This window comes from Luteibacter sp. 621, from assembly GCF_050435445.1.
Taxonomy (GTDB): Bacteria; Pseudomonadota; Gammaproteobacteria; order Xanthomonadales; family Rhodanobacteraceae; genus Luteibacter.
The window spans coordinates 57,672-112,061 of record NZ_JBNDKI010000013.1 but is presented as its reverse complement, the minus strand read 5'-3'; the positions used below and the strand labels follow the sequence as shown (position 1 = coordinate 112,061).

The window sequence follows — 54,390 nt, the reverse complement described above, 5'->3', positions numbered from 1 at the left end:
GGCAGGGCGGCCGGCGTGCCGGTATTCGTGGCCTATTACCGCCGCGCGTTGCCGCGCTTCACCACCATCGCCCGGTTGCTGCGCGAAGGCGCCATCGGCACGCCGCGCTTCGTGACCACGCTGCTGCACCATCCGTTTGAAAGGCAGTACCAGGACAAGGCGAACCTGCCATGGCGGGTGCGCCCGGAGCTCTCCGGCGGCGGTATCTTTGTCGATATCGGCAGCCATACGCTGGATATCCTGGATTTCCTGCTGGGCCCGATCGTGGACGTTCGCGGCATGGCCCGGAACCAGATGGCCGCCTACCCGGCCGAAGACACGGTCGCCATGGCCTTTGCTTTCGAAGGCGGCGTCGTGGGGACCGGGCTGTGGAACTTCGGTGCCGACCGCCGTGAGGATCGCGTGGAAATCGTGGGTGATCGCGGCCGGTTGGTCTTCGCCACCTTTGGCGATGGCCCCATTCACGTCGAAACCGACGGCAAGACCGACAACCTTCTCATCGAAAACCCGGCACATATACAGCAGCCATTGATCACCACGATGGTGGATGCACTGCTGGGGCGGGGCGCTTGCCCCTCGACGGGGGAAACCGCCGCCCGCACCAGCTGGGTCATGGACCAGGTTCTAAGATCTATGTAGGAGCGCGCTTGCGCGCGATGGGTGCTCGCCTCATACCCCGCATCGCGCGCAAGCGCGCTCCTACAAAAAAGCGGGCTTGCATGGGGTATCCCGGCCCCCATGTTATGCTCCGCACCACATTCAAGCGTCTTCAGGGCGGGGCGAAACTCCCCACCGGCGGTAGGTTTCCCTTGGGAAATAAGCCCGCGAGCGCTCCCGGCAGCTGCCGGGAGGTCAGCAGATCCGGTCCAATGCCGGAGCCGACGGTTACAGTCCGGATGAAAGAAGACGGCACCATGCGCCCCCAACGGGCGCGTGGCGCCATGCGCCTTGGGGCGTTTTTCGCCAACCTAGCGGGAAACGTTTCATGAAAACCCAGCGTTCCGTCGCGGCCTCCATCGCAGGGGGCCTCTGATATGTTCACCGGCATTATCCAGGCCGTCGGCCGCATCGCGCGGCTCGAGCCACGTGGCGGTGACGTGCGCCTCGTGGTCGATACCACCACCCTCGATATGGCCGATGTCGCCCTGGGCGACAGCATCGCCGTGTCCGGGGTGTGCCTTACGGTTATCGAGTTCGATAGCCACAGCTTCGCCGCGGACGTGTCGAACGAGACCCTGGCCATGACCTCGCTGGGCAAGCACAAGGCTGGCGACAAGGTGAATCTCGAAAAGGCCCTGCGCCTGGCCGATCGCCTCGGCGGCCACCTGGTCTCGGGCCATGTCGATGGCACGGGCAAGGTCATGTCGGTGGTGCCCGATGGCCGCTCGTTGCGCTGGACCTTCGAGGTACCACGGGACCTGGCGCGCTACATCGCCCACAAGGGCTCGGTGTGCATCGATGGCACGAGTCTTACCGTGAACGAAGTGGATGGCACCCGGTTCGGCGTGAACCTGATCCCGCACACGGTGGAACACACGACGTTCTCGGCGCGCCGCCCCGGCGATGCCGTGAATATCGAAGTGGACGTGGTGGCCCGCTATGTGGAGCGCCTGCTCTCAAGCGGCGGCGCCCCGCGCCTCGACGAAGGTTTCCTTAAAGAACACGGCTTCGCCTGACCGGACCCTCCCCATGTCATTCAACACCATCCCCGAAATCCTCGAGGACCTGCGCAACGGCCGCATGGTCATCATCCTGGATGACGAAGACCGCGAGAACGAAGGCGACATCGTGATGGCGGCCGAGAAAGTGCGGCCCGAAGACGTGAACTTCATGGTGCGCGAGGCACGCGGCCTGATGTGCCTTACGCTCACCGAGCAGCGTACGCGCCAGCTCGGCCTGAAGCCGATGGTGGCGGACAACAATTCGCCGTACCACACCAATTTCACGGTCTCGATCGAGGCGGCTGAAGGCGTCACCACGGGCATCTCCGCCCACGACCGCGCTCGTACCGTGCAGGCAGCGGTGGCGAAGGATGCCAAGCCGGCCGACATCACCATGCCCGGGCACGTGTTCCCGCTCACTGCCCAGGCGGGGGGTGTGCTTACCCGTGCCGGCCACACCGAGGCCGGCTGCGACCTGGCCGCCATGGCGGGCCTTGATCCGTCCGCGGTGATCATCGAGGTGCTGCACGACGATGGCTCGATGGCGCGTCGGCCGGAGCTGGAGCTCTTCGCGGCGAAGCACGGCCTGAAGATCGGCACCATCGCCGACCTGATCCGTTACCGGCTGGAAACGGAAAAGACCGTGGAGCGCGTCTTCGAGGAAGACGTGGAAACGGAATTCGGCCCGTTCCACCTGGTGGCGTACCGTGATGCCATCCGCAGCGGCCTGCATTTTGCCTTGTCGCGCGGCGCCATCGCCGATGGCGGGCCGGTGCTTACCCGCGTGCACGTGCGCAACACGCTTTCCGATGTGCTGCACCTGAAGCGCGATGACCTGGGCCAGACGGTGACCGAAGCCCTGCGCCGCATTGCCGATGAGGATCGTGGCGTGATGCTGGTGCTCTCCGGCGCCGATACGCCCGAGGCACTGCTGGCGCGCCTGCGTGGCGACGCCGTGCCGATGCCCGCACCCAAGGATGACCAGGAATGGCGCCAGCTCGGCCTGGGCGCACAGATCCTTGCCGATCTTGGTGTGAAACGCCTGCGTGTGATCGGCACGCCGCGAAAGTTCGTGGGCATTTCGGGCTTCGGCCTTGAAGTGGTGGAGCAGGACAGCTAAACCTGAGCCCATGCCTGATACCTACGATATCCGCCTGATCGCCCCCGCCGGTTACCCACACAATCCCGAAGCCATGCGCATTGGCATCGAACGCCTGGAGGCGGCGGGCCACCGTGTGCACGGCAAGGACGTGCTGAAGCGCCGTGAATTGCGCTTTGCCGGGACCGATGCCCAGCGCGCCGCCGACATCAACGCCCTGGCCGATCCTGGCTTGCCGTTGCCCGATATCGCCCTGGCGATCCGCGGGGGCTATGGCGCCCACCCGGTGCTGCCGCTGCTGGATTACGACGGGCTGCGCGCCCGGCTCGGTCGTTCGCCGCTGCCGCTGGTGGGGCATAGCGACTTCACGGCCCTGCAGTGCGCCCTGCTGGCCCGCAGCGGCCTGCCCACCCTGGGAGGGCCGATGCTCGGCCCGGATTTCGGTGCCCCCGAACTGGATACGCTGACCTGGGAGCACTTCTGGAAAACGCTGGGTAGCGGGGAGGGCGAGGCCACCTGGGATACGCCCGACGCCGCCGACCTGGCCCTGGAAGGCACGATCTGGGGTGGCAACCTGGCCATGCTTTCCGGCCTGGTGGGCTCGGATTACTTCCCCCGGATCGAGGGTGGCATCCTGTTCATCGAGGACATCGCCGAACCGCCATACCGGGTGGAGCGCATGCTGTATCACTTGCTCCACGCCGGGGTGCTCGGCAAGCAGAAGGCCTTGCTGATCGGCGATTTCACCAGCTGCCGGGTGGCCGAGTACGACAACGGCTACGACCTCTCCGTGGCCTTCGAGCGGATTGGCGCGGCGGCGGGCATTCCGCTGGTTCGCGGCCTGCCGTTTGGCCATGGCCCGGCCAAGCTCACCCTGCCTTTTGGCGTCCACGGCCGCCTGGATGTGGCCGATGGCCGTGCCCGCCTGGCCTTTAGCGGCCACCCACGCCCCAAAACCCCGTAAAATACCCGGCCGCCCGGCGGCCGCCCGCCCCACAGGACACCGTACCCATGAAGATCATCGAAGGCGATTTCGCCACCCCCAAGGGCCGTTTCGCCATCGTCGCCGGCCGTTTCAACGCGTTTGTCGTCGAGCCGCTGGTAGAAGGCGCGCGTGATGCCCTGGTCCGCCACGGCGTGAAGGACGATGCGATCGACCTGATCCGCGTGCCGGGCGCATGGGAAATTGCCCAGGCCGCTTACAAGGTCGCCGCTTCGGGCAAGTACGCAGCGGTGCTCGGCCTTGGCGCCGTGATCCGCGGTTCCACCCCGCATTTCGATTACGTGGCTGGCGAAGCCGCCAAGGGCCTCGGCCAGGCCGCCTACGCCTCGGGCGTGCCGGTGTCGTTTGGTGTGCTCACCACCGATAGCATCGAGCAGGCCATCGAGCGTGCCGGTACCAAGGCCGGCAACAAGGGCGCCGATGCGGCCATGGTCGCGATCGAAATGGTCAACCTCTACACGAAGCTCGGCAAATGAATAACACACCTCCGCACGGCATCGACCTGGCCGCGCGCTCGCGCGCCCGCCGCCGTGCCCTGCAGGCGCTTTACGCCTGGCAGGTGGGCGGTGCCAAGATGGGCAACGTTATCGAACAGTTCCGCCACGAGCAGGATATGCAGGTGGCTGACCTGGAATACTTCGAAGACCTGCTGCGTGGCGTGGACCAGCACGTGAAGGAACTGGACGAAGGCATTCGTCCGTTCGTGGATCGCGAAGTGGGCCAGATCGATCCGATCGAGCTTTCCGCGCTGCGCATGGGCGCTTACGAGCTGAAGTACCGCCCGGACGTGCCGTACCGCGTCGTGATCAACGAAGCCGTGGAAGCTACCAAGCGTTTCGGCGCCGACCATGGCCACAGCTATGTGAACGGCGTTCTCGACAAACTCGCGACGCACTGGCGTACGGCCGAGAAGCGATCCTGATTGCCTTGCGCGAATCTTGCGCGCTGAGGGAGCACGCATGGAATTCGACCTGATTGAACGGATCCGCCGGCACACCGATACCCACCGCGACGATGTCGCCGTGGGCATCGGCGATGACGCGGCGGTGGTCTCCGTACCCGCGGGCCGCGAACTCGCGATCGCCGTGGATACCCTCGTTGAAGGGATCCACTTTCCCGTCGGTACCGCGCCGGCCGATATCGGCTGGAAGGCCCTGGCGGTCAATCTCTCCGACCTGGCCGCGATGGGCGCCACGCCTGCGTGGGCACTGCTCGCGCTGACCCTGCCATCGCCCGACGAGGCGTTCATCGATGGGCTGGCCCGTGGCTTCGCCGAACTGGCCACGCCGTACCGGCTGGCATTGATCGGTGGCGATACGACACGTGGCCCGCTTACCGTCACCGTCACGGTGCATGGCTTTACGACGCCCGGCCAGGCGCTGTTGCGCTCGGGCGCGCGGGTCGGCGATGTCGTGATGGTGACCGGGACGCTGGGCGATGCGGCCGCCGGCCTGCGCTGCCTGGCCGAAGCGGACATCGCGCCATACGCATCGCTTGTCGAGCGGCTTAACCGCCCGACGCCGCGCGTTGCCGCCGGCCAGGCACTGCGCGGCATCGCCACGGCGTGCGTCGATGTATCCGATGGCCTCGTGGCCGATCTCGGGCACATCTGCAGCAAGAGCCGCGTCGGCGCGGAGATCGATCCGGCGCTGTTGCCGCATTCGTCGGCGATGCTCACGAATTTCCACGACGTGGACGCCATCGCCTTCGCACTGTCCGGCGGTGACGATTACGAGCTGTGTTTCACCGTGCCCGCCGACAAGGCGAGCGATGTGGCTGCGGATCTGGCGCGCGTCGGCTGCGGCGCGACGCGGATTGGCCGTATCGTGGAAGGCGAGGGCGTCCGCGTCATCGATGCCGCCGGGCAGGTGCGCAAGCCCGAGCGCGCGGGCTGGAACCACTTCGCATGAGTACGAAGTACGTGCTGGATGCGGAGCACCGCCGCCGCCTGCTCGCCACGCCGGCGGGCTGGCTTGCCACCGGCTTCGGCTCGGGGCTTGCGCCGAAAGCGCAGGGTACGTTCGGTTCGCTCGCCGCGATACTCCCATGGCTGGCGCTGCACACGCTGCCGGCCTGGGCCTGGTTGCTCATCATCGCCGCGTCGTTCGCCGTCGGCGTGTGGGCGTGCGACGTGGCCGGCCGCATCATTGGCGTGGCCGATCACCGCAGCATTGTGTGGGATGAATTCGTTGGCCAGTGGATCGCGCTGCTGCCTGCACTCATCGTTCCCGCGTGGTGGTGCATCGTGCTTGGCTTCGCGCTGTTCCGGCTGTTCGACGTGTGGAAGCCCTGGCCCATCAGCTGGTTCGATCGCCGGGTGAAGGGCGGCCTCGGTGTCATGTTGGATGACCTGATCGCCGGTATCTTTGCCGCCATCGCCCTGCACCTCATCCAGTACCTCGTCCTTTAGGAGACCCGCATGGAATACCGTCGCCTCGGCGCCACCGGCCTCAAACTGTCGGCGCTGTCGTATGGTGCGTGGGTCACGTTCGGCCGTCAGGTCGGCCGTTCCGAGGCGCGCGAGCTGATCGCGCTCGCCTACGACCACGGCATCAACTTCTTCGACAATGCGGAAACCTACAACGCGGGCGACGCCGAGCGGCTGATGGGCGATGTCATCGCCGACCTGCGCTTGCCGCGCGATGCCTACTGCGTTTCGAGCAAGGTCTATTTCGGCGCGACCACCGATCCGAAGCCGACGCAGCGCGGGCTTTCGCGCAAGCACGTGTTCGATGCCTGCCACCAGGCGCTCGAGCGCCTGCGCGTGGATTATCTCGATCTGTACTTCTGCCACCGTCCCGATCCGGATACACCGGTGGCGGAAACGGTGTGGGCGATGGATGCGCTGGTGCGCCAGGGCAAGGTGCTTTATTGGGGCACCAGTGAGTGGCCGGCGGAACTGATCGGCGAAGCGCATCGTGTCGCACGCGAGAACCATCTCGTCGCGCCCTCCATGGAACAGCCGCAGTACAACCTGCTGCACCGCGAGCGCGTGGAACAAGAATACGCGCCGCTGTACCGCGACTACGGCATGGGCACGACGATCTGGTCGCCGCTGGCGTCCGGTTTGCTCACGGGCAAGTATAACGATGGCGTGCCCGATGACTCGCGCCTGGGTCACCCGGATTACGCGTGGTTACGCGATGCGTTGCTCGAGAACGATGGCGCGCAACTGAAAACGGTGCGCGCACTGGTCCCCCTCGCCGAGGAGCTTGGCATGCCACTGGCGCGGCTGGCGCTGGCGTGGTGCCTGAAGAACCCGCACGTGTCGACGGTGATCCTGGGCGCGAGCAAGAAGCACCAGCTCGAAGAGAACCTGAAGGCCCTCGATGCCGTGCCGTTGTTGACCGATGCGGTGATGGCGAAAATCGCGGCGGTGCTTTAGCGCCGCGCGCGCGATGGGCCACCATTCACATGGAAGGAAAAGGATATGCGAACACTTACATGGAACGGGCTGTTTTTCTCGCTCGCATGCATGGCTTCGCCATGCACCGCACTTGCCGCGACGATCGCGCCCAATGCCACACTTGCCCAACTCGAAGCCGCCGACCAGGCCGACCGGGCGCCGGGATCGGGCTCCATCGACTGGGCAGTCGTCGCGCAGCGGGACGCTGGGCGACGGGAAAAAGTGATGGGCTTGCTTCGCGCCGGCGAGATACGGACGGCGTCTGACTACGTCAACGCCGCGCTGATTTTCCAGCACGGCGAGGCCGTGGAAGACACGCAGCTGGCATTTGCATTGGCGACGACAGCATCACGCCTCGATCCCACCAATGCAGACGCGCGCGTGCTCACGGCGCAGGCTTGGGACCGCATCCTGGTAAAGGCTGGGAAGCCGCAGTGGTATGGAACCCAGTTCAGCCGGGACAAGACGACTGGAAAGTGGGCTATGGCATCGACGGATCCGAATGCGGTGACGGAAGCGCAACGCGAGGCGATGGGCCTTCCCACGCTGGCCCAAACCCAGGCGCACCTCGACGCAATGAACGCGAAGCAAAAATAACGACGGCGCTGGCGTCATCATCGTCGATGACGACCGAGCGGCGACTTAGACGTCGCCGTACAAGGCCTGTAGCATCGCAATCGCCGCCAGACCCGCGGTTTCGGTGCGCAGGATGCGCGGTCCCAGCTTCAGACCGTTGAACGCTGCGCCGGCCAGTGCAGCGCGGTCGCGTTCGCCGAAGCCTCCTTCCGGGCCGATCGCGAGGACCGCTGCGCCGTTCAGTGCCAGCTCGCCGGGACGCTTGTCACCCTCGGGCAACAACGCCAGCCGCATGGGGCCACCTTCACCCAGAGACCCCAGCCACGCGTTGAGTGGCGCCGCCGGTTCGATCAGCGGGACGACGGCGCGGCCCGATTGCTCACATGCACTGGCCGCCACGGCGCGCCAGTGCAGCAGGCGCTTCTCCGCGCGCGCCGCGTCCAGCTTCACTTCCGAGCGCTCGGTGATGATCGGCACGATGCGGGCGATGCCCAACTCCGTGGCCTTCTGCACGATCAGGTCCATCTTCTCGCCACGGGCCACGCCCTGGGCCAGGGTGAGTTCGAGCGGCGATTCGTTCTCCAGCGTGCGCGCTTCGCCCACCCGTGCCACGACGTCGCGTTTGCCTACGCTGGCCAGCGTGGCATCGAATTCCACGGCCGCATTGCCGGCAAAGAGCACCACCGGGTCCCCCGCCTGCATGCGCAGGACGCGCGCGACGTGCTCGCCCGCCTGGGCGGGCAGCAGGAGTTCCTGGCCGGTGGCCAGCGGCTGGTCGACATGGATTCGGATGGTGCGCATGGTGGGCCCTGTGTCACGGAACATCCATTGTACCGGGCTGCGCGGGCGGCTATCGTCGCCGTGTTGCGAAGGAGCTATGCATGCCGATCGCCTGGTATTTCGATTTCGTGTCGCCCTTCTGCTGGCTGCAGTGGCCGGCGATCCGCGAGCTCGCGGCCACCCGCGAGGTGGCGCTGCGGCCCATGCTGTTCGGTGCGCTGCTCAAGCAGATGAACCACCTGGGCCCCGCAGAAATCCCCTGCAAGCGGGAGTTTACGTACCGTTACGCGCTGTGGCGGGCCCGCCAGCTGGGCATGCCGCTGCGCTTTCCACCTAGCCACCCGTTCAACCCGTTGCCGGCGTTGCGCCTTTGCGTGGCGGCGGGAAACACGGTGGACGTGGTCGGCGCGATCTACGAATGGATCTGGGCGCACGGACGGGCGGCGGATACCGCCGAGGCGCTGGCACCGCTGGCGGCTTCCTTTGGCATTACCGACCTGCGCGAGGCGCTCTCGGCACCTGCGGTGAAGGCCGACCTGCAGGCGAACTTCGAGTGGGCCATGCAGGACAAGCTGTTCGGCGTGCCCACGCTGGCCATCAACGGCGAGCTGTTCTGGGGCGCCGACTCGCACGATTTCGCGATGGCCTACCTGCAGGATCCCGGTATGTTCGACGAGGGTGAGATGGCCCGCCTGGGCGAGCTTCCCGTCGGCCTTTCCCGGATCTAGGCCACCGCTTTTTCGATACCCGCGATCGCCGTATCGACCATGAAGTCGATTTCTTCCTCGCAGATGACGTAAGGCGGCATGAAATACACGATGTTGCCGAGCGGGCGCAGCAGCGCGCCGTTCTCCAGGCCATGCCGGTACACGCGCAGGCCGCGCCGTTCGTGCGCGGCGAACGGCGTGCGCGTGGTTTTGTCGGCCACCAGTTCGATCGCGGCGATCATGCCGGTCTGGCGCACGTCGGCGACATGCCGGTGGTCACGCAGCGGCGCGATGCGGGCGGCCATGTGCGCAGCGAGTTCGCGGTTGCGTGCGAGCACGGGATCATCGCGGAAGATCGTCAGCGTGGCGGTGGCCGCGCGGCAGGCCAGCGGGTTGCCGGTATAGCTGTGCGAGTGCAGGAATGCCTTGCCGGCGCTGTATTCGGCGTAGAACGCCTGGTACACCTCCTGCGTGGTGACCACCGCCGAGAGCGGGAGGAAGCCGCCGGTGAGGCCTTTGGACAGGCACATGAAGTCCGGTGAGATGCCCGCCTGCTCGCACGCGAACAACGTACCGGTACGGCCAAAGCCGACGGCGATTTCATCGGCGATGAAATGCACGTTGAATTCATCGCACAGGGCGCGCAGGCCGGTGAGGTACGACGGGTGATACATGCGCATGCCGCCGGCGCATTGCACCAGCGGCTCGACGATGACGGCACAGGTTTCGTGGGCGTGCCGCTCAAGGATCGCGCGCATCTCGCCCAGGCGGCGCGTGGCGATCTCCGTGGGTGTTTCGCCGGGCTCGCCTTCATAGGTATCCGGCGACGGGGCCAGCTCCGGCGTGAGCAGCAGCGGTGCGTACGTTTTGCGGTAGAGCGCTACGTCACTGACCGAGAGCGCGCCCAACGTTTCGCCGTGGTAACTGCCGGTCAGGGCGATGAAGCGGGTCTTCTCCCCATGGCCGCGATTGAGCCAGTAGTGGAAGCTCATCTTCAGCGCCACTTCGATCGCCGCCGACCCGTTATCAGCCAGGAACACGCGCTCAAGGCCCGGCGGGGTGATCCGCACCAGTTCCTCGGCCAGCTCCAGCGCAGGTTCATGCGTAAACCCGGCGAAGATCACGTGCTCCAGCTTGTCCAGCTGATCTTTCAGGGCGCCGGCGATGCGCGGCTCGGCGTGGCCGAACAGGTTGGTCCACCACGAGCTCACGGCATCGAGGTAACGGCGCCCGTCCGCACCGACCAGCCATGCCCCTTCGCCGCGCGTGACGGGTACCATGGGCAGGGTTTCGTGGTCGTGCATCTGGGTGCACGGGTGCCAGAGGACGGAAAGGTCGCGCGCTACCAGCGCATCGGCCGCCTGGGCGGCGAAAAGGGCATCAGTCATCTGCCCATGATCGCCCCGGCGCCCTCCGTCCTCAAGCTTTGCCAAGAGGTGATGGATTGAAGTGGTTTCGCCGGATCGGCCTGCTTGTCCTTGTGCTGGCGCTTGCTGCCGGCGTCTTCTACTGGTTCCTGCCCGCCAGCGTGGCCGTGCCGTTCGTGGCACAGCGTGCCCGCGGTCTGGTCCTCGATGACCTTTCGGGCACGGTCTGGGATGGCCGGGCAGGGCGCGTCATGACCCGCGAGGGCCTCGAGCTGGGCGCCGTGACCTGGCGCCTTGGTCGAGACGTGATCCTGGGCCGCACCCACCTGGATATTCACCTGGATGGCCGTGCCGGCCGTTTCGATGGCCATATGGAACGGACCGAGGCCGACCACGTGCAATGGCGCGACGTGGCGTTTCGCCTGGATGCCGCCGCCCTGACGGGCCCTGGCCTGCCGCGTGAGCTGGTCCCCGTGGGCGTCGTGGAGGGCAAGGTTCCCCAGGCTGACCTGCAGGGCAACTGGCCTGTCGCGCTCGATGCCGACGTGAACTGGCGCGGCGCCGCGGTAAAAACGCCCGAAGGCCACGTCATGCTGGGCGGCCTCGCGTTCAAGGCCCATTCGGATGCCGGCGTGCTGCGTGCCACACTGGCCGATGATGGCGATGGATCGCTCGCCGTCGATGCCCGCATCGCGGCTTCGCCATTGGGGTGGCGCCTTGAAGGTGCGCTGGTACCGCGTATCCGCGATACGGCGCTCACCCACCTTATCGCCCGTTTCGGCCCTGTGCGGCCGGACGGTTCTGTTTCCCTGGCCCGCAAGGCCGGGCTCGCACCGGCAGTTTCACCATGACCGATACGCTCGATAAAGCCCTGGCCGCCGCCCGTGATGCCGCGGGCGCCGCCGCCGAGATCATCCTGCACTACTGGCGCAACGGCGTAGATGTGGTGACCAAGGGCGACGACACGCCCGTGACCGTGGCCGATCGCGAAAGCGAACTGGCCATTCGCGAGATCCTGGCGCGTGCGTTGCCCGAGGCCGGTATCTATGGCGAGGAATACGGCGCCGACGACACGACCCGTGAGTGGTTGTGGCTGGTGGATCCGTTGGATGGCACCAAAAGCTTCGTGCGCCGCACGCCGTTCTTCGCCACCGAGATCGCCCTCATGCACCGTGGTGAACTCGTGCTGGGCGTCTCGTCCGCGCCGGTTTACGGCGAGCGCATGTGGGCGGTAAAGGGCCGCGGTGCGTACCTCGATGGCGAGCGCGTGCACGTGGCCGATACCGCGGCCCTTGCGCCGGCGGTGATTTCGACCGGCAACGTCAAGACGCTCACCACGGATGCGCGCTGGGGCGTGCTTGGCGAACTGATCCGCGAGAGCAACCGCATTCGTGGTTATGGCGACTTCTGCCACTATCACCTGCTGGCGCGCGGCGGTGTCGATCTGGTGATCGAATCGGATGTGAATATCCTCGATATCGCCGCGCTGGCCGTGATCGTGCGCGAGGCCGGTGGCGTGTTCACCCAGCTCGATGGTGGCCCGCTCAACCTGGAGAGCCGTAGCGTCCTCGCCGGCACCCCCGCGATCCACGCCGCGGCGCTGGCCCGGCTCCACGGCGCTACAATGGCCCGATGAACAAGCGCCCCACGATCCTCGCCACGCGCGACGCGCCCGATAGCCCCCTCCGCAAGGCGGAGCAGGTGGACCTGGAATTCTCCAACGGTGAGCGCCGTACCTACGAGCGCCTGAAGGGCAGCGGGTTCGGTGCCGTACTGATCGTCGCCATGCGCGATCCGGATACTGTGCTGCTCGTGCGCGAGTACGGCGTGGGCGTGGATCGCTACGAACTGGGCGTGCCGAAGGGTCGCCTGGATCGCGACGAGACCACGGAGCAGGGCGCCAACCGCGAGCTGAAGGAAGAAGTGGGTTATGGCGCGCGCAAGCTGAAGATCCTCGGCACGCTTTCGCTCTCCCCGTCGTACATGACCCACCTGGCCCACGTGGTGCTGGCCGAGGATCTGTACCCGGAGCGCCTGCAGGGTGATGAACCGGAGGAGCTCGAGGTGGTGCCGTGGCGCATGGATAAGCTGCACGAGCTGCTCGCCCGCGATGATGTGACCGAAGGGCGTTCCATCGCTGCCCTGTTCATGGCCCGCGAGTATCTCGCTGGCCGTTACCAGCCCGCATGAGCGCGTTTCAGCCCAAGGCGTGCCTGGATGAGGTGGCCGCGATTGCGCGTGAAGCGGGCGACGCCATCCTCACCATTTACGCGCATGATTTCGAAGTCATCCAGAAGGCCGACGCCTCGCCGGTCACCACGGCAGACCTCGCCGCACAGGCCGTGATCGCGCACCGCTTGCAGGACATCGCACCGGGCATTCCGGTGATCTCCGAAGAAGCGCTTGCCGCGCCCTGGTCCGAGCGGCGCACCTGGCGGCGCTACTGGCTGGTGGATCCGCTGGATGGCACGCGTGAGTTCATCAAGCGCAATGGCGAGTTCACGGTGAACATCGCGCTGATCGAGGATCACCGCAGTGTCCTGGGCGTCGTGTTGGCGCCCGTCACAGGCGACCTGTACGCCGCGGCGCAGGGGCAGGGCGCGTGGCGCCAGCAAGGCGTGGGCGCACCGCGCGAGGCGATCGGCACCCGGCGTGCCCAAGGCCTGCTCCGTGTCACGGGCAGTCGCTCGCATGCCGGCGTTCGCGCATCGAGCCTGCTTGATCGCCTGGGCGAGCACGAGACCTTCGCGTTGGGCTCCTCGCTGAAATTCTGCGTGATCGCCCGCGGCGACGCCGATGTGTACCTGCGCCTGGGCGCCACCTCCGAATGGGATACGGCCGCCGCACAGTGCGTGCTTGAAGAAGCCGGCGGCGCCGTGCTCGACCTGGCCGGCCGCCCGTTCCGCTACAACACGCGCGATTCGCTGATCAATCCCGAATTCATTGCCTGCGGCGATACCAGCATCGACTGGGCCGCACGGCTTATCGACCCGGACCACTGACGCATGCCACGACCCATTGACGACCTCATCGCGATCATGGCGCGCCTGCGCGATCCGGAAAACGGTTGTCCGTGGGATGTGAAGCAAACCTTCGCAACGATCGCGCCTTATACGATTGAAGAAGCCTACGAAGTAGCCGACGCGATCGATCGCCGCGACATGCACGACCTGCGCGACGAACTCGGCGATCTTTTGTTACAGGTTGTGTTTCATTCGCGCATGGCCGAAGAAGCGGGTGAGTTCGCTTTTGGCGACGTGGTGCAGGCGATCTGCGACAAGATGCAGCGCCGTCATCCGCATGTGTTCGGCGATGTCACACACGAAAGTGATTCGGCGCGCTCGCGCGACTGGGACCGGTTGAAGGCGGAAGAGCGTGCAGCGAAAGGTGGTGAGGACCACAGTGCGCTCGCCGGTATCTCGCGTGGCCTGCCGGAGTGGCAGCGCGCGATCAAGCTGCAGAAACGTGCGGCGAACACCGGTTTCGACTGGCCTGATCACCGCCCGGTGTTGGATAAGCTCGCCGAAGAACTCGACGAGGTGCGCCACGAATTCGAGAACGGCGCGGATGAAGAGCGCCTGGCCGATGAGATCGGCGATGTGCTGTTCGTGGCCGCGAACGTGGCACGCCATGCGAAGGTGGATGTATCGCGTGCATTGCGTGGTGCGAACCAGAAATTCGAGCGACGCTTTCGCGGTATGGAAGCGCTGGCGCAGAGCGAAGGACGTACGCTGTCCTCATACTCGCTTGAAGAGCAGGAAGCCCTCTGGCGCCGCGTGAAGCAACAAGAAAAACAGTAGGAGCGCGCGTGCGCGCGATTCATGGTTGCCAGGGCTTACGGCATCGCCGCTACGTTGGCTTTTCGCGCGCGAGCGCGCTCCTACATTTTCTATTGGGCGCCGGCTTATTTCGAATCGGTGTTCTTCGCGGCCGCACGCTGTTCCATGCGGGCCTTGAACGCTTCCATTTCCTGGTGGCGCTTCTGGTCGTTGGCCAGGCTCTCGTCCAGGCTCTTCTTCATCGTGGCAATGGCAGCGTCGACATTGGTCGGTGCCATCTGCGCGCGGGCCAGGTGACGGTAGGCGTAGTCGCGCACCATCGGGTTCTGCGACTTGGCCAGCACATCGTTGTACAGCGCCGGCAGTTCCTTCTGGCGGCCGCTCATGATGTACAGGCGCTCAAGGCCGCGCAGGTCGCCGATGACGCCGCCTTCGGGACCGTGGCCCCAATGGCCGCGACCACCACGGTCGCCATGGTCGCCGCCGCGCGGGCCGCCGTGGCCCCACTTCGGGCCACCATCACGCTGCGGGCCCTGCTGGGCAGACTTGGCCGCCGGGGCGGCGGAGGCCTTGGGGGCGGCGTCCTGCGCGTAAGCGAAGGCGGCCGAACCGGCAAGGAGGAGGGAAGCGGCGCTGACGAGCAGGGTCTTGCGTTGCATGAGGTTGTCTCTCCGGGTTGGACTTGCATGGGGAAAAACGTGGCTGGCGGCTCCCGGTTGACGGCCTCGTTGCCGTCCGCTCAGTTTCGTGTGAAAACACGAACTGCAACCTTATGCGCCCGGGCGGCATCAATGACCGGCATACCGCACTACCACCGGAGGGCACTACCCATGCGTCACCTCATGTTTGCCGCGCTGCTGCTTGCGCCCGCTGCCGCCATGGCAGCGGACGAACCCCAGTGCAAGTTCCACGCGGACCGCAACCTGGATCTGGACCTGGCTGGGGTGCAAACCATCGAATTCGTCACGAATTCGCATGACCTGAAGATCGACGGCGCCGCGGGCGGCAAGCCCGGTGTGCATGGCCGCGCCTGTGCCTCGACCCAGGAAATGGCCGATAGCCTGGTGGTCGAACAATCGAAGAACGGCAGCACGCTCGTCGTGGAGCTGAAGGACACCCACAAAGGTGGATGGCACATCTTCGGCAGCAGCTACAGCTACCTGAAGGTGAACGCCAGCGTGCCCGGTAACCTGCCGATCAAGGTCGATGTGGGTTCGGGTGATGCCGATGTGCGCAACGTCGCCTCGCTTGAGGCTTCGGCCGGTTCGGGCGACCTGGATGTCGATGGCGTGAAGGGCGGTGTCACCGCAAACGTCGGCTCCGGTGACGTCAAGCTCGCCAACACCGGCCCGGTGAAGATCGACAGCGTCGGTTCGGGCGACCTCACCGCACGTAACGTCACGGGCGGCGTCACCATCGGTACGGTCGGCTCGGGCGATGCCAAGCTGCGCGACATCAGCGGCAACGTGGATGTCGGCACCATCGGTTCGGGTGATCTCGATGTGGACGGCGTGAAGGGCAACCTCACCGTGCGCACCGCGGGCAGCGGCGATGTGGACCACAAGGGCGTAACCGGCAAAGTCGACCTGCCCAAGAAGTTCGACTAACGCCCGCTCTGTGCAGGAGCGCGCTGGCGCACGATAGGGTCTTCCCGCAAGGCCTGATCGCGCGCCAGCGCGCTCCTACAGGTTCAACACATAGGGAACCGATATGATCCGGTGACCTGACGTTGGATCACCCTTGATGAGCTGGTTCCCCGAGTCGCTGCGCAATCTGCGCCGTGACGTCTTTTTCCTCGTGTTGCTCGGCGTGGCACTGCTCTTCGCGTTGACCATGCCGTCGCGCGTGGCCACCTGGCCGTCGCTTGTCGATTGGCCGACGATCGCGGCGCTCACCGGCCTGCTCATACTCACCAAGGCGGTGGAGGAGAGCGGGGCACTGGCGCACGCAGGGCGCTGGTTGATCGATCGCACGTCGACCCGGCGCGTAGCCGCACTGGGCCTCGTCGCGGGCACCGCCTTCCTATCCATGCTGCTGACCAACGATGTGTCGTTGTTCGTCATGGTGCCGCTCACGTTGAGCATTTGCCGTATCGCACGCATGCCCGCCACGCGCCTGGTCGTGTTCGAAGCGCTGGCCGTCAATGCCGGCTCCATGCTCACGCCGATCGGCAATCCGCAGAACCTCTTCCTGTGGCAGCAGTGGGGTATCGGGTTTGGCGGGTTCGTCTGGGCCATGCTGCCCATCGTCGCCATCGCCATGGTGCTCTTGCTGGCGCTGACCGCTGTGGCGTTCCCAGCAACACGTCTGGAAGTGCACGAGCACGTCGAGAATGGCCTGGACCGCCGCATGCTCAGCGTGGCGGCCGCGCTCTATGTGCCGTTCCTGTTCCTGGCCGATGCGCACCACGCAGCCTGGGGCCTGGCCGGGGTGCTGGTCGTGTTCGCGGTATTCCGGCCGAAGATCCTGGCCGCCATCGACTGGGGCCTGCTGCTCACCTTCGTGCTCATGTTCATCGACCTGCGCATGCTGGCTGGCCTGGGTGCCGTGAAAGGCTGGCTGGGGGCGCTCGACCTGCACCAGCCGCACCACCTGTTCGCGACCGGCGCACTGGCCTCGCAGGTGGTGAGCAATGTGCCGGCGGCGATCCTGCTGGCGGAGTACTCGCACGATTGGCGCACGCTCGCCTGGGGCGTGAACATCGGCGGGTTCGGCTTCATCCTGGGGTCGCTGGCGAACCTGATCGCGCTCCGCCTGCTGGGCGAGAAGAACGCGTGGGGCACCTTCCACCTATGGTCCGTGCCCTTCTTCCTGGTGATGGGTGCCGTAGCCTGGCTGCTTCTGTAGGAGCGCGCTCCTACATGGCTATATCAGGCCTTGCGCGTGCCTTTCTCACCGGTGTTGCTGTTGCCCTTGTCGAACGTGCGGATGAACTCGCGCACGTCGGGGTAGACCACGTCACGCCAGCGGCGGCCGCTGAAGATGCCGTAGTGGCCAGCGCCTTTCACGGTGATGTGCTTCTTGCGCTTCTTGGCGATGCCCTTGCACAGGCCGTGCGCGGCTTCGGTCTGGCCAAGGCCGGAGATATCGTCGAGCTCGCCTTCGATGGTGAGCAGGGCGGTGTCCTTGATCTTCGCCGGCTGCACCAGCTCGCCGTGCACTTCCCACGTGCCCTTCGGCAGGCGGTGCTCCTGGAACACGGTTTCGATCGTATCGAGGTAATACTCGGCAGGCATGTCTAGCACCGCGTTGTATTCGTCGTAGAACTTGCGGTGCGCCTCGGCATCATCCAGGTCACCCTTGCGCAGGTTCTCGTAGAAATCCCAGTGCGACATGACATGGCGGCTGGGGTTCATGGCGAGGAACCCGGCGTGCTGCAGGAAACCCGGGTACACGTCGCGACCTGCGCCGGGGTACTGGTAGGGCACCTTGTGGATCAGCTGGTTGCGGAACCACGATAGCGGCCGCGTGGTGGCCAGGTTATCGACGCTGGTGGGGCTCTTGCGCGTATCGATCGGGCCGCCCATGAGCGTGAGCGTGGCCGGGGTCGCTTCGCCGCGCGCCGCCATGAGCGACACGGCCGCGAGCACGGGCACGGTGGGCTGGCACACGGACACAACGTGCGCACGGTGCACGCCCACATGGCGGATGAATTCTTCGATGTACGAGACGTAGTCGGCCAGGGAGAACGAGCCTTCCCGCACCGGGATCATGCGCGCATCCACCCAGTCGGTGATGTACACCTTGTGATCGCGCAGCAGCGTGCGCACGGTATCGCGCAGCAGGGTGCTGTGGTGGCCGGAAAGCGGGGCGACAACGAGCACCGCCGGGTCGTGCTTCATCTTGTCCACGGTGGCCTGGTCATCCGAGAAACGCTTGAAGCGCTTCAGGGTGCAGAACGGCTTGCTCATGGCCACCTGCTCCACGATAGCCACGTCGTGGCCATGCGCGTGCACGCTGTGGATATCGAACTCGGGCTTCTCGTACGCCTTACCCAGGCGGTACATCAGTTCGTAACCCGCCGCGGCGCGGTCGGCGCCCGGCATGCGGGCAAATGGGCTGGCCAGGTCGCCAAACATCTTGGCGCCTGCTTCAGCCCAGTACGACAGCGGGCTGAGCATGGAGCGCTGCCATTCGTGCATCAAATAGAGCATGCCGCTTCAATCCGGGGACGGGGAGGGTGGCGCATCATAACCAGTTGCGCCGCGCCATGTGTAAAGCCCCTGTTTTTGCTCGATTTAAACCCCTGCCTTGCGGCAGACCAGCAGGACTTCGTCCACGCCAGGGGCGGGATCGAAGCCGGCTTTGAAGTCCAGCGGCTTCTGGAAACGCATGCCCAGCGGCATGAACACGCGGTTGTACCACCACATGGCGCGGGCCCGCTGGTGAGTCAGGAACCATTGACCCAGGTCCAGCAGCTTCGAGGATTTGGGCTGCATGCCGTAAACCGCGCTGCGCTCGATCGAGAACCCGTGGCGGGCCAGCAGTGCGCGGATGCCTTCGGGCTCGTATCGGCGGTAGTGCCCCACGAAATCGTCAAAGGCCGTCCACGCCTCGGGGTGGAGCGGCGTGGATAGCAGCAGGCTCGCGCCGGGCGCGGCGACGCGGGCGAGCTCGCCCAGGGCACCCTCGTCATCGACCACGTGCTCCAGGATGTCGAAGGCGCAGACGAAATCGAAGGTGCCATCGGCGAACGGGAGGGCGCCGATCATGGCGTTCGCTACCCGGGCGCCGTGCCGGCGCAACTCGGCCAGGGCCGGGCGTGACAGGTCGACGAACTGGGTATCCGCCAGCGGCAGGCGCGGACGCAGGCCGGGGGCGACTTCCAGCCGTCGCGTGGCGCTGGCGGCCAGTTCGGCCACCAGCGGCCAGGTATTGAAGCGCTCCGGCGCGCACAGCTGCGCATCCGACCACAGTGCGTCGTAGAAGCGTTTGTTACCGGCGATGAGGTCGGCGTCGGTGCGCCGCGGCGCGGCTTCCGAGGTGAACGATGCGATGGACATGCGGTACCTCGAAAAGCCGTGATGGGGTTTAGCGCAGGCGGGCCAGTTCGCGCAGCAGGGGCAACCTGCGCACGCGTACCGCGGTGGCCCGGAACACGGCGTTGGCCAGGGCCGGTGCCGCCGAAGGCACGCCGATGACGCTGGCGCCCGTGGGCTCCGCGGTGGACGGCACGATCACCGTTTCCACCTCGTACGGCATCGGCTGGGTGGGCGCGATGGGGTAATCCTTGAAGCCGGTCTGCTGCACCTTACCGTCCTTCACCGTGATGGCGAGGTTGAGGGCGGTGGAAAGCGCATCGATGGTGGCGCCCTCGAGCTGCGCGGCAAGGCCCAGCGGGTTGATGGCACGGCCCACGTCCGCCACGCAGACCACGCGCTGGATATCGATGCCATCGGCGGCGGGCGATACCTCGATAGCGTGCGCCACATAGGCGCCGAACACGTAGCCGCACGCAATGCCCAGGCCATTCTCGCTGCGCAGCCAGCGGCTCCAGTCGAGCTTGTCGGCGGCCAGCTTCAGTACATTGGCCATGCGGGCGGTATCGATAGGGCCGCCGCGGCCGTTGTACGGCAGCTGGCGCGCATCGCCAAGCAGCTGCAGGCGGAAATCGAGAGGATTGGCATTTACCGCGTGCGCGAGTTCATCGATGAAGCTTTCGCTGGCGAACGTGGGCGTGACGTGGGGCGAGCCACGCCACTCGCCACGAGCAAGCTGCGAATCCAGTGCGAAGTAATCGCTGCGGAAGTTGGGTACGAGACCGGCGGGCAGGGCATCCGCCGCCAGTTCCGATTGCCACAGGCGGTCCGCTGGCGTGGAGCGGCCGGCGAGGGCCGATGGGCTGGCCATGCGCTGGTGCCAGCCCACAATGGCTTTCTTGCGGTCCAGCGAGGCATTGAGCCGGTGCACGGCGAATGGACGGTAGTAGTCGCGGGCAAGGTCGTCGTCGCGGGTCCAGAGGACGCGCACCGCGCGGTTCTGGATGTCCTTCGGTTTTTTCGCCAGGGCGATGGCCACGGCCTCGGCGATGTAATCCTGCTCCAGGCGCCGGCCAAAACCGCCGCCACCCCGTGGGACGCGGATATCGATCTGGTCCGGGCGGAAGCCCGTCATCCGCTGCACCACGGTGTATGCCTGCCGCGGCGACTGCGAGGCAGCAATGATGGTGATGCTCGTGTCTGGATCGAGCCTTACCAGGCAGTTCGGCGTCTCCGCCGTGGCATGGGCCACCCAGGGCTGTACGTACGTGGCCTCGAGTGCGCGCGCGGCCTTCTTCCGCGCTGCGGCGATATCGCCGTCGTTACGCACGGTGCTCGTCGCGTCGGCATCGTTGTCGAAGAGCTCGAGGGCTTTTTTCTCGAGATCGCCACTGCCGGGCTCGATGGCCTGACCCGGCTTCCAGGTGGCCTTGAGCGCCTCACGGCCCTTCAGCGCAGACCACGTATCGGCAGCGATCACGGCCAGCGCGGGGGTCTGCGCGGCCATGCCAGCGATCTGGCCCTGTTCGGGGGTGATATCGACGACGGCATACACGCCGGCCACCTTGCCTGCGGCATCGCGGTCGGCGGTATCGAGCGACCCGCCCGGGTACGGACAACGGGCGAGAACGGCCACCACGGGGTCGCCGATGTTGTCGTCGCCGGCGTAGCGCAGCGTACCGGTCACGACGGCGCGGGCATCCACATCGCCGGCGGCCTGGCCGATGAGCTTGTAGCGATCGGCCGACTTGAGCGGCGGCGGGCTGGTGGGCGGATCAAGGCCCGCCGCGGCCGTCGCCAGGTCGCCATAAGCGATGCGGCGGCCATCCGCGGCTACCGCCACGCCGGATTCGCCGCGCAGCTGTTCGGCGGGCACGCCAAGACGGCGCGCAGCCGCCTGCAGCAGGAGCCAGCGGGCGAGGGCGCCTGCCTGGCGCAGATCGGCCCATGCGGCCGGAATGCTGGTGGCGTCGCCGCTGCGCTGGCGGCCGTAGGTGAATTTCGGTTCGCCGTTACCGGGTTCGACGCCGAGCCCGAGGGACTCCACGACGACGTTGCCCCAGTCGGCATCCAGCTCCTCGGCGATAATCCGCGCGAGTGAGGTGGCCGTGCCTTCGCCGTTATCCGGATCGCGCACGCCAATAAAAATGCGGCCATCCTGCGCGACGCGCAGGTACGGGCCTACCTGTGACCAGGCATCGCCGAGCAAGCTGACCGGCACCGGGCGCTGCGCCGCTTCCGCGGTGCCGATGCCAATGACCAGGGCGCCCGCCGCACCCGCGGCGTACTGCAGGAAGCGGCGGCGCGAAAGGCGGATCTCGCCACTCATGCCTTCTTGTCCTTCATGGTGCCCGCGGCGCGCTTGATGGCTTTCCTGATCCGGCCATAGCTGCCACAACGGCACAGGTTGCCGATCTTGTCGATATCGGCGTCGGAGGGATTCTTCTGGTGGTTGAGCAGATCCACCGCCGCCATGATCTGGCCCGGCTGGCAGAAGCCGCACATGATCGCGTCCTCGTCGATCCAGGCCTGCTGCACGGGGTGCAGGCTGCCGTCCTTGCCGGACAGGCCTTCCACCGTGGTCACGCGCTTGCCCGACATGCCTTCCATTTTCGTCTGGCAGCTGGCCACGGCCTTGCCATCGACAATGACCGTGCAGAAGCCGCAATTGCCCTGGTCGCAACCGTACTTGGCGCCGGTGAGGCGCAGCACATCGCGCAGGTACCACAGCAACGGCATGGCCTTGTCGCCGGTGTGGCGGAAGCGCTCATCGTTGACGATCAGGTCGATGCCTTCGCGTACGGGCTTGGGCGGCACATCGGTGGCGCCTTGCGGGGTGGGTACGGGTACGGGAGACGTCGGGCCTTGCTGTGCCATCTGCTTTCCTCAGCTGAACCGGGCCATTGTGGCATCCGGGCCTTCGTTCAGCGAGCCACTTTACTGAACAGGCGTTGCCAGATCGCATACACAGGCAAGCCAGCGACCACCACGGCGCAGACCACGGCGGCACTCAGCGGCTTGGACCACGAGTACGCGATGACAACGCCGATGACCGTGGCCAGGAACAGCAGCGGGAGCAGCGGGTAAGCCGGGGTCACAAAGCTGGGGCGCTCCTTCACATGGCGCCGGTACCAGAACAACGTGGCGATGGTGACGGCATACGCCGCCCAGTCGCCAAAGGCGGCGAAATCCAGCAGCTGGCCGTAATTGGCCACCAGCACCAGCACGATGGCCCAGGCGGAGAGCGCGGCAAGGGCGATGTTCGGCGTACGGTGCGTGGGGTGCAGGCGCGCCACGCTGGCGAAAAACAGGCCATCCTCGCCCATGACCTGGAGCACGCGGGCGCCCGCCACGAGGGTGATGTTGCAGAAGCCCAGGGTGGAAATAGCGATGCCGATGGCGATGAGTTTCGCCCCGGCGGCACCGAACACCCGGCTCATGACATCGGCGGCGGGGGCCTGGCTTGCGGCCAGCCCATCGTGGCCCAGCACCGCCAGGTAGGCGTAGTTGGTGAGCACATAGGCGGCAATGACGATGAGCATGCCCAGCACGAGTGCCCGCGGCAGCGTGCGCTGCGGATCGCGCACTTCACCGGCCAGGTTGTTGAGGTAGCTGAAGCCGGAAAAGGCGAACAGCACCGGCAGCAGGGCACCCGCGAGCCCACCGGTGACGGCGGTGGGGCTGGCGACCATGGCCTGGCTGGTACCCGCACCGGCGAAGGCCAGGCCGGTGATGACCAGCACGGCGATGGCGGCGAGCTTGAGGATGGCGAAGACGTTCTGCACCTGCGCCCCAAGGCGGATGCCAAACAGGTTGATGCCCGTGACGAACACCAGGGCGCCCACCGCCAGCGGCTTCACAAGCGTGGGAGAGAGCCCGAACACCGAGGTGGCGTAGCTGCCGAAGATCGTGGCGACGGCCGCGCTGCTGCCGCTGTAAATCACCAGCAGCATGGTCCAGCCGAACAGGAACCCGGCGAGCTTGCCGAAGGCCTCGCGCAGGTACACGTAGCTGCCACCAGCCTGCGGGCGGCGCGCGCCGAGTTCCGCGTAGCAAAGGCACCCGACGAGGGTGAGCAGGCCACCCGCCACCCACAGCCCGAGCAGCACCCAACCGGAACTCGTGCGCTGCGCGGCGATGCCCGGATTCAGGAAAATACCGCCGCCGATGATGCCGCCGACGACGATGAGCGCAGCGTCCATGAGATTGATGCGGCGGGCGTATCCGGGGGAATCCATGGGCGGCGCTTTTGCAGGGGGAAAGCGAGAGGATGGCGTGGGTGGGGACGTATGTGAAGGGGTTGAGGTGGGCCGGGGAGGTGCCTCGTCGCCGCTTCGTCGGCTTTTCGCGCGCAAGCGCGCTCCTACGGGCGCCGCTTCGGTGGTTTCGACGAGGACGCAGCCGCGCGGATGGCGCTTCGTAGGTCCGGGGCCACGTTGCCTTTTTCTCGTTGCGGCGCAACACTCCGGGGGATGTGCCGGGGGCCTTGGTGGCCCCCGCTACCCACTCTTTCCCCAACCACCGCAAAAAGAGAACCGTGAGCGAAAACGCAAACGCGCCGTTGCCCGCCAACGCGCCCTGGATCGTCATGAAGTTCGGCGGCACCTCCGTTGCCACCGCCGCACGCTGGCGCAATATCCTCGAGCTGGCCGCCAGCCGCCGCGCCGAAGGCGCGCGCGTGCTGATCGTGGTCTCGGCCCTGTCCGGCATTACGGATGGCCTGAAACAGCTTTGCACGCACACGGAACCCAAACGCCGCTCGGACGCGGCCTCCGCACTGGCCGATCGCCACCACGCCCTGCTCGGGGAGATGTCGCTTGCGCTGCCGGAGACCCTCGGCGCACGGCTGGCCGACCTGGCCGGCCTGGCGGGTACCGGGCCGGCCGAACTCGGCGAACTGGCCTGGCAGGCCGCCGTACAGGCGCACGGCGAGCTGATGTCCAGCGCGCTGGGCGCGGCATTCCTCAGTGCCAATGGCCTGCCCACGGCATGGCTGGATGCGCGCGAGTGCCTGAACGCGGTGGCCCTGCCGAATCAGAATGAGCGCACCCGTCTGCTCTCGGCCATGGTCGAGCCGCATCCGGATCCGGTGCTTTCGGCCACCCTGGCGGCGCGCGGCGATGTCTTCATCACGCAGGGCTTCATTGCCCGCGATGAGGAAGGCCGCACCGTGCTGCTGGGTCGTGGTGGCTCGGATACGTCCGCGGCGTACTTCGGCGCGCTGCTGGCTGCGGCGCGCGTGGAGATCTGGACCGACGTCGCTGGCATGTTCAGCGCGAACCCGCGCCAGGTCGCCGGCGCGCGGTTGCTGCAGCGGCTGGACTACGAAGAAGCCCAGGAAATCGCTTCCACGGGCGCTAAGGTGCTGCACCCGCGCTGCCTGTCGCCACTGCGTGAGCCGCGCGTGCCGCTGCTGGTGAAGGACACCAACCGTCCCGAGCTGGAAGGCACCGTGATTGGCCCGGAGGTGCGCGAGCACGCACCGAGCATCAAGGCGATCAGCGCACGCAAGGGCATCACCCTCATCTCGATGGAATCCGTCGGCATGTGGCAGCAGGTCGGCTTCCTCGCCGATGTGTTCGATGCCTTCAAACGCCACGGCCTGTCGGTGGACCTGATCGGTTCGGCGGAAACCAACGTCACCGTATCGCTCGATCCCACGGAAAACCTGCTCGATTCCGACGCTATCGCCGCGCTCGCCGCCGACCTGGCCCGCGTGTGCCGGGTGAAGGTGATTGCGCCGTGCGCGGCCATCACGATGGTCGGCCGTGGCATGCGCTCCATGCTGCACAAGCTTTCGGGCGTGCTGGCGGAGTTTGGCCAGCTGCGCGTGCACCTCATCTCGCAGTCGTCGAACAACCTCAACCTCACCTTCGTGGTGGACGAGGATGTGGTGGATGAGATGCTGCCGCGCCTGCACGAATTGCTGATCGGTGCGGGCGCGCTGCGCACCGATGACAGCGTGGTATTCGGCCCTGCGTGGCAATCGCTTTACGGCAGCGGCGAAGCGCCGTTGCCCGCCGCGGCATGGTGGCAGGGCGAACGCCCGCGCCTGTTGCAGCTGGCACAGGAGCGGACGCCCCGCTATGCCTACCACCTGCCCACCGTGCGCGCACAAGCCCGCAAGGTGAAATCGCTGCAGGCGGTGGACCGGGCGCACTACGCCGTGAAGGCGAACACGCACCCGGGCATCCTCAAGGTGCTTGCGGAAGAAGGGTTCGCTTTCGAGTGCGTGTCGCCGGGTGAACTCGAGGCGGTGTCTGCCGTGGTGCCGGAAAGCGCGCCGCTGCTGTTCACGCCCAACTTCGCCGCGCGCCGCGATTTCGAAACCGCGCTGGAAACCCGTGCCACCATCACGATCGATGCCTTGCACCCGATCGAGCACTGGGGTGATCTGTTCCAGGGCCGCGACATCGTGTTGCGCGTGGACCTGGGCCGCGGGCTGGGCCACCACCAGAAGGTGAAGACCGGCGGTACCGGTAGCAAGTTTGGCGTCCCCATCGAGCAGGTCGATCGCTTCCTGCGCCTGGCCGACGATGCCGGTGCGCGGGTGATCGGCCTGCATGCCCACCTTGGCTCCGGCATCCTCGATGCCGCGCACTGGGGCGAGGTGTACTCGCAGCTCGCGGCACTGGCCGAGCGCATCGGCACCATCACCGTGCTGAACATTGGTGGCGGACTGGGCGTGCCGTCGCACCCCGGCGAAACCGCGCTGGATATGGTGGCGCTGGATCGCGTGCTGATGTCCGTGCGCCAGGCGTACCCGCAGTTCCAGGTATGGATGGAGCCCGGCCGTTTCCTCGTGGCCGATGCCGGCGTGCTGCTGGCCAGGGTCACGCAGGAAAAGGAGAAGGGCAGCAACATCCGCTACCTGGGCCTGGATACCGGCATGAACAGCCTGATCCGCCCGGCCCTGTACGATGCGTGGCACGAGATCGCCAACCTGTCCCGTTTCGGCGAAACCGCCACCACGATGTACCAGGTGGTGGGCCCGATCTGCGAATCAGGCGATATCCTTGGTTCTGACAGGCGCTTGCCCGAATCGTTCGAGGATGACGTGATACTTATTGCACAGGGAGGCGCCTACGGCGCTGTGATGGCATCGCGCTACAACCTGCGCGATGCGGCCGACGAGGTGCTTCTGCCGTGACCACCGTGCTAGCCGATCCGCGCGAAAGCCAGCGCTTCCGCTTTGTCCGCCATGGCTATGCCGATGGCGTGGCCGAGCTGGCCTATGCGTTCGATGATGGCCAGGAACTGGTGGAGCGGATCACCTTCCCGGGCGCGCCGGCGGTGCCGGCGGGGCGCGAGGCGGCCTTCGCGGCGGCGTTGCGCTTGCTCCACCTGGTGGCCGGCGTCAGCTACTACAAGGCCGGCATCCCGCCTTCCATCGTGGTGGAAGGTGAGCCGCTGGATGAGGAGGGCGCGTCGATGTTCGACGCGCTTTACCTGCATGGCCTGGCCGAGTTCGCGTACCGCAACCGGCTCGATCTGCGCAGCCGCATTCGTTTCCCGCATAACGGCGCGGCCCCCGCGTCGGCACCGGCCATCGGCCTGCCCAGGCGCTCGCTGTTGCCGATCGGTGGTGGCAAGGATTCGGTCGTGGCGGTCGAGGCGGTGAAATCGATCGGCGCCGATGCCACCGCGGCCTGGGTCGGTAATTCACCGCTCATCGCCGAGTGCGCCGCACGCACGGGCCTCTCCACGCTGAATATTTCCCGCGAGCTGGCCCCTGGCCTGTTCGAACTGAACCGCCTTGGCGCGTGGAACGGGCACATCCCCGTAACCGCCATCAACTCGGCCATCCTCGTGGTGGCGGCGGTGCTCTACGGCTACGATTCCATCGTGTTCGCCAACGAGCGCTCCGCCTCGGTGGCCACGCTGGAATACGAAGGCCAGGAAGTGAACCACCAGTGGAGCAAGGGCTTCGGTTTCGAGAAGACCTTCCACGATTACGTGCACTCGCACGTGGCCGCCGACCTGGACTATTGCTCGCTGCTGCGGCCGTGGTCCGAGCTGGCCGTGACCAGCGCGTTCGCGCGGCTGGGCGGTGATTACTTCAACGTGTTCTCCAGCTGCAACCGCAACTTCCGCATCCTCGGCCCCAAGCCGGCGGATCGCTGGTGCGGGCAGTGCCCCAAGTGCCATTTCGTGTTCCTGGCGCTGGCACCGTTCATGCCCAAGCCGCGCCTGTTGCAGATCTTTGGCCGCAACCTGCTCGATGATCCCGACCTGGCCGAGGCATTCGATGCACTGCTCGAATACCACGACCACAAGCCGTTCGAGTGCGTGGGTGAAGGTGCCGAAGCACGGGCCGCGCTGCACGCGCTTTCGACCCGGCCCGAGTGGCAGGAAGACGCCCTGGTGGCGCGCTTCCGCCGCGAGATCCTGCCGCAGCTCGATACCTCGGAGCTGGCGCTCGAGCCCTGGCTGAAGCCGGGTGCCTCGCACCTGGTGCCCACGCGCTTGCTGGGAGCACTGGATGCGCTGGGCTGATCTTGCGGGCAAGCGTATCGCGGTCTGGGGGTTTGGCCGGGAAGGGCGGGCGGCGCTGGATGCGCTCGCACGCCGCCTGCCTGGCATGCCAGTGGATGTGTATGTAGGCGCTGACGAGGCTGAAGCGGCTCACGCGGCGTACCCGCACGCCGGTGTCATGGCGACGCCGCCCGATGCGCAGGCGCTCTCGCGCTACGACATCGTGATCAAATCGCCGGGTATCTCGGCATACAAGCCGGAATTGCTGGAGGCCCTGGGCGCGGGCACGCGTTTCACCTCGGGCACGGCACTCTGGTTTGGCGGGCACGCGAACGCGCACACCATCGCCGTCACGGGTACCAAGGGCAAGAGCACCACGTCGGCGCTCATCGCCCATCTCGCCCGCTCGCTTGGCGTGCGCACGGCGCTGGCCGGCAATATTGGCTTGCCCTTGCTGGAACTGGATGACGGCGCCGCCGATCTCTGGGTGATCGAGCTTTCGAGTTTCCAGACCGGTGAGGCGATAGGTGTGGATCTGGGTGTGGTTACCAGCCTTTACGAAGAGCATCTCGACTGGCATGGCTCGCGCGAACGCTACGTGGAAGACAAGCTGAAGCTGCTCGCCGCCTCAGCGCGGGTGCTGGTGAACGGCATGCAGCCTGCGTTGCTCGAACGCGCGGCCGATCATCCCGGGTTGCACACCTTCGGCGGCGCCAGCGACTGGCACGTGGCCGATGGGTGGATCCGTCGTGGCGACGAGAACGTGATCGCTGCGGACCGCGTCGCTGCCCCGGGCCTGCACAACGCGATCAACGCGTGCGCCGCGCTGGCCGCGCTGGAGTTAATGGGGCTGGATGCGCGCAAGGCCGCGCCCGCATTGGCCACGTTCCTGCCGTTGCCGCACCGCCTGCAACCGCTGGGCGAACGCGATGGCCTGCGCTGGATCAACGATTCGATCAGCACCACGCCGCTGGCGAGCCTGGCCGCGCTGGAAAGCGTGCACGACGCGCATGTCGCGTTGATCGTGGGCGGCCACGACCGCGGACTGGATTGGTCGGTGTTCGTGCAGGCCATGCGCCAGCACGCCCCGGACGCGATCATCTGCCAGGGCAAGAACGGGCCGCGTATCGCCGACGCGCTCGACGCGGCGGGCGTGCCGAACGTCTTCCGCGCCACGGACCTCGCGGCGGCCATCGGTGCCGCACGCAGTGCGTTGCAAGGTCGCGGCACCGTTGTGCTCTCACCCGGTGCACCGAGCTTCGATCAGTTCAAGGATTACGCCGACCGCGGAAAGCGCTTCGCAGAAATGGCGGGCTTTGAAGCGAGAGCCGCGAGCATCCAGGGTCTGGGCATCTCGTAATCGCGCTTGCGCGCGATCAGCCAACGAAGCGGGGAAGCGGACCGTTAATCGTGCGTAGCGTTCAACAGCGTACCGACCACGGCTGCCAGCGCGGCGTACAGCTCCGAGGGCACATCCTCGCGCAAGCGCACGGCCGCCAATAGCGTCGCGATCTGCGGATCCAGGTGCGGCGCCAGACCCAAGGCCTGCGCACGTTCGAGCAACGCCTTCACCCCATCGGCATCGATGCGTTGGGTGTTGCCGTTGCTGGTAGGGGTGGCCATCCGCAGCGTGACGCTGCGGCGCGGTGAAGGGAGCGACTGGGTCATGCGCGTGCTTCGAGCAGGACGGCGCTATACGCGCTCGTCGGCACGGGCAGGCCGTGCATGCAGGCAAAATGATCAAGCTGCAGCTTGCTCTTCTCGAGCACGCGGCGCAGCGTGGTGAATTCGTTCTCCAGGCGGGCCACGGTCTCGGGGTATTGCGCCCACAGGCGTACCGCGACACGCGTACCACGTAGCTGCACTTCACCCTGCACGGCGCCAAGCGTCGGCGGATCGATGGCGAAGCCGACCGTCCACATGCCCTCGGGCTCGCCCTGCGAAGGCTTGCCTTCTTCGATGCGGAGCTGCAGCACGTCATAGCCGCGTACGCCCGTCAGGGGTATCTCGACCATCCACAGGCCCGCATGCGGCTGCGATTCAAGCTGGCCGATCTCCACGCGCGAGAGCGCAGCGCGCACATCGGTACGCAGGTGCGAGACCAGGCCATCCGCGGTTTCTTCATCCGCCAGCAATTCCTCGGCGCGCGGCTGGGCCACGAGCGCGCGCTGGGCGAGCGGCGGTGGCGTATCGGTGAACTGGCGCGACGGCGCCTGGATCATGGCCTGCCGGGTCTGCGGAATATCGGTCAGGGCGCGGCGCAGGTTGAGTAGCGCCGCCTTGAAGTCGTCGGCCGCGGGCGCCTCGTCATGCGGTTCGGCCAGGTGCGCCTCGAGGAAGGCGCCGCTCTTGGCGATGGCCTGCTTCATCCCCTCGGGTGTGCCAAGGTCCTCGGGCTTGCTGATGGAGGCTTCGAGGGTGGCCAATGCGGTGCGCAGCGGCTCAGGCAGCACGCGCGCTACCGGGCGACGGGCCAGCGCAGAGAGCACGCTGAGCAACTGGGAATAGCCGTTCTGCTGTGGCAGGCGCTCGCGCAGGCCTTGCATGGCGATGCGTTCATCCGTATTCCCAACCACGATCTCCAGCTGTGGCTGGGGGCCCTGGGTCATCACGCGCACCTGGAACTGCTGGGGCAGGGATGTGCCGGCCGCATCGGCCTCCACGGCCATGCCGCCGATATCCAGCAGCACCTTGCCGACATCGGTCTGGCCGAGCAGGCGGGCGGCAAGCAGCGTGCCCACCGCCCAGGATTGGGTGGTGGCCGCTGTGGTACCCGCGGCCGCACCGGCCCAAAGCTGGGCGGCGAGGCTGGTCGGCTGGATGATCAAGGGCAGGTCCTCCGGGGGCCTGGGCGTTATCCGTGGTGGATGCGCTCCTGTGTGCTCGTAAGAATCGGCTGATTCTCTGGAACCTTTAGGTGACGGGTGGCCAGGCCGTACGGGTTAGAATGGGCGGATGAGTAACCTCCCTTTCGAACTCCTCGCCACCGATGGCGCGGCGCGGCGCGGCCGACTGCGCTTTGGCCGGGGCACCGTAGAGACCCCGGCGTTCATGCCCGTGGGCACGTATGGCTCCGTCAAAGCCATGACCCCTCGCGACGTCCGTGATACCGGTGCCGAGATCATCCTGGGCAACACGTTTCATCTTTTCCTACGCCCCGGCCTGGATATCGTCGGCGAGTTCGGTGGCCTGCATAAATTCATCGGCTGGGATAAGCCTATCCTGACCGATTCCGGCGGCTTTCAGGTCTTTTCGCTGGCGCATAAGCGCAAGATCACCGAAGAAGGCGTCACGTTCGCCTCCCCGGTGGATGGCTCCAGGGTGTTCCTGTCGCCCGAAGTCTCCATGAAGATCCAGACGGTGCTGGATTCCGACGTGGCCATGATCTTCGATGAGTGCACGCCGTATCCGGCCACGGAGAAGGTGGCCTCGGACTCGATGGAGCTCAGCCTGCGCTGGGCCGAGCGCTCCCGCCGTGCGTTCAACGACCTGAAGAACCCGAACAACCTGTTCGGCATCGTCCAGGGCAGCACATTCGAGAACCTGCGCCGCCGTTCGGTCGAGCAGCTTGTGGAAATCGGTTTCGATGGCTACGCCGTGGGCGGCCTGGCCGTCGGCGAGCCCGAAGCCGAGCGCAATCACACGCTGGACTTCACCCTGCCGCTGCTGCCGAAGGATCGCCCGCGGTACCTCATGGGCGTGGGTCGGCCCGAGGACATTGTCGAGGCGGTACGCCGCGGTATCGACATGTTCGATTGCGTGATGCCCACCCGCAACGCGCGCAACGGCTTCCTGTTTACCGCCGAAGGCACGTTGCGGATCCGTAACGCGAAGTTCGCCGCCGATACGCGCGTGATCGAGGAGGGTTGCGACTGCTACGCCTGTGCCAACGGGTTTAGTCGCGCCTACCTGCGCCACCTGGACCGCTGCAACGAGATCCTGGGCAGCCAGCTGGCCACCATGCACAACCTCCGGCACTACCAGCGCCTGATGGCCGGCCTGCGCGGCGCCATCGAGGCCGGCACGCTGGAGGATTTCGTGACGGCGTTCTACGCGGCGCGCCGCAAGGCCGAGGTTGACGGCCAGTAAGGCCTTGCGGGGGGCCCGCCGCGCCCCCAAAGCCTTGTGCTGGCGCGGTACACCGCCGCCGGGGGGCGTGGCATAATCCACAATCTTTTTACGTGAGCGGCCGCTTTTTCTTGGCCGTTCCATGACTTGCGAGAAATCCGATGAGCCCCATGACGTACGCCGCCATTGCCCAGGCCGCCCCGGCCGCCGCCCCGCAGGGCGCGTTTGGCCTTTCTCCGCTCATCATGATGGCGGTGCTGTTCGGCATCTTCTATTTCATGATGATCCGCCCGCAGATGAAGCGTCAGAAGGAGCACCGTGCCCTCCTGGCCGCCCTCTCCAAGGGTGATGAGGTGGTGATGAACGGCGGCCTGGCCGGTCGCATCGAAGAAGTGGGCGATGCCTTCGTCAAGGTCGAGATCGCCCCGGGCGTCGTCGTCCAGATGCAGAAGGGTGCTGTCACCCAGGTGCTGCCGAAGGGCAGCCTCAAGAAGAACTGAGTTTTCTCTCAGACGCGTCAGCCGCGGCCGCCGGGCGGTCGCACCCATGGAATGTAAGGCATGAGTGATTTTCCACGCTGGAAGTACGCGCTGGTTGTAATCGTGTTGCTGGTCGGCATCGTGTACGCGCTGCCGAACGTCTTCCCGCCCCAGCCGGCGGTGCAGATCTCGGGCAACCGCGGTGCGGCGGTCGACGCGTCACTGAAGAGCAAGGTCGAAGGGCTGCTGGCCACCGCCAAGGTGCCGGCTGTCGCCGTCGATGTGAATGAAAAGGACGGCCGCCTCCTGGCCCGCTTCGGCAATGCCGATCAGCAGGCCAAGGCTTCCGACGCGCTGCGCGTGGGCCTGGGCGATAACTACACGGTGGCGTTGAACCTCGCCTCCACCGTGCCGTCGTGGCTGCGCTCGATCAACGCCAACTCCATGCCGCTGGGTCTCGACCTGCAGGGTGGTGTGCACTTCCTCATGGAAGTGGACCAGAACGCGATGATCGATTCGCAGGAAACCCGCTACACCGACGACATCCGCTCGCTGCTGCACGACAAGGGCGTGCAGTACGACTCGGTCACGCGCAACGCGCGCGGCCAGGGCGTCAACATCGTGCTGCGCACCGATGCCGACCGCCAGAAGGCCGCCGGCCTGATCGGTTCGGATTACCCGGATCTGCTCGTCAACGATGCTGCCGCCGCAGGCAATGGCTTTGCACTGAACGCAGTGGTGAAGCCGCAGAAGCTGCGCGAGCTGGGCCAGAGCGTCATCACCCAGAACGTCACCACGCTGCGCCAGCGCGTGAACCAGCTCGGCGTGTCCGAGCCGCTGATCCAGCAGCAGGGCGCCAACCAGATCATCGTCGATCTCGCGGGCGTGCAGGACACCGCCGAAGCCAAGAAGATCATCGGTGCCGTGGCCTCGCTGCAGTACCGCGCCGGCCTGTACACGCCGGAGCAGGCGATGGAAGCCGCCCGCTCGGGCAGCGTGCCGCCAGATGCCAAGCTCTACTTCGGCCGCGATCGCCGCCCGTACCTGCTCAGCAAGAAGGTTATCGCCAGCGGCGATGAGCTGGTCACCGCCACCTCCGGCCGCGATCAGCAGAACGGCACCCCGAACGTCAGCGTCACGCTGAATGCGTCCGGCGCCCGCAAGATGCAGGAGTTCACCAACGATAACGTCGGCAAGCCGATGGCGGTGCTCTACATCACGCGCACGCTCGAGACCAAGATGGTCGACGGCAAGGAAGTGAAGACGCCGAAGATCACCGAAGAGGTGATCAACTACGCCAACATCAGCGGCCCGTTCGGCAAGCAGTTCCAGACCAACGGCCTGCCTTCGGATACCGAAGCCGCCGAGCTGGCGCTGCTGCTCCGCGGTGGCTCGTTCGCGGTGCCGGTGGATATCGTCAGCGAGAGTGTGATCGGCCCGAGCCTGGGTGCGGACAACATCGACAAGGGCTTCAAGGCGGTGATGCTGGGCCTTGGCCTGGTGCTGCTCGCGTCGGCCATCTACTACAAGCTGTTCGGCCTGGTGGCCGATATCGCCCTGTTCTTCAACCTGGTGCTGCTCGTGGCGGTCATGTCCGCGATCGGCGTGACCCTGACGATGCCTGGCATTGCGGGTATCGTGCTCACCCTGGGTATGGCGATCGACGCCAACGTGCTCATCTGCGAACGCATCCGCGAGGAACTGCGCAACGGCTCGTCGCCGCTGGCGTCCATCCGTACCGGCTACGACAAGGCGTGGGCCACCATCCTTGATGCCAACGTGACCCATCTTCTCGCCGCGCTCGGCCTGATGACCATGGGCTCGGGTCCGATCAAGGGCTTCGGCGTCACGCTGTTCATCGGTATCCTCACCTCGATGTTCACTTCGGTGACCGTCACCCATGCCATCACGGCGCTGATCCACGGCGGCCGCAAGCTCAAGACCCTGTCGGTCTGAGGGGACATACGCCATGGAAATTTTCAACCACAACGCCAATTTCAACTTCCTCGGCCTGCGCAAGTACAGCATTGGCCTCGCCATCCTGCTGATGCTTGGCTCGATCGGCCTGATCGTCACCAAGGGCTTCAACTACGGGCAGGATTTCGTGGGCGGCGTCGCCGTCCAGGTTGCCTACGCCAATCCGGTCGATACGAACGATGTGCGCCAGACCCTGACCAAGGCAGGCCTGGAAAATTCGCTCGTGCAGGCCATGGGTGGCACCCGCGAAGTGACGGTGCGCCTGCAGCCGAAGGATGACCACGACTCGGCGGGCCTCACCGGCCTTTCGGGCGACGAGGCCGCCACCAAGGTCTCTGCGGACATCATGACGGCGCTTAAGTCGGTGCGGCCCGATGCCACCATGAAGAGCAAGTCCTTCGTCGGCCCGCAGGTCGGTGAGGAACTCCGCTCCGATGGTATCTACGCGGTCATCTTCGTCATCGTCGGCATCATGGGTTACCTGTGGATCCGCTTCGAGAAGCGCTTCGCCATCGCGGCGCTCGCGACCGAGGTGCACGACGTGCTGGTGACCCTGGGCATCTTCGCGATCACCCAGCGCGAGTTTGACCTGACGGTGCTGGCCTCGGTCCTGGCCGTGGTCGGTTACTCCATCAACGATAAGGTGGTGGTGTTCGACCGCGTGCGCGAACTGTTCCGTTCCAGCCGCAACGCTACGCCGGAAGAGGTGCTTAACCGTTCGATCAACAGCACGCTGTCGCGAACCATCATCACCTCGCTGTTCACCGGTATCACCATGGCGGCGCTGTTCTTCTTCGGCGGCACGGCCGTGCACGGGTTCGCCATCACCATGCTGATCGGCATCCTGGTGGGTACGCTGTCCTCGATCTTCGTGGCCAGCCCCATCCTGCTCTGGCTGGGTGTGTCCAAGCAGGACCTGATGCCCCGCTCGAAGGAAGACCCGGCGCTGGAGCGTCGCCCGTAAGGGGCGCTCTGCCGCTGGAAACGAAAAACCCGCCTTTCGGCGGGTTTTTTGTTTCGATGTACGTCCCAGCCCTGGGATCAGAAATCTTCGCTGTCCTCGTTGGCACCTTCGGCATCGTTCGCAAGCGTAACGACGACGTAGGCCGAACCCACAAGCGAGCAGCAGAGCCATGCGTAGACCATCTGGATAGCCGTTTTCGGGATGGCGGCCGCGACGCGCGGTGCCAATACCAGGCCAACAATGCCGGCCAGGGCGAGTACGGTTGCGACGATCCACGCAAGGCGCCGCGACGGTGCCGTGGTGGTGATGACGTTCATGATGATGTTGCCCCTGCTTTCCCCTGTTTCACGGCCCTCGTGAATGCTGTGTGAGGCCGCTTGATGTAGGAAATACCCTACAAGAATCGTCGAGGCAAGTGCCGTAATCCTGAACGGATTCCTTGACGCCGTAAGGGGTTGCATGCAAGAACGCCCCCAAGCCCCCGCGTAAGCTAGACTTTCCCGCCCAGCAAAGACCCATGGCCATGGCAGAACGCGAGTTTCCGAATTTCACCCTGCGTACCGGTGCGAGCCGTGAAGGCTCCCGGTATACCGCCCTCCTGTCGTCCCACCCGGCGGACGGCAGTTTCCCGTCGTATTTCGCCGTCTACGAAAACCGCAGCTTCCGCGACGAAGCGAGTGCCGCCGCGGCGGCCGAAAAGGCGCTGGGCCTGGTCATGGGCGTGGAAGAGGACGGTGCCCCGGTGTTCGCCGAAGGCGAAACCGGCTTCGACGACGACAAGCTCGACCCGGCCGAGCCCGAGCCGCAGTTGTAGGAGCGCGCTTGCGCGCGACCGGGGTCACCCAGGCGCGAACGCATCCCCCACCGCACGCAGCAACGACCGCCGGTCATAGGGCTTGGCGAGGAACGGCGCCGCCCCATCGAGCCGCTCGGCTGCGTGCATGGCATCACCCGACACCACGACGCAGCGCACTCTGCTGCCCGCCTGCCGAAGCGCGTGGACCAGGTCGATGCCGTCCATCCGGCCCGGCATGTTCACGTCCGTGAGGACCAGGCCGACCTCAGGATGCGAGGCAAGCACGGCAAGCGCCTCGTCGGCATTCATCGCGGTCAGCACCGGGTAGCCGGCCGACTCCAGGACGAAGCTCGTGATGTCGAGGACGTTGCGGTCGTCTTCAACGACCAGCACCGGCGCAGCGGAAGGTGTTGCGGAGGTGGCCTTCATGGCTGGCACTGTCGTCCCTGCACCGTGCTCGCCGCGTGACAGATTCGCCTTGACAGAAGGCGCCCGCGCGGCGCGTCATAGTGGTGTTCAACGCCAACCGACGGGCCAGGGGCAGCGGCGATGAGTGAAGGGGAGGGGCGGTACCGGCAATTTGTCGAAGCATCCGCCGATTGCATGAAGGAACTGGATCGTGACGGCGTGATCCGCTTTGTGGCGGGTCTGGGCTGCATGTCGCTGGCGCCCGAAGGCGTGGAGCGCCTTGTGGGGGTGCGCTGGCTCGATCTGTGGCCGCCCGAGGCCCGTGACATGGTGGCGCGCGTGCTCGATCGCGCGGCGGCCGGCGAGCGGGTGGATTTCGTGAGCCCACGGCGCACGGCCCTTGGCACGTCGCGCTGGTGGGAGGTGATGGTCGCGCCGGTCGTGGCTGATGACAGCCTCGATCACTTCATCGTGATCAGCCGCGATGTCACGGAGCGGGTGGAGCTCCAGGCCGCGCTTGAGTCCATCAACGAGCTGCTGCAGGAGCGCCTGAATGAAACGGTGGCCCGCTCGGCGAATGCCACCACGCAGTACGGGACGCTCCTGGAGCGCTTCGAAAGCGAGAACTGGGCGCGCCAGGATGCCGAGAGCCGCCTGTCCACCCTGAAAGAGCAGCTGGACATGGCCAGCCGTGCCCGCGAACTGGCTGAGGCATCGGCCAGCCAGGCGCAGAAGCAACAGGCGGTGGGTCAACTGGTCAGCGGCATCGCGCACGACTTCAACAACATGCTGCAGACGGTGATCGTCAGCCTTTCGGGGCTCCAGGACGAAGCCGATGACCTGACCCCGCACCAGCGCCGCATGCTCACCTACGCGGTGGAGGGCTCACGCCATGCCACCGCGCTGACCCGCCGCCTGCTGGCCTTTGCCCGCAACCAGCCCTCGCGCCCGGAACCCATCGACCTGGGTGACCTGGTCGAGAGCTTCGCCGATTTCGCTCGCCATGGCATGGGCGGGCGCGTGGGCATCGAAGTGCTGCGCCAGCCGGGCGCGCTGCCCATCTGGGTGGACCGGCACAGCATCGAGCAGGCGCTGATGAACGTGTGCCTCAATGCGCGTGACGCCATGGGTAATATGGGCACCATCGTGCTGCAGGTGGGCGATCGGCTGGTCGATGACGCCATGGCGGAGGCCCGGCGCGAGCCGGTCCCTGCGCGCCAGGTATTCGTATGCGTGGCCGACACCGGCGGCGGTATGTCCGATGAGGTGCGCGAGCGTTTGTTTGAGCCGTACTTCACGACCAAACAGGGCGGCTCGGGCCTTGGCCTGGCCCAGGTGTACGGCACCGTGGCGCAAGCCGGTGGCGGGGTCGAGATCGAAAGCGATGCCGGCATCGGTACGCGGATTCGGCTGGTTTTCCCACGCTATGCGGGAGCGCTTACCAGCGCCGTTTGAATCGTGTAGAAAACGTGACAGAAACCCTCAACTTCGCGCCCCCGCGGCCGATAAGTCACCCGACTGGGAGGAAGTGAAGTCATGTTGGTCATTATCGGTTCGATCATCGTCCTGGTCTCGGTGCTGGGCGGCTATGTGCTCTCGCACGGCTCTATCGGTGCCCTGTGGCAACCCTACGAGCTGCTGATCATCTTCGGCGCGGCCGTGGGTGCGTTTATCAGCGCCAATTCCATGGATATCGTGAAGGGCGCCGCGCGCGATGCCCTGGGCCTGTTCAAGGGCCCGAAATACAAGAAGCAGGATTACGTGGACCTGCTGTCGCTGCTCTACGACATCTTCGTGAAGATGCGTAAGGACGGCCAGCTGGCCATGGAAGAACACATCGAGAACCCGGAGAACAGCTCGCTGTTCACGGCATACCCGCGCCTGGTCGCGGAGCACCACCTCATCGACTTCATCACGGACTGCCTGCGCCTGATCGTGGGCGGCAGCATGGATCCGCACGAGCTGGAAGCGCTGCTCGACGTGGAGCTTGAGACCCACCACCACGAAGCCCTCGCGCCGGCCCTGGCCGTGCAGAAGATGGCCGATGCCCTGCCGGGCTTCGGCATCGTGGCGGCGGTGCTGGGTATCGTGATCACCATGAAATCCATCGATGGCGATGCCGCCGTGATCGGCGAGCACATCGCTGGCGCTCTCGTGGGCACGTTTCTCGGTATCTTGCTGTCGTACGGCTTCATCGGCCCGCTCTCGGCCGCCATGGAAGCCCGTGTAAATGCGGATGGCCGTGCGTTTGAGTGCGTGAAAGTAGGCCTGCTGGCCAACCTGCGCGGCTACAACCCGATGGTCGCGGTGGAGTTCGCCCGCAAGTCGCTTACCTCGTCCAGCCGCCCGAGCTTCCAGGATCTGGAAGGCCACCTGAAGGCCGCCCGGTAAGCAGCGATGACCGAGCTCAAGCAAGTCATCATCGTTCGCCGTAAAAAGAAGGGTGGCCATGGCCACCACGGCGGCGCGTGGAAGGTCGCGTACGCCGACTTCGTCACGGCGATGATGGCGTTCTTCCTGGTCATGTGGCTGGTCGGCGCGGGCACCAAGCAGCAGCGCGCGGCCATTTCCGAGTACTTCAAGAACCCCAGCATGACCCAGGGCCAATCCACCATGGCGCCCTCGGGCAAGATGGGGCCGGGCGGTGCGAGCACCAGCATGATCAAGCTGGGTGGCGCCATGGATCTGCCGAAGGGCCCCGGTGACCAGCAGCAGTTCGCCAAGCCGGCGACCGCGGCCGAGGCCGAGAAGCTGGCAAAGGAGCAGGAGAAGAAGCGCCTTGAGCAGCTGATGAAAGATCTGCAGGAAGCGATCGCGCAGAGCCAGGCGATGGCACCCTACAAGGATCAGCTGCTGATCGACATTACCTCGGAAGGGCTGCGCATCCAGATCGTGGACAAGCAGAACCGCCCGATGTTCGATACGGGCAGTGGTGCGCTCAAGCCGTATACCGTGCAGATCCTCCACGAGCTGGCCGGCTTCATCAACCAGGTGCCAAACCAGATCAGCATTTCCGGGCACACCGACAACGCGCCGTACATCCGCGCCGATAGCCAGTACGGTAACTGGGAGCTCTCCGCCGATCGTGCGAATGCGGCGCGGCGTACGCTCACCGATGGCGGCATGCAGCCAAACAAGGTGGCGCGCGTGGTCGGCCTCGCCGCATCGGTGCCGTTCGACAAAAACGACCCTTCGTCGGCCATCAACCGCCGCATCAGCATCGTGGTGATGACGAACGAAGCCGCCAAGGCCGCGTTGAACGAAGCCACTGCCATGGCAGGTCAGCCCAACTAAAGCACTCACGCTCTCATCGCCCGGTTTCTGTCAGGATCCACCCGTCCTTCAGGGTTCCAGGCAGTCGCCGGGCGATGTTCTTCGCGCGCGGTTGTCACCTTGAAGTGGAAGTCACTTGAAACGGTCACGATACCCAGTCAGTATCGGAGACTCCCAGGGGGGAGGAACACCGTGGAAAATAACAGCAAGTTCAGAGTCGTCGGCCGGGCGGTAAAGCACAGCGGCGAAGCAGGCGAGCAGTTCTACCGGTCGAGCTATCGCATCCTTGATCACATCGGCGAAGAAATAGATGCCGGCATGGGTACGGTCGATTTCATCGATGTCACCAGTGCCTACAACGAAGCCTTCGCGCTAGGCCGCGAACGCCTCCGCGAAATCACCGCCGAAACCATCCAGTAAACGCGTCGCGCGCAAGCGCGCTCCTGCACCCAGCGGATAGCTACCCGCGTGTCCCTGTAGGAGCGTGCTTGCACGCGAAAGCCAACAAAGCGGCGATACGGACATTCCCTGTAGGAGCGCGCTTGCGCGCGAAAATCAACAGGGCGGCGCCGCGTCTCTAACCCACGCGAGCCCGCAGCTCATCAAGCTGCCCAGGGCTCCCCACATTCCGCCAAAACCCTTCAAACCGCTCGCCGGTTAGCCGCCCCTGCGCGATGGCGCGCCGATACATCGGTGCCAACTTGAACTTTCCGGGCACTTCGCCCGCCACGATCTCCGGCCGGTACACCCCTACGTTGCCAAACGTCAGCCGCTCAGCTTCCGCGGGCGTATCTTCGTCGTACAGCTTGCCATCCAGCAGCGCGAAATCGCCCTTCGGGTGGAAATCAGGGTTCGGCACCATGACAAGGTGCGCGACGCCATCCGGCTCGCTTGGCAACGCCGCGTAGTCGATATCGCTCCAGATATCCGCACTGACCACGATAAACGGCTCGCTACCCAGCAGTGGCAGCGCCTTGAGCATCCCGCCACCGGTTTCCAGCGGGGTGGGCCCTTCATAGGAGTAACGCAGGCGCACGCCCCAGCGCGAACCATCGCCCAACGCATCGGGAAACTGCTCGGCCAGGTGCGAGGTGTTGATGGCGATGTAGTTCACGCCGGCTGCAGCCAGTTTCTCGATGTGGTGCACGATCAGCGGCTTGCCGTGCACTTCCAGCAGCGGCTTGGGTGTCGTATCCGTCAGTGGCCGCATGCGCTCGCCGAGCCCGGCGGCCAGGATAAGCGCATGCCTCATGCCGCCACCGGCACGCGGATATCGCGGGCGCCGATCTTCGCCGCAATGAAATCGGCCAACGGGGCCACGTCGGCATGGCGCCGTGCAATATCCAATACGTACTGCAGCACCCGCGGCAGGTCGTTGAGATAGCCCGCCTTGCCGTCGCGGTAATACAGCCGACAGAACAGCCCAAGGATCTTGATATGCCGCTGCAGGCTGGCCATATCGAACCAGCGGCGGAACCGGCCGGTATCCACGGTCTCATCGAGCAGACGCGCATCGAGCAGGCGCAGGCGGTACGCCTCCACCCAGCCTTCCACGCGTTCGTTGTCCCATACGACGTACGCATCGCGCAGCAGCGACGCCAGGTCGTAGGTGATCGGGCCCGACATGGCGCCCTGGAAATCGATGACGCCCGGCGAGCGGTCCGTCGTGATCAGCAGGTTTCGGCTGTGGTAATCGCGGTGCATGAATGCGCGCGGCTGTTCCGCGAGCGAATGCAGGATGGCGCTGAACGCGCCCTCGACTACATCCCACTCTTCGCATTCGACAAAAACACCAAGGTGTTTCTGCAGAAACCACGTGGGCATGATCTCCATTTCCATGGTCTGCCACTCGCGGTTGAACGCAGGCAGGCCCGTCGTTTCCACGTGCATCTGCATGCGCAGCAACGCATCGAGCGCGTCGCCGTATAGCGCATCGGCCGTCGCGTCGCTGAGTTCGGGCAGGTACGTGCGCGTGCCGAGATCCTCGATAAGCAGGAAGCCTTGGTCGAGGTCGGCGACCATCACCGTGGGTGTGTGCAGGCCGGCATCGTGCAGGCGCTTGCCGATCTCCACCCACGGCGCGGGATTCTCCTGCGCGGGTGGCGAATCCATGATGATCACTGGCTGGCTATCGACATAGCCGCGCCAGTAACTGCGAAAGCTTGCATCAGCCGAGGCTGGCTCGAGCGCGAGATCGGCCTGGCCGGTGGCATGGCGTGCCCAGGCAAGGCGGGCATCGGCGCGGTCTGGATGTAAGGTCATGCGGGCATTCAAAGTGGATCGGTTCGAACCAGCTTAGAGGGTTTGTCGAGCGCTGTCATAGCACCAACGCGGTGCATGTCGAACGGCCTGTTGTTGTGCACTGCAACGTATGGTTACTCTGTGCCATCGGGGTAGCCAAGGGGTAGTGGTATGGGTAGCGAATTCCCGCCCGCGTCGTTGAGTCGGCGCGACCTGTTGCGGATGATCGGCGTGGCTGGGGGCAGCGCGCTGATGTACCAGGCGATGACCAACCTGGGTTTTGCCGCAGAATCTACCTACCGGCGACCGCCGCCACTGCAAGGCAGCGGGAAGGGCAGCGTGCTGATCCTGGGTGCCGGTCTGGCCGGCCTGGTCGCTGCGTACGAGCTGGGCAAGGCGGGCTACAAGGTGCAGGTGCTCGAGTACAACGCCCGTGCCGGCGGCCGTAACTGGACCTTGCGCGGCGGTGATACCTACACCGAGCTTGGTGGGCACACGCAGACCTGCCAGTTCGATAAGGGCCTCTACTTCAATCCCGGACCCTGGCGCATTCCGTACCACCACACCGGCGTGCTCGATTACTGTCACCAGTTCGGCGTGCCACTCGAACCGTTTGTGCAGGTGAACCACAACGCTTACATGCATAACCCCGAGGCCTTCGGTGGCAAGCCACAACGGCTTCGCGAGCTCCAGGCCGACTGGCACGGCGGTATCGCTGAATTGCTGGCCAAGGCGTCCGGCAAGGGCGCCCTCGATGACCTGGTATCGAAAGAAGATCGCGAAATACTGCTCGAGTCGCTGCGCCAGTTTGGCGGCCTTGATAGCCAGTTCCGCTACGTGGCGGGCCGCGATAGTAGCGAGCACCGTGGTTACGCGAAGGAACCGGGCGGTGGTCCGGATGGCAAGCCGACGTTCTCGAATCCCGTAGGCATTTCCGACGTGTTGAAGTCCGGCTTGTGGAAGCAGTTGGGCATGAGCGCGCTCTACGAATACCAGACCACCCTGCTCCAGCCCATCGGTGGCATGGATGCGATCGGCAAAGCCTTCGTGCGTGAGATCGGCCCGCAGATCATCCGCTACAACAGCAAGGTCACGGGCATCGCGCAAAGCGATGGTGGCGTTACCGTTACCTACGAGGATACGGGCAAGCCCGGTACGGCGCTGCAAGCCAAGGCCGATTGGTGCGTGTGTACGATTCCGCTTTCCATTCTGAGCCAGATCCCGATCCAGGTTTCCGCGGAAAAGGCGGCGGCCATTTCCGCCGTGCCTTACATGTCCTCCGCCAAGGTCGGCTTGCAGTTCAAACGGCGCTTCTGGGAAGAGGATGATCGTATTTACGGCGGCGTGAGCACCAGCGATACGCCGATCGGCATGATCGGCTACCCAAGCCATGGCGTGGGCACGAAGAAAGGCGTGCTGCTGGGTGCGTACGCCTTCTTTACCGAAGCGTACGAGTTCACCTCGCTCGATCCGGCGACGCGCATCGCCAAGGCGCTCGAATACGGCAGCCAGATCCACCCGCAGTACAAAAAGGAGTATGAGAACGGCATGGCGGTTGCCTGGCACCGCGTGCCTTCGACCCTCGGCTGCTTCGGCTGGTGGACCGACCAGGCCCGCGAGCAACACTATGCCAACCTCTGCTCACTCGATGGGCGGATCGTGCTGGCGGGCGAGCATGCCTCGTACCTGCCCGCGTGGCAGGAAGGCGCGATACTGTCCTCGTTGGCGGCTATCGACCAGTTGCACCGCAAAGCGGTGGCAGGGGGTGCGGCATGAAGGCCCTGCTGTGCGGATGGTTCGGGCTGCTCGCCGCGGGTGCCGCCGGGGCACAGACCAATGACGCGGCGTTCTTCGCACGCAAGGATGCCGCGCACGTCACCGGCGAGCAGATCTTCACGCACATCTGCCAGGGCTGCCACATGCCGGATGCGAAGGGCGCCGTGGGGGCTGGGCACTACCCGGCGCTGGCAGCAAACCCGAAGCTGGCATCGGCGGCTTACCCTGCGGTGATGGTGTTGAACGGCCGTGGCGGCATGCCGCCGTTCTCCATGTTGCTCAGCGACCAGCAGGTGGCGGATGTGGTGAACTACGTGCGCACGCACTTCGGCAACCACTACACCGATGCGCTCACGGCCGACCAGGTCAAGGCCTTCCGGCCGCCCGCCCCGAAACCCGAGGATTCACGATGAAGCTCTCCCACCATTCCGTCATCCTGACCGCCGCCGCGGCCTGCCTGCTTGCCACGCCGGCGTTCGCCACCGACGTGCTGCGCCACAAGATCCCGAACAGCACATTCCCCATCGCCGCTGCTGTCGAAATCCCGGCGGGCAAGACGTTGGTGTTCCTCAGCGGTGTGGTGCCGCCGGTCGCCGATACAAGCGCGCCGAAGGATAGCCCGCAGGCCTATGGTGATACGAAGACCCAAACGGTCGGCGTGCTCACCTCGATCGAGAAGCAGCTGAAGGGCATGGGCCTGTCGATGGGCGATGTGGTGAAGATGCAGGTGTTCCTGGTAGGCGACCCGGCCAAGGGCGGCAAGATGGATTTCGCCGGCTTCATGGGTGGCTATACGCAGTTCTTCGGCACGGCGCAGCAGCCGAACCTGCCGTCGCGAAGCGCCATGCAAGTGGCGTCACTGGCCAGCCCCAACTTCCTGGTCGAAATCGAAGTCACTGCCGTGCGCCCCTGATCGCCAGGTAATAAAAAACCCGGCTTGCACGCCGGGTCGAGAACGATCTCGGAAGAGGGGAGAGGTGCCGCGCGGTGGGAGGGCCGCACGGCACGATTGCGATTACAGGTCGTAGCGGACCGAGAAGCGGAAATACCGCGGCTGGGTGTACGAATTGGCACGCTTATACGTCGCCACCGGCACGCCGGCGGCGTTTTCGCCGACTTCGATGACGCTGGTTTCGCGTTGCTGGCTGAAGATGTTGAACACATCCACGTTGAAGCCCAGCTTGTGGTCGGCGAACGCCGGGCGCCATTCAGCACCGACATTCAGCTGCTGCGTCCACGGCAGGCGGCCGCGCGAACCACGCGGGGACAGCTTGCCATCGCAGTAGAAGTACGACGCGCCGTACTGGATCGGGTCGCCCGGGGCGAGGCCGATGCAGTTAACCGGGCGCCCCGAGGCCACCACCATGTTGGCGCTGAGCAGCCACTCGGGCGTCATCTGGTAGAAGCCGTATGCCTTGAACTGATGGGTACGGTCGTTCGGCAGCGGGCCGTTCGAGCCGACCATGATCTCCGGCGCATCCCAATCCTGGGTTACCGATGGATCGCGCTGGCCGATATCCGACTTGAGCATGCCCTCGGAGTTGCCGTAGCTGCGCGAGAACACGTAATCGAACTTCGCGTACCACTTTTCGTCGAACTGCTTCTCGGCGTACAGGTTCAGGGCGTAGTACTTGCGCTTGAGATCCGGGAAGCCGATGCCGTTGTTGGTGAAGTCACCCTTGGCCAGGGTCACGTCACGGAAGTTGCCGTTGCCATCCATGTCGACCTGGAACGTGTTGCTCTTGCCCGGGTTGAACAGGTAGCAGCCGGAAATGGTGGCGTCGCTCATGTCCACGCCATTGCGCGCGCCCCAGTTTTCGAACGGACGCGAATCGCAGAAGTCGTCGATCGAGCTCTTCAGCTTACGCAGGGTGGCCTTGGCGCCCACGACCCAGTCACTACCCAACTGCTTGTCGAAGCCCAGGATGTATTCGTCCTGGTAGTACGCATCCATGCCTTTGGCGGCGATGGTGCGCGGGTCGGGGTTGGTGCCGTCGTGGCCGTTGGAGGCGTACTCGCGACCGTTGGGCACGAAGCCGACCGGCATGCCCGTGACGGGATCGATGCTGTCGAAGGTGCCGAACTGGCGGAGGAAGTAGGAACCCGATGCGGCGCGAATGGCGACGTTCGACGGGATGGCCAGGTGGTAGCGGCCCGCGTTGCCGTACAGCTTCAGCGAGGAATCGCCGAACACATCCCAGGTCAGGCCCAGGCGCGGGGCCAGCTGGTGGCGCTGTTTCACGTACACATCGCCGGCGCCGTTGACGTTCTTGAACTGCTCGTTACGCAGCCCGATGTACGCCAGCCAGCGGTCGTTGACCTGCCAGTGGTCTTCGATGAACTGCGCTTCCTGCACGGTCTTCACGTTGGAGGCTGCGTAGTAATACACGCGCTGCACGTAGCGAGTCGTGCCGGCCGGGAAGAGTACGTCGGGGTAACCGTTGATCTTGCCGCTGGCTGGTGCGTTACCGTACGTCCAGTAATACGCACCGCCATTGGCGCGGCCGGAATCCGGGCCTTCGTACGAGTTACCGGAGAACGATTCGAGGGTCTGGTTATCCAGGCCTGCACGCAGGTCGTGGTCACCCAGGCGGTATTCCACATCCAGGCGCCAGCCGTGGGTTTTGTCTTCCGCACCCGGCGCCAGCAGCTGGCCCTGCAGGTAGCAGTTCGGTGGAAAGATGGTGCGGCCGTTCTCATTGAAGCTGCCAGTGATGAGCGGGCACTCGCCGCCCACGGAATTCACGGTCTGCTGGTGCTTGGTGGTGCTGTTGCCGTACAGGGCGTTCACCGTGAGATTGTCGGTGAGGTAGCCGGTGTACTTGCCGATGTACACATCGCCGCCCGGCGTGGCGCCGGCCGTGCCGTAGTTCTTGTTGTACAGCGAGCCGCGGTAGGCGCCGCGATTACCCGTGGCGTAGCTGTACGCGTAGATATCGTTCTGTTCGGTGGTCTTGTCGCTGAAGCCGGTCAGTTCGAGCAGGTGGTTATCGCTGATGTTCCAGTCGATCTTCGCCAGGTAGCGGTTGGTTTTCGTGGTGTAGTTCGTATCCGTGGCGGCTGCCGTGGAGCCGCGAGTGAAACCTTCGGTACGGATGAAGTCACCCGTGGCATACAGGAACAGCTTGTCCTTGATCAGCGGGCCGCTGATGTAAGCGGAGTATTCGGTGCTCCAGCTCTTGTTCTTGCCGCGGTCCTGGTAGAGCTGGCCGTTGGTCAGGTAGATGTTGCGCGGGTCATCGCGCAGGGCTTCCGGCGTGTAAATGACCTGGCCGCCTGCTTTCCACGTGTTGCCGCCGCGCTTGGTGATCATGTTGACCACACCGCCCGTGGAACGGCCATATTCGGCGCCGTAGCCACCGGTGAAGATCTGCTGCTGGTCGATCGCGTCGTACGGCAGGCTGGTGAGGCCCAGGCCGGTCAGCGCGTTGGTGACGGCGTAGCCGTTCACGTAGTACTGGTTCTCCGCCGCGGAGGCGCCGCCGAACGAGGCCACGTTGCCGTAGCGCGAATCGCCGCCCACCGCGCCCGGCGCAAGCAGCGCGGCCGAGGTGACATCACGCGCGATCGGCAGCTTTTGCAGCTGGTCGGCGGTGAGCACCGTGCGCGAATCCACCGACGAGACATCGATGGTCGGCAACGCCGTACCGGTGACCTGGATACCCTCGAGCGTGGCGGCGTTCGCAGCCGTCGCGGTATCGGTGACGAAAGAGACATCGGTACCCGTGCCGATTTGCACTGATACGTTCTCGCGCGTGCTGACCGTGGTGCCATCGCGCATCACGGAGATGTTGTAACGGCCCACCGGTAGCGACGAGGCGCGGTAGCGGCCCTCGGCATCCACGTTGATATCGCGGCTGAGCCCGGTATCGACGTTCTGCAGGTGCACGGTGGTGCCCTGGTCGGCGGAGACGCGGCCGAAGACCACGCCGGAGGCGTTGGACTGTGCGTAGACGTTTCCAGCGGCAGCTAGGCCGAGCGCGAGTGCAAGCGCGGTCGGGCGCAGGAACGGGCGGGCGGAGTGATTTTTCGACATGCAAAAGCCCCTACCGGGCCCCTGTGGGAGGGCCCCTTGGTTGATGACGGAGTTGGAGCGGGCTCATGGGGGAAGCCCGCGTGGATCACCCGGCGTGAGGCCTTTCGCCATTCCCCTGCGAAGGGCCTCCCGGTAGCGGGTGAAACCCGGTTCTAGGGCAGGAAATTACGAGTGTCAAACCTGTGTGAAGCTTCGATGACACGAGATCGCGCCATCGATCCAGATAAAAATCAGGGGCTTGAGCGCACGTTTCGTCATTGCGGCGATCAGCCATCCGGACGTCCGTCGCGCCGAGGCAAACGCTTGCCGCATGAAGGATTTCGTAGGAATCGACGAACGCCAACCGACTTTTGGCCTGCCGAAACAAAAAAAGCCCGGCATGGCCGGGCTCTTCTCGATGAGGCGATGAGATAAATCTTAGGAAAGGTTGTAACCACGCTCTTCGTGCAGCGCGAGGTCCAGGCCCACCTGCTCCTGCTCTTCATCCACGCGCAGGCCCATGGTTACGGCGATACCCTTGAAGATCGCGTAGCTGAGTACCGCGCTGTACACCACGGTAAAGCCCACGCCCTTGAACTGGATCCACAACTGCAGGCCCAGATCGGTGACGGTGCCGAACCCGCCGAGTACCGGCGCGGCGAGCGGGCCGGTAAGCAGGGCGCCAAGGATGCCGGCCACGGCATGCACGCCGAACACGTCCAGCGAATCGTCGTAGCCCAGCTTCCGCTTCAGGCGTGTGGCGCAGAAGAAGCAGACGATGCCAGCGGCCAGGCCGAGTACGAGCGCGCCACCCGGGCCGCAGGTGCCGGCCGCGGGGGTAATCGCGACCAGTCCGGCAACGGCACCCGATGCGATGCCCAGTACGCTGGGCCGGCGGTGGGTGATCCATTCCACCGCGGTCCAGCCGATGGCCGCCGCTGCGGTGGCGATTTGCGTCACCAGCATGGCCATGCCCGCGCTGCCGTTGGCGGCCACGGCCGATCCGGCGTTAAAGCCGAACCAGCCCAGCCACAGCATGCTCGCGCCGACGAGCGTGTAGCCCAGGTTGTGCGGCGGCATGGGCGTGGTCGGGTACCCGCGGCGCTTGCCGATGACCAGGCAGCCGACCAGGCCGGCGATGCCCGCATTGATATGCACCACGGTGCCGCCGGCGAAATCGAGCACGCCCAGGTCGCCCAGGAACGAGCCGGGACCGCCCCACACCATATGTGCGATGGGCAGGTACACCACGGTGAACCAGAGCGCGGTGAACACCAGCAGCGCGGAGAACTTCATGCGCTCGGCGATCGCACCCACGATCAGTGCGGGCGTGATGATCGCGAAGGTCATCTGGAACATGACGAACACGGCTTCGGGCACCGTGTTGTACAGGCTGCCCGGGGCAAGGCCCGCAAGCATGGCGTGGCCAAAGCCGCCCACGAACGAATGCAGGCCCGTGGTGCCCGCGGCCATGCCGGTGGTGTCGAAGGCGACCGAGTAGCCGTAAACCACCCACAGCACGGTGACCAGCGCCGTGATCGCGAAACACTGCATGAGCACGGAAAGCAGGTTCTTGGCGCGGACCATGCCGCCATAGAAGAGCGCGAGCCCCGGAATGGTCATCAGCAGCACCAGCATGGTGGCCGTGAGCATCCAGGCCGTATCGCCGCTATCGAGCTTGGCCGGCGCAGTGGCCTGGGCGAAGGCGAGGGCAGGGGAGCAGGCCGCGACGGCGGCAAGGGAGCGGAAGGACTTAGAGCGCATCGCCATCCACCTCCTGCGTGCGGATACGAATGGCCTGTTCGAGGTCGATGACGAAGATCTTGCCGTCGCCGATCTTGCCGGTACGCGCGGCGGTACTGATGGCTTCGATCGCCCGCTCGAGCTGCTCGTCAGTGACCGCGATCTCGATCTTCAGCTTGGGCAGGAAATCGACAACGTATTCAGCGCCCCGGTAAAGCTCGGTGTGCCCGTGCTGCCGGCCAAAGCCCTTCACCTCGGTCACCGTCATGCCCTGTACCCCCACCTCGGCGAGAGCCTCCCGCACATCGTCCAGCGTGAACGGCTTGATGATCGCGTTGATCCACTTCATGTGCCGCGCTTCCCCATCTGGTTTGGATGGGTAGGGCAAGGCACGATGCGTGCCATGCGGATAGTGGGGTCTGAAGGCCTTGCGCCGCAACGGATGTGGTCTTCATCGCGTGCGCACGCTGGGTGGCTGTTGCACCAACATGGCGCTGGCGGAAGTCCAATGTGGTGCCGGTAAAGTTACGCCGCGGTGACCGCAGGCAGCCTCACCCGCACCCTCAGGCCGCCACCCGTGCGCGACTCCAGCGCGATATCGCCGCCGTGTCCCCGCACCGCCGAGCGCACCGCGGCGAGGCCGAGACCCACGCCCCCGGTTTGCCGGTTGCGCGAGCCTTCAATCCGGTAGAACGGCCGGAACACCGCTTCGCGCAGTTCAGCAGGAATGCCCGGGCCGGCGTCTTCGACAAGGAGTTCGACCCCGCCGTCGCCATCCTGCAGGCTCACCTGGGCGCTGCCACCGTATTTGATCGCGTTATCCACGAGGTTGGCGATGGCGCGGCGCAGCGTGAGCGGGCGGCCCGTATAGGTGACGTTGCCCGGTGTCGCGAAAGCCACCGTGTGTCCGGCGTCACGAAAATCGTCCAGCACCGTTTCGATCAATTCGGAGAGTAGAAATCGGGTTGACGGTTCCTGCTCACTGTCATCGCGGAAGAAGTCGAGCGATGCATCCACCATGGCCTGCATTTCATCCACATCGCGAAACAGCTTGCGCTGTTGCTCGTCATCGTCGATGAACTCTCCGCGCAGGCGCATGCGGGTGAGCGGCGCACGCAGGTCGTGTGAGATGGCCGCGAGCATCGCCGTGCGGTCGGCCACGTAGCGCTGCACCCGCGACTGCATCTCGTTGAAGGCGTGGCCCGCCAGCTGGATTTCAACCGGCCCGGTGGCCTCCATGGGCGGCGCGTTCACATCGGCGCCAAAGCGCTGGGCCTGTCGGGCGAAGCGTTCCATGGGCCTGGCGAGCCGGCGGCTTGCAAGCGCGGCAACGAGAACACTGCATATCACGGTGAAGCTGCCGGTGAGCAATGCCCGCGTGACGGGGCTCAAGCCCCAGCTACGCTCTGGCGCGATGAAGCGAATCCATGAACCATCTGAGAGCTCGATGGCCAGGCCGTACGTTTTCTCGGGCTGGCCATGCGGATCGGGATCGCCCGGCTCGTATGCAAACACGCGTGCGGTGGGGCGTCCCAGCATGGCGCGGATCTTTCCACCACCCGCGTGGAAGGCGGAGGTGGCGATCGAGCCGGGTAGCGTGCCGTCGTTCGGGAACCATGCCGCGGTGTAGAGATCGTTGCTTGCCGATGCGGCCAGGGTCGGCCGCCACGTTCTCGGCGATCGGTCGAGCAGCCGGGTAATGGCGACGGCCTGGTCGACGATGCCGATCTCAAGCAGGCCAGGCCTTGCCCAAACCCCGGCAAATGCCGAGAAAGCCGCGTTCATGGCAGCGGCGATGACGACCGCCGCGACGATATTGAGGGCAAACCAGCGGCCTATGGTGTCCGATGTCCACCGGCCCAGGCGCATTACGTGCGCTCGACCGTGGCGTTGAACATGTAACCCACATTCCGCACCGTGCGGATGATTTCGGGGTCACCCGGGTCTTCTTCGATCTTCCGGCGCAGCCGGCTCACCTGTACATCGATGCTGCGATCGAATGCCTCGTGGCGTGGGCCGCGCGACAGGTCGATCAGCTGCTCGCGGGTGAGGACGCGCCGTGGATGCTGTGCGAAGACAACGAGCAGCTCGAATTCCGCACCTGAGAGGGGCGTGAGCGTATGGTCCGAGGACCGGAGCTCACGCCGCACGATATCCAGGCGCCAGCCGCTGAAACGAAGCATGGGGGCATGGCTTTGGCCGCCGCTTGCCGCGGATGATTCACTCCGGCGCAGGACGGCACGCACACGCGCCAGCAGTTCGCGTGCATCGAACGGCTTGGTGACGTAATCATCGGCACCCAGTTCCAACCCCACGATGCGGTCGGTGGGTTCGACCACGCCGGTGACCATGATGATGGCGGTTCCGCCGGCGGCATGCAGTCGCTTGCACAGGCTGAAGCCATCCTCGTCGGGGAGCATGACATCCAGGATGACCAGGTCGTAGCGGGCCCGCGAAAGGCGCGCGTCCATGTCCGCCCCCGAGGCAGCCGTGTCCGTCTCGAAGCCGCTCCGTTGGAAAAATTTCTGGAGCAGGGAGCGGATCTCTTCGTCGTCATCCACGATGAGGAGGCGTTGCATCGGTTGCCCGTTCGTTTTGCGTAGTGTCCTTTATAGCGGCTCGCGCCGGGACGGTGTCATTTGTTTCCGGCCTGAAACATTGTGAACGGCCCGAAGCGAACTGGAAAAACACGAGACGCAAGCCGCGGCGATTCTCAGTGGTTCCCACCCCGCCGAGAGCTCCGATGCTGACTGCCCGACGCCCCGATCCGTCCCACACCCGTTCCCCATCCCGTACCTGCGCTGTCGCATGGCGAGGCGGCGTAGCGGCCGCTACCTTGCTGGCGCTTTCGGGCTGTTCGCATAGCGTTAAAAAGAGCGACGAATCGGCGACCGCCACCCCGGCGCCGCGCGACGAGCCAATTAACCGCACCGTGTTCGCCTTTAACAACGGCCTGGACAAAGTGCTGCTGGGGCCCGTTGCACGTGGTTACTCGCACTTGCCGAAGCCTGTGCGCAATGGCGTCCGCAACTTTTCACAGAATCTCCGGGAGCCGCTGGTCTTCGCCAACGACCTGCTCCAGGCGAACAGCCTGCGTTCGCTGAATACCGCTGGCCGGTTCATCATTAACAGCACCGTTGGTGTGGCCGGCATTTTCGACGTAGCTGGGAAGTGGGGCATGCCGCGGCACGATGCGGACCTGGGCCAGACGTTCGGCGTATGGGGCATCGGCCCGGGCCACACCGTGGAGCTGCCCGTGTTCGGATCCTCGAACGTGCGCGACTCGATCGGGCGAATCCTCACCCTGTCGTTCAACCGGCTGGGTGACAACTCGGATACCGTGTCGACGCTCAATACCGCCGCAACGGTGGGCGGGATTGTCGATGGTCGCGCCCGTGCCTTGCCGCTCACTGATCGGCTCGAGCGATCGCCTGACTACTATGCCGCGCTGCGCGATAACGCCGCGGCCCGGCGCGTGGCACTTGTTGCGGACGGAAAGCGCGGCGACGTGCATAGCGCCGAGGCAGCCGGCGAGGGGCGTTCCGCCACCGGCCTTCCGGTCAATCCATGAGGCCCTCGCCATGTCCGTTCGCGTTCTGACCGATACCGCGCGCGTCCTTGCCGAGGCCAGCCACGTCGAGCCGGACCGCGCCCGGCGCCGCGCCTGGTTTACCGATGATCCCATCGCGCAGCTGGGGTTTCGCACCGCCGAGGATCTGGTCGAAGCCGGAGAGACCTCTCGCCTGATTGCGATGATCAAGGCGATACGCGTACATGAGCGCGGCGGGTAATGGTTTCGCGGTAAACCGGCGGCCCGTCGCTCACTTGTCCGGCGTGGTCAGGTGGGCGTCGTTGCTATCCACGATGAACACGGCCAGCAGCTTCGCGGGTTCGGTGCGGCTGCCGTTGCGGCTGACCGAATGGTGTGAGCCCGGTTCCTCGTAGAAGCTCTCACCGGCCTTGTAGGTATGCTCACCGCCGCCGTTCACCTCGCTGACGATGCTGCCCGAAACCACGTACGCGTAAATGAAGGCGGACCCGGCATGGTGGTGCGGGGCCGATGCCGCACCCGGCGGGTAGACCACCTCCACCGCCGTGAGCTTCTTGCCGGGCACGTTGGGCAGGTCACGGGAGAAGTTCACGGCGACGTGTTCCTGCGGGGTCGTTGGCGTGGTGGGCGGGGCCGCCACGGCGGCAACGGGCAGGAGGAGGGCGAGCAGGGTTGCGTAGAGGCGTTTCATGGGTTGGCTCCTTTGGGGTGAAAGGAGCATGCGCCGATGCCGGTACAGCCGAAAGCACCAGGAATGATCGAAATGGCTGTACCAAGCGAGCTCGTGTAGGAGCGCGCTTGCGCGCGATCCAGGGCCGCCGCCGGCCCCCATCGCGCGCAAACGTGCTCCTACAGGGGCCTGGCCACGTTGCGTTGCAAAATGGGCCTCGAAACAGTACCATTTTGGTCCGGTTTCCCATTCCCCTTCCTGCCGATGCTCCGCGTCAGCCGACTAACCGACTACGCCACCGTGGTGATGACCGTCATCGCCACGCACCCCAGCGACGTTCTGAGCACGGCTCAGATCGCCGATGAGGCGCGCCTGGAGCTGCCGACCGTTTCCAAGCTGCTCAAGCTGCTTGGCCACGCCGGACTGGTGGATTCGTTCCGCGGCGTGAATGGCGGCTACCGCCTGGCGCGGCCAGCGGAAGCGATCAGCCTGGCCGATATCGTCGAGGCGCTGGAAGGGCCTATCGGGCTTACCGAATGCAGCATTGCCCAAGGCCACTGCGAGCGTCAGTCGCAATGCGGGGTCAGCGGTAGCTGGC

At 65.5% G+C, this 54,390-nt stretch carries 56 protein-coding genes, 1 pseudogene and 1 riboswitch (2 of these 58 running past the window's edge); of the genes and pseudogenes, 37 read left to right on the top strand and 20 right to left on the bottom strand.

What is annotated here, in order from left to right; genetic code table 11:
• The 10 genes from ABIE56_RS14870 to ABIE56_RS14825 all read left to right on the top strand — a co-directional run.
• Window positions 1-639 carry the 3' portion of a Gfo/Idh/MocA family protein gene (locus ABIE56_RS14870; protein WP_429244561.1) on the top strand. Its footprint begins 336 nt before the window's first position, so 639 of the gene's 975 nt are visible here — the last part of the coding sequence; the start codon falls outside the window, past its left edge; the stop codon is at window positions 637-639.
• A gap of 122 nt (window positions 640-761) precedes the next feature.
• Window positions 762-912: riboswitch (FMN riboswitch) on the top strand.
• 122 nt (window positions 913-1,034) lie between these two features.
• Complete coding sequence (locus tag ABIE56_RS14865; RefSeq protein WP_429244560.1) at window positions 1,035-1,676, top strand: riboflavin synthase; 642 nt, start codon at window positions 1,035-1,037, stop codon at window positions 1,674-1,676.
• A gap of 13 nt (window positions 1,677-1,689) precedes the next feature.
• Window positions 1,690-2,781, top strand: a complete 1,092-nt coding sequence (gene ribBA / locus ABIE56_RS14860) for a bifunctional 3,4-dihydroxy-2-butanone-4-phosphate synthase/GTP cyclohydrolase II (RefSeq protein WP_429244559.1) — start codon at window positions 1,690-1,692, stop codon at window positions 2,779-2,781.
• Between the two features lie 10 nt (window positions 2,782-2,791).
• Window positions 2,792-3,724, top strand: a complete 933-nt coding sequence (ldcA, locus tag ABIE56_RS14855) for a muramoyltetrapeptide carboxypeptidase (RefSeq protein ID WP_429244558.1) — start codon at window positions 2,792-2,794, stop codon at window positions 3,722-3,724.
• Between the two features lie 47 nt (window positions 3,725-3,771).
• Window positions 3,772-4,239 (top strand): 6,7-dimethyl-8-ribityllumazine synthase, encoded by a 468-nt coding sequence (ribH, locus tag ABIE56_RS14850; protein ID WP_429244557.1) that lies wholly within the window; start codon window positions 3,772-3,774, stop codon window positions 4,237-4,239.
• Window positions 4,236-4,685, top strand: coding sequence for a transcription antitermination factor NusB (nusB, locus tag ABIE56_RS14845; protein WP_429244556.1), 450 nt, complete (start codon window positions 4,236-4,238; stop codon window positions 4,683-4,685). Before ribH ends, nusB begins: the two co-directional genes overlap by 4 nt.
• 37 nt (window positions 4,686-4,722) lie before the next feature.
• The gene (thiL, locus tag ABIE56_RS14840) at window positions 4,723-5,673 is read left to right on the top strand and encodes a thiamine-phosphate kinase (protein WP_429244555.1); all 951 of its coding nucleotides are present in this window, start codon (window positions 4,723-4,725) and stop codon (window positions 5,671-5,673) included.
• Complete coding sequence (locus ABIE56_RS14835) at window positions 5,670-6,173, top strand: phosphatidylglycerophosphatase A family protein (protein WP_429244554.1); 504 nt, start codon at window positions 5,670-5,672, stop codon at window positions 6,171-6,173. Before thiL ends, ABIE56_RS14835 begins: the two co-directional genes overlap by 4 nt.
• Window positions 6,174-6,182: 9 nt before the next feature.
• A complete protein-coding gene (locus tag ABIE56_RS14830; RefSeq protein ID WP_429244553.1) occupies window positions 6,183-7,148 on the top strand; it encodes a potassium channel beta subunit family protein in 966 nt (321 codons plus the stop codon).
• Window positions 7,149-7,193: 45 nt separating this feature from the next.
• Window positions 7,194-7,766 carry a hypothetical protein gene (locus ABIE56_RS14825; protein WP_429244552.1) on the top strand — a complete coding sequence of 191 codons (573 nt, stop codon included), beginning with the start codon at window positions 7,194-7,196 and terminating at the stop codon, window positions 7,764-7,766.
• Window positions 7,767-7,811: 45 nt separating this feature from the next.
• On the opposite strand, the gene ABIE56_RS14820 is transcribed toward ABIE56_RS14825, so the two are convergent.
• Window positions 7,812-8,546 (bottom strand): 16S rRNA (uracil(1498)-N(3))-methyltransferase, encoded by a 735-nt coding sequence (locus ABIE56_RS14820; protein WP_429244551.1) that lies wholly within the window; start codon window positions 8,544-8,546, stop codon window positions 7,812-7,814.
• An 80-nt stretch (window positions 8,547-8,626) separates the two neighbouring features.
• On the opposite strand from ABIE56_RS14820, the gene ABIE56_RS14815 reads away from it, so the two are divergent.
• Window positions 8,627-9,253, top strand: a complete 627-nt coding sequence (locus tag ABIE56_RS14815; RefSeq protein WP_429244550.1) for a 2-hydroxychromene-2-carboxylate isomerase — start codon at window positions 8,627-8,629, stop codon at window positions 9,251-9,253.
• Here ABIE56_RS14815 and ABIE56_RS14810 read toward each other — a convergent pair.
• Window positions 9,250-10,620, bottom strand: coding sequence for an adenosylmethionine--8-amino-7-oxononanoate transaminase (locus tag ABIE56_RS14810; protein WP_429244549.1), 1,371 nt, complete (start codon window positions 10,618-10,620; stop codon window positions 9,250-9,252). The genes ABIE56_RS14815 and ABIE56_RS14810 overlap by 4 nt on opposite strands.
• Before the next feature lie 56 nt (window positions 10,621-10,676).
• On the opposite strand from ABIE56_RS14810, the gene gspN reads away from it, so the two are divergent.
• Genes gspN through mazG form a run of 5 tightly spaced genes read left to right on the top strand, consistent with a single transcriptional unit; the run spans window position 10,677 to window position 14,399 of the window.
• The gene (gspN, locus tag ABIE56_RS14805) at window positions 10,677-11,450 is read left to right on the top strand and encodes a type II secretion system protein N (protein ID WP_429244548.1); all 774 of its coding nucleotides are present in this window, start codon (window positions 10,677-10,679) and stop codon (window positions 11,448-11,450) included.
• Window positions 11,447-12,235 carry an inositol monophosphatase family protein gene (locus tag ABIE56_RS14800; RefSeq protein ID WP_429244547.1) on the top strand — a complete coding sequence of 263 codons (789 nt, stop codon included), beginning with the start codon at window positions 11,447-11,449 and terminating at the stop codon, window positions 12,233-12,235. Before gspN ends, ABIE56_RS14800 begins: the two co-directional genes overlap by 4 nt.
• Window positions 12,232-12,789 carry an ADP compounds hydrolase NudE gene (nudE, locus tag ABIE56_RS14795; protein ID WP_429244546.1) on the top strand — a complete coding sequence of 186 codons (558 nt, stop codon included), beginning with the start codon at window positions 12,232-12,234 and terminating at the stop codon, window positions 12,787-12,789. Before ABIE56_RS14800 ends, nudE begins: the two co-directional genes overlap by 4 nt.
• Window positions 12,786-13,601, top strand: a complete 816-nt coding sequence (gene cysQ / locus ABIE56_RS14790; protein WP_429244545.1) for a 3'(2'),5'-bisphosphate nucleotidase CysQ — start codon at window positions 12,786-12,788, stop codon at window positions 13,599-13,601. The genes nudE and cysQ overlap by 4 nt, the downstream gene beginning before the upstream one ends.
• A gap of 3 nt (window positions 13,602-13,604) precedes the next feature.
• Window positions 13,605-14,399: a nucleoside triphosphate pyrophosphohydrolase gene (gene mazG, locus ABIE56_RS14785; RefSeq protein ID WP_429244544.1), complete on the top strand. Its 795-nt coding sequence runs from the start codon at window positions 13,605-13,607 to the stop codon at window positions 14,397-14,399.
• A gap of 104 nt (window positions 14,400-14,503) precedes the next feature.
• Here mazG and ABIE56_RS14780 read toward each other — a convergent pair whose 3' ends face one another.
• Window positions 14,504-15,037, bottom strand: coding sequence for a hypothetical protein (locus ABIE56_RS14780; RefSeq protein WP_429244543.1), 534 nt, complete (start codon window positions 15,035-15,037; stop codon window positions 14,504-14,506).
• A gap of 171 nt (window positions 15,038-15,208) precedes the next feature.
• Between ABIE56_RS14780 and ABIE56_RS14775 the strand changes: the two genes are divergently transcribed.
• On the top strand, window positions 15,209-15,985 hold the full coding sequence (locus ABIE56_RS14775) for a DUF4097 family beta strand repeat-containing protein (protein WP_429244542.1): 777 nt from the start codon (window positions 15,209-15,211) through the stop codon (window positions 15,983-15,985).
• Between the two features lie 136 nt (window positions 15,986-16,121).
• Window positions 16,122-17,225, top strand: a complete 1,104-nt coding sequence (locus ABIE56_RS14770; protein ID WP_429244541.1) for an SLC13 family permease — start codon at window positions 16,122-16,124, stop codon at window positions 17,223-17,225.
• A gap of 23 nt (window positions 17,226-17,248) precedes the next feature.
• Here ABIE56_RS14770 and ABIE56_RS14765 read toward each other — a convergent pair whose 3' ends face one another.
• The 5 genes from ABIE56_RS14765 to ABIE56_RS14745 all read right to left on the bottom strand — a co-directional run bounded on the left by ABIE56_RS14765 (window position 17,249) and on the right by ABIE56_RS14745 (window position 23,595).
• Window positions 17,249-18,532 carry a polyhydroxyalkanoate depolymerase gene (locus ABIE56_RS14765; RefSeq protein WP_429244540.1) on the bottom strand — a complete coding sequence of 428 codons (1,284 nt, stop codon included), beginning with the start codon at window positions 18,530-18,532 and terminating at the stop codon, window positions 17,249-17,251.
• Window positions 18,533-18,616: 84 nt separating this feature from the next.
• Entirely contained in the window at window positions 18,617-19,381 is a 765-nt protein-coding gene (locus tag ABIE56_RS14760) for a class I SAM-dependent methyltransferase (RefSeq protein ID WP_429244539.1), read from the bottom strand.
• Window positions 19,382-19,409: 28 nt separating this feature from the next.
• Window positions 19,410-21,686 carry a molybdopterin cofactor-binding domain-containing protein gene (locus ABIE56_RS14755; RefSeq protein ID WP_429244538.1) on the bottom strand — a complete coding sequence of 759 codons (2,277 nt, stop codon included), beginning with the start codon at window positions 21,684-21,686 and terminating at the stop codon, window positions 19,410-19,412.
• Complete coding sequence (locus tag ABIE56_RS14750) at window positions 21,683-22,234, bottom strand: (2Fe-2S)-binding protein (RefSeq protein WP_429244537.1); 552 nt, start codon at window positions 22,232-22,234, stop codon at window positions 21,683-21,685. The genes ABIE56_RS14755 and ABIE56_RS14750 overlap by 4 nt, the downstream gene beginning before the upstream one ends.
• A 47-nt stretch (window positions 22,235-22,281) precedes the next feature.
• Window positions 22,282-23,595 carry an APC family permease gene (locus ABIE56_RS14745; RefSeq protein ID WP_429244536.1) on the bottom strand — a complete coding sequence of 438 codons (1,314 nt, stop codon included), beginning with the start codon at window positions 23,593-23,595 and terminating at the stop codon, window positions 22,282-22,284.
• A 350-nt stretch (window positions 23,596-23,945) separates the two neighbouring features.
• Here ABIE56_RS14745 and ABIE56_RS14740 point away from each other — a divergent pair, with 350 nt between their 5' ends.
• The 3 genes from ABIE56_RS14740 to murD are packed head-to-tail and all read left to right on the top strand — an operon-like array spanning window position 23,946 to window position 29,192.
• Window positions 23,946-26,507: a bifunctional aspartate kinase/diaminopimelate decarboxylase gene (locus ABIE56_RS14740; RefSeq protein WP_429244583.1), complete on the top strand. Its 2,562-nt coding sequence runs from the start codon at window positions 23,946-23,948 to the stop codon at window positions 26,505-26,507.
• Window positions 26,504-27,853 (top strand): UDP-N-acetyl-alpha-D-muramoyl-L-alanyl-L-glutamate epimerase, encoded by a 1,350-nt coding sequence (murL, locus tag ABIE56_RS14735; protein WP_429244535.1) that lies wholly within the window; start codon window positions 26,504-26,506, stop codon window positions 27,851-27,853. Before ABIE56_RS14740 ends, murL begins: the two co-directional genes overlap by 4 nt.
• A complete protein-coding gene (murD, locus tag ABIE56_RS14730) occupies window positions 27,840-29,192 on the top strand; it encodes a UDP-N-acetylmuramoyl-L-alanine--D-glutamate ligase (protein WP_429244534.1) in 1,353 nt (450 codons plus the stop codon). Before murL ends, murD begins: the two co-directional genes overlap by 14 nt.
• Window positions 29,193-29,236: 44 nt before the next feature.
• Here murD and ABIE56_RS14725 read toward each other — a convergent pair whose 3' ends face one another.
• On the bottom strand, window positions 29,237-29,500 hold the full coding sequence (locus tag ABIE56_RS14725; protein WP_429244533.1) for a flagellar biosynthesis protein: 264 nt from the start codon (window positions 29,498-29,500) through the stop codon (window positions 29,237-29,239).
• Entirely contained in the window at window positions 29,497-30,660 is a 1,164-nt protein-coding gene (locus ABIE56_RS14720; RefSeq protein ID WP_429244532.1) for a flagellar hook-length control protein FliK, read from the bottom strand. The genes ABIE56_RS14725 and ABIE56_RS14720 overlap by 4 nt, the downstream gene beginning before the upstream one ends.
• A 127-nt stretch (window positions 30,661-30,787) precedes the next feature.
• Here ABIE56_RS14720 and tgt point away from each other — a divergent pair, with 127 nt between their 5' ends.
• From tgt to secF, 4 genes are all read left to right on the top strand, one after another.
• Window positions 30,788-31,921 (top strand): tRNA guanosine(34) transglycosylase Tgt, encoded by a 1,134-nt coding sequence (gene tgt / locus ABIE56_RS14715; protein ID WP_429244531.1) that lies wholly within the window; start codon window positions 30,788-30,790, stop codon window positions 31,919-31,921.
• 140 nt (window positions 31,922-32,061) lie between these two features.
• On the top strand, window positions 32,062-32,400 hold the full coding sequence (gene yajC / locus ABIE56_RS14710) for a preprotein translocase subunit YajC (RefSeq protein ID WP_429244530.1): 339 nt from the start codon (window positions 32,062-32,064) through the stop codon (window positions 32,398-32,400).
• 60 nt (window positions 32,401-32,460) lie between these two features.
• A complete protein-coding gene (gene secD / locus ABIE56_RS14705; protein ID WP_429244529.1) occupies window positions 32,461-34,335 on the top strand; it encodes a protein translocase subunit SecD in 1,875 nt (624 codons plus the stop codon).
• A 13-nt stretch (window positions 34,336-34,348) separates the two neighbouring features.
• Window positions 34,349-35,320, top strand: coding sequence for a protein translocase subunit SecF (secF, locus tag ABIE56_RS14700; protein ID WP_429244528.1), 972 nt, complete (start codon window positions 34,349-34,351; stop codon window positions 35,318-35,320).
• A 77-nt stretch (window positions 35,321-35,397) separates the two neighbouring features.
• Here the strand turns inward: secF and ABIE56_RS14695 are convergent, their stop codons facing one another.
• A complete protein-coding gene (locus tag ABIE56_RS14695; RefSeq protein ID WP_429244527.1) occupies window positions 35,398-35,637 on the bottom strand; it encodes a hypothetical protein in 240 nt (79 codons plus the stop codon).
• Between the two features lie 200 nt (window positions 35,638-35,837).
• Here ABIE56_RS14695 and ABIE56_RS14690 point away from each other — a divergent pair, with 200 nt between their 5' ends.
• Window positions 35,838-36,134: a hypothetical protein gene (locus ABIE56_RS14690; protein WP_429244526.1), complete on the top strand. Its 297-nt coding sequence runs from the start codon at window positions 35,838-35,840 to the stop codon at window positions 36,132-36,134.
• 24 nt (window positions 36,135-36,158) lie between these two features.
• On the opposite strand, the gene ABIE56_RS14685 is transcribed toward ABIE56_RS14690, so the two are convergent.
• Entirely contained in the window at window positions 36,159-36,545 is a 387-nt protein-coding gene (locus ABIE56_RS14685) for a response regulator (RefSeq protein ID WP_429244525.1), read from the bottom strand.
• A 120-nt stretch (window positions 36,546-36,665) separates the two neighbouring features.
• Here ABIE56_RS14685 and ABIE56_RS14680 point away from each other — a divergent pair, with 120 nt between their 5' ends.
• The 4 genes and pseudogenes from ABIE56_RS14680 to ABIE56_RS14665 all read left to right on the top strand — a co-directional run bounded on the left by ABIE56_RS14680 (window position 36,666) and on the right by ABIE56_RS14665 (window position 40,217).
• Window positions 36,666-37,979, top strand: a complete 1,314-nt coding sequence (locus ABIE56_RS14680) for an ATP-binding protein (protein WP_429244524.1) — start codon at window positions 36,666-36,668, stop codon at window positions 37,977-37,979.
• 81 nt (window positions 37,980-38,060) lie between these two features.
• The gene (motA, locus tag ABIE56_RS14675; protein WP_429244523.1) at window positions 38,061-38,915 is read left to right on the top strand and encodes a flagellar motor stator protein MotA; all 855 of its coding nucleotides are present in this window, start codon (window positions 38,061-38,063) and stop codon (window positions 38,913-38,915) included.
• Between the two features lie 6 nt (window positions 38,916-38,921).
• Window positions 38,922-39,782: pseudogene (motB, locus tag ABIE56_RS14670) on the top strand (flagellar motor protein MotB); the annotation flags it as partial.
• A 207-nt stretch (window positions 39,783-39,989) separates the two neighbouring features.
• Complete coding sequence (locus ABIE56_RS14665) at window positions 39,990-40,217, top strand: hypothetical protein (RefSeq protein WP_247429151.1); 228 nt, start codon at window positions 39,990-39,992, stop codon at window positions 40,215-40,217.
• Between the two features lie 157 nt (window positions 40,218-40,374).
• Here the strand turns inward: ABIE56_RS14665 and murU are convergent, their stop codons facing one another.
• Together murU and ABIE56_RS14655 are read right to left on the bottom strand one after the other, a co-directional pair.
• Window positions 40,375-41,049, bottom strand: a complete 675-nt coding sequence (gene murU / locus ABIE56_RS14660; protein ID WP_429244522.1) for an N-acetylmuramate alpha-1-phosphate uridylyltransferase MurU — start codon at window positions 41,047-41,049, stop codon at window positions 40,375-40,377.
• Complete coding sequence (locus tag ABIE56_RS14655) at window positions 41,046-42,059, bottom strand: aminoglycoside phosphotransferase family protein (RefSeq protein WP_429244521.1); 1,014 nt, start codon at window positions 42,057-42,059, stop codon at window positions 41,046-41,048. Before ABIE56_RS14655 ends, murU begins: the two co-directional genes overlap by 4 nt.
• 150 nt (window positions 42,060-42,209) lie before the next feature.
• Between ABIE56_RS14655 and ABIE56_RS14650 the strand changes: the two genes are divergently transcribed.
• Genes ABIE56_RS14650 through ABIE56_RS14640 form a run of 3 tightly spaced genes read left to right on the top strand, consistent with a single transcriptional unit; the run spans window position 42,210 to window position 44,727 of the window.
• Window positions 42,210-43,814: an FAD-dependent oxidoreductase gene (locus ABIE56_RS14650; protein WP_429244520.1), complete on the top strand. Its 1,605-nt coding sequence runs from the start codon at window positions 42,210-42,212 to the stop codon at window positions 43,812-43,814.
• Complete coding sequence (locus ABIE56_RS14645; protein ID WP_429244519.1) at window positions 43,811-44,227, top strand: c-type cytochrome; 417 nt, start codon at window positions 43,811-43,813, stop codon at window positions 44,225-44,227. Before ABIE56_RS14650 ends, ABIE56_RS14645 begins: the two co-directional genes overlap by 4 nt.
• Window positions 44,224-44,727, top strand: coding sequence for a RidA family protein (locus tag ABIE56_RS14640; protein ID WP_429244518.1), 504 nt, complete (start codon window positions 44,224-44,226; stop codon window positions 44,725-44,727). Before ABIE56_RS14645 ends, ABIE56_RS14640 begins: the two co-directional genes overlap by 4 nt.
• Window positions 44,728-44,829: 102 nt before the next feature.
• On the opposite strand, the gene ABIE56_RS14635 is transcribed toward ABIE56_RS14640, so the two are convergent.
• The gene (locus tag ABIE56_RS14635; RefSeq protein WP_429244517.1) at window positions 44,830-47,850 is read right to left on the bottom strand and encodes a TonB-dependent receptor; all 3,021 of its coding nucleotides are present in this window, start codon (window positions 47,848-47,850) and stop codon (window positions 44,830-44,832) included.
• A 238-nt stretch (window positions 47,851-48,088) separates the two neighbouring features.
• Here ABIE56_RS14635 and ABIE56_RS14630 point away from each other — a divergent pair, with 238 nt between their 5' ends.
• The gene (locus tag ABIE56_RS14630) at window positions 48,089-48,259 is read left to right on the top strand and encodes a hypothetical protein (protein ID WP_429244516.1); all 171 of its coding nucleotides are present in this window, start codon (window positions 48,089-48,091) and stop codon (window positions 48,257-48,259) included.
• A gap of 8 nt (window positions 48,260-48,267) precedes the next feature.
• Here ABIE56_RS14630 and ABIE56_RS14625 read toward each other — a convergent pair whose 3' ends face one another.
• The 4 genes from ABIE56_RS14625 to ABIE56_RS14610 form a co-directional block, all read right to left on the bottom strand.
• Complete coding sequence (locus ABIE56_RS14625; RefSeq protein ID WP_429244515.1) at window positions 48,268-49,593, bottom strand: ammonium transporter; 1,326 nt, start codon at window positions 49,591-49,593, stop codon at window positions 48,268-48,270.
• Window positions 49,583-49,921 (bottom strand): P-II family nitrogen regulator, encoded by a 339-nt coding sequence (locus tag ABIE56_RS14620; RefSeq protein ID WP_139984600.1) that lies wholly within the window; start codon window positions 49,919-49,921, stop codon window positions 49,583-49,585. The genes ABIE56_RS14625 and ABIE56_RS14620 overlap by 11 nt, the downstream gene beginning before the upstream one ends.
• A 176-nt stretch (window positions 49,922-50,097) precedes the next feature.
• Window positions 50,098-51,441 carry a HAMP domain-containing sensor histidine kinase gene (locus ABIE56_RS14615; RefSeq protein ID WP_429244514.1) on the bottom strand — a complete coding sequence of 448 codons (1,344 nt, stop codon included), beginning with the start codon at window positions 51,439-51,441 and terminating at the stop codon, window positions 50,098-50,100.
• Window positions 51,441-52,151, bottom strand: a complete 711-nt coding sequence (locus ABIE56_RS14610) for a response regulator (RefSeq protein WP_429244513.1) — start codon at window positions 52,149-52,151, stop codon at window positions 51,441-51,443. Before ABIE56_RS14610 ends, ABIE56_RS14615 begins: the two co-directional genes overlap by 1 nt.
• Window positions 52,152-52,408: 257 nt before the next feature.
• Here ABIE56_RS14610 and ABIE56_RS14605 point away from each other — a divergent pair, with 257 nt between their 5' ends.
• Window positions 52,409-53,143 carry an MlaA family lipoprotein gene (locus ABIE56_RS14605; protein WP_429244512.1) on the top strand — a complete coding sequence of 245 codons (735 nt, stop codon included), beginning with the start codon at window positions 52,409-52,411 and terminating at the stop codon, window positions 53,141-53,143.
• A gap of 10 nt (window positions 53,144-53,153) precedes the next feature.
• Window positions 53,154-53,363, top strand: a complete 210-nt coding sequence (locus ABIE56_RS14600) for a hypothetical protein (RefSeq protein WP_429244511.1) — start codon at window positions 53,154-53,156, stop codon at window positions 53,361-53,363.
• Window positions 53,364-53,393: 30 nt separating this feature from the next.
• Here ABIE56_RS14600 and ABIE56_RS14595 read toward each other — a convergent pair whose 3' ends face one another.
• Complete coding sequence (locus ABIE56_RS14595) at window positions 53,394-53,813, bottom strand: cupin domain-containing protein (protein WP_429244510.1); 420 nt, start codon at window positions 53,811-53,813, stop codon at window positions 53,394-53,396.
• A gap of 243 nt (window positions 53,814-54,056) precedes the next feature.
• On the opposite strand from ABIE56_RS14595, the gene ABIE56_RS14590 reads away from it, so the two are divergent.
• Window positions 54,057-54,390 carry the 5' portion of an SUF system Fe-S cluster assembly regulator gene (locus ABIE56_RS14590; protein WP_429244509.1) on the top strand. It continues 119 nt past the right edge of the window, so the window shows 334 of its 453 coding nt (coding positions 1-334); the start codon lies at window positions 54,057-54,059; its stop codon lies off the right edge, out of view.

What these genes read in the sequence shown, in the direction of transcription:
- ABIE56_RS14765 (WP_429244540.1), bottom strand. Translation starts at nt 18,532, where the DNA reads ATGCTCTATTTGATGCACGAATGGCAGCGCTCCATGCTCAGCCCGCTG.
- yajC (WP_429244530.1), top strand. Translation starts at nt 32,062, where the DNA reads ATGAGCCCCATGACGTACGCCGCCATTGCCCAGGCCGCCCCGGCCGCC.
- nudE (WP_429244546.1), top strand. Translation starts at nt 12,232, where the DNA reads ATGAACAAGCGCCCCACGATCCTCGCCACGCGCGACGCGCCCGATAGC.
- ABIE56_RS14695 (WP_429244527.1), bottom strand. Translation starts at nt 35,637, where the DNA reads ATGAACGTCATCACCACCACGGCACCGTCGCGGCGCCTTGCGTGGATC.
- ABIE56_RS14865 (WP_429244560.1), top strand. Translation starts at nt 1,035, where the DNA reads ATGTTCACCGGCATTATCCAGGCCGTCGGCCGCATCGCGCGGCTCGAG.
- ABIE56_RS14595 (WP_429244510.1), bottom strand. Translation starts at nt 53,813, where the DNA reads ATGAAACGCCTCTACGCAACCCTGCTCGCCCTCCTCCTGCCCGTTGCC.
- ABIE56_RS14640 (WP_429244518.1), top strand. Translation starts at nt 44,224, where the DNA reads ATGAAGCTCTCCCACCATTCCGTCATCCTGACCGCCGCCGCGGCCTGC.
- ABIE56_RS14775 (WP_429244542.1), top strand. Translation starts at nt 15,209, where the DNA reads ATGCGTCACCTCATGTTTGCCGCGCTGCTGCTTGCGCCCGCTGCCGCC.
- ABIE56_RS14690 (WP_429244526.1), top strand. Translation starts at nt 35,838, where the DNA reads ATGGCCATGGCAGAACGCGAGTTTCCGAATTTCACCCTGCGTACCGGT.
- ABIE56_RS14685 (WP_429244525.1), bottom strand. Translation starts at nt 36,545, where the DNA reads ATGAAGGCCACCTCCGCAACACCTTCCGCTGCGCCGGTGCTGGTCGTT.
- mazG (WP_429244544.1), top strand. Translation starts at nt 13,605, where the DNA reads ATGCCACGACCCATTGACGACCTCATCGCGATCATGGCGCGCCTGCGC.
- ABIE56_RS14835 (WP_429244554.1), top strand. Translation starts at nt 5,670, where the DNA reads ATGAGTACGAAGTACGTGCTGGATGCGGAGCACCGCCGCCGCCTGCTC.
- ABIE56_RS14755 (WP_429244538.1), bottom strand. Translation starts at nt 21,686, where the DNA reads ATGAGTGGCGAGATCCGCCTTTCGCGCCGCCGCTTCCTGCAGTACGCC.
- secF (WP_429244528.1), top strand. Translation starts at nt 34,349, where the DNA reads ATGGAAATTTTCAACCACAACGCCAATTTCAACTTCCTCGGCCTGCGC.
- ABIE56_RS14615 (WP_429244514.1), bottom strand. Translation starts at nt 51,441, where the DNA reads ATGCGCCTGGGCCGGTGGACATCGGACACCATAGGCCGCTGGTTTGCC.
- ABIE56_RS14610 (WP_429244513.1), bottom strand. Translation starts at nt 52,151, where the DNA reads ATGCAACGCCTCCTCATCGTGGATGACGACGAAGAGATCCGCTCCCTG.
- ribBA (WP_429244559.1), top strand. Translation starts at nt 1,690, where the DNA reads ATGTCATTCAACACCATCCCCGAAATCCTCGAGGACCTGCGCAACGGC.
- ABIE56_RS14815 (WP_429244550.1), top strand. Translation starts at nt 8,627, where the DNA reads ATGCCGATCGCCTGGTATTTCGATTTCGTGTCGCCCTTCTGCTGGCTG.
- ABIE56_RS14625 (WP_429244515.1), bottom strand. Translation starts at nt 49,593, where the DNA reads ATGCGCTCTAAGTCCTTCCGCTCCCTTGCCGCCGTCGCGGCCTGCTCC.
- ABIE56_RS14680 (WP_429244524.1), top strand. Translation starts at nt 36,666, where the DNA reads ATGAGTGAAGGGGAGGGGCGGTACCGGCAATTTGTCGAAGCATCCGCC.
- ABIE56_RS14830 (WP_429244553.1), top strand. Translation starts at nt 6,183, where the DNA reads ATGGAATACCGTCGCCTCGGCGCCACCGGCCTCAAACTGTCGGCGCTG.
- ABIE56_RS14780 (WP_429244543.1), bottom strand. Translation starts at nt 15,037, where the DNA reads ATGCAACGCAAGACCCTGCTCGTCAGCGCCGCTTCCCTCCTCCTTGCC.
- ABIE56_RS14760 (WP_429244539.1), bottom strand. Translation starts at nt 19,381, where the DNA reads ATGTCCATCGCATCGTTCACCTCGGAAGCCGCGCCGCGGCGCACCGAC.
- ABIE56_RS14820 (WP_429244551.1), bottom strand. Translation starts at nt 8,546, where the DNA reads ATGCGCACCATCCGAATCCATGTCGACCAGCCGCTGGCCACCGGCCAG.
- ABIE56_RS14725 (WP_429244533.1), bottom strand. Translation starts at nt 29,500, where the DNA reads ATGACCCAGTCGCTCCCTTCACCGCGCCGCAGCGTCACGCTGCGGATG.
- ldcA (WP_429244558.1), top strand. Translation starts at nt 2,792, where the DNA reads ATGCCTGATACCTACGATATCCGCCTGATCGCCCCCGCCGGTTACCCA.
- ABIE56_RS14810 (WP_429244549.1), bottom strand. Translation starts at nt 10,620, where the DNA reads ATGACTGATGCCCTTTTCGCCGCCCAGGCGGCCGATGCGCTGGTAGCG.
- ABIE56_RS14750 (WP_429244537.1), bottom strand. Translation starts at nt 22,234, where the DNA reads ATGGCACAGCAAGGCCCGACGTCTCCCGTACCCGTACCCACCCCGCAA.
- tgt (WP_429244531.1), top strand. Translation starts at nt 30,788, where the DNA reads ATGAGTAACCTCCCTTTCGAACTCCTCGCCACCGATGGCGCGGCGCGG.
- ABIE56_RS14825 (WP_429244552.1), top strand. Translation starts at nt 7,194, where the DNA reads ATGCGAACACTTACATGGAACGGGCTGTTTTTCTCGCTCGCATGCATG.
- ABIE56_RS14600 (WP_429244511.1), top strand. Translation starts at nt 53,154, where the DNA reads ATGTCCGTTCGCGTTCTGACCGATACCGCGCGCGTCCTTGCCGAGGCC.
- ABIE56_RS14770 (WP_429244541.1), top strand. Translation starts at nt 16,122, where the DNA reads ATGAGCTGGTTCCCCGAGTCGCTGCGCAATCTGCGCCGTGACGTCTTT.
- cysQ (WP_429244545.1), top strand. Translation starts at nt 12,786, where the DNA reads ATGAGCGCGTTTCAGCCCAAGGCGTGCCTGGATGAGGTGGCCGCGATT.
- motA (WP_429244523.1), top strand. Translation starts at nt 38,061, where the DNA reads ATGTTGGTCATTATCGGTTCGATCATCGTCCTGGTCTCGGTGCTGGGC.
- ABIE56_RS14645 (WP_429244519.1), top strand. Translation starts at nt 43,811, where the DNA reads ATGAAGGCCCTGCTGTGCGGATGGTTCGGGCTGCTCGCCGCGGGTGCC.
- secD (WP_429244529.1), top strand. Translation starts at nt 32,461, where the DNA reads ATGAGTGATTTTCCACGCTGGAAGTACGCGCTGGTTGTAATCGTGTTG.
- ABIE56_RS14745 (WP_429244536.1), bottom strand. Translation starts at nt 23,595, where the DNA reads ATGGATTCCCCCGGATACGCCCGCCGCATCAATCTCATGGACGCTGCG.
- ABIE56_RS14635 (WP_429244517.1), bottom strand. Translation starts at nt 47,850, where the DNA reads ATGTCGAAAAATCACTCCGCCCGCCCGTTCCTGCGCCCGACCGCGCTT.
- ABIE56_RS14655 (WP_429244521.1), bottom strand. Translation starts at nt 42,059, where the DNA reads ATGACCTTACATCCAGACCGCGCCGATGCCCGCCTTGCCTGGGCACGC.
- ABIE56_RS14740 (WP_429244583.1), top strand. Translation starts at nt 23,946, where the DNA reads ATGAAGTTCGGCGGCACCTCCGTTGCCACCGCCGCACGCTGGCGCAAT.
- ABIE56_RS14650 (WP_429244520.1), top strand. Translation starts at nt 42,210, where the DNA reads ATGGGTAGCGAATTCCCGCCCGCGTCGTTGAGTCGGCGCGACCTGTTG.
- ribH (WP_429244557.1), top strand. Translation starts at nt 3,772, where the DNA reads ATGAAGATCATCGAAGGCGATTTCGCCACCCCCAAGGGCCGTTTCGCC.
- thiL (WP_429244555.1), top strand. Translation starts at nt 4,723, where the DNA reads ATGGAATTCGACCTGATTGAACGGATCCGCCGGCACACCGATACCCAC.
- murU (WP_429244522.1), bottom strand. Translation starts at nt 41,049, where the DNA reads ATGAGGCATGCGCTTATCCTGGCCGCCGGGCTCGGCGAGCGCATGCGG.
- murD (WP_429244534.1), top strand. Translation starts at nt 27,840, where the DNA reads ATGCGCTGGGCTGATCTTGCGGGCAAGCGTATCGCGGTCTGGGGGTTT.
- nusB (WP_429244556.1), top strand. Translation starts at nt 4,236, where the DNA reads ATGAATAACACACCTCCGCACGGCATCGACCTGGCCGCGCGCTCGCGC.
- ABIE56_RS14620 (WP_139984600.1), bottom strand. Translation starts at nt 49,921, where the DNA reads ATGAAGTGGATCAACGCGATCATCAAGCCGTTCACGCTGGACGATGTG.
- ABIE56_RS14800 (WP_429244547.1), top strand. Translation starts at nt 11,447, where the DNA reads ATGACCGATACGCTCGATAAAGCCCTGGCCGCCGCCCGTGATGCCGCG.